General features: G+C 29.3%; 41 protein-coding genes and 1 riboswitch (1 of these 42 cut by a window edge). Of the genes, 12 read left to right on the top strand and 29 right to left on the bottom strand.

The window, feature by feature from the left end; genetic code table 11:
* Positions 1 to 49: 49 nt before the first annotated feature.
* From moaC to modA, 4 genes are read right to left on the bottom strand one after another with little or no spacing between them, the layout of a single operon-like run.
* Positions 50 to 514 carry a cyclic pyranopterin monophosphate synthase MoaC gene (gene moaC / locus FMAG_RS05220; RefSeq protein ID WP_005884710.1) on the bottom strand — a complete coding sequence of 155 codons (465 nt, stop codon included), beginning with the start codon at positions 512 to 514 and terminating at the stop codon, positions 50 to 52.
* A gap of 2 nt (positions 515 to 516) precedes the next feature.
* Complete coding sequence (locus FMAG_RS05215; protein WP_005884708.1) at positions 517 to 1,539, bottom strand: molybdopterin-binding protein; 1,023 nt, start codon at positions 1,537 to 1,539, stop codon at positions 517 to 519.
* Positions 1,536 to 2,210, bottom strand: a complete 675-nt coding sequence (modB, locus tag FMAG_RS05210) for a molybdate ABC transporter permease subunit (RefSeq protein ID WP_005884706.1) — start codon at positions 2,208 to 2,210, stop codon at positions 1,536 to 1,538. The genes FMAG_RS05215 and modB overlap by 4 nt, the downstream gene beginning before the upstream one ends.
* Positions 2,211 to 2,212: 2 nt before the next feature.
* The gene (modA, locus tag FMAG_RS05205) at positions 2,213 to 2,956 is read right to left on the bottom strand and encodes a molybdate ABC transporter substrate-binding protein (RefSeq protein WP_005884704.1); all 744 of its coding nucleotides are present in this window, start codon (positions 2,954 to 2,956) and stop codon (positions 2,213 to 2,215) included.
* Positions 2,957 to 3,088: 132 nt separating this feature from the next.
* On the opposite strand from modA, the gene FMAG_RS05200 reads away from it, so the two are divergent.
* A complete protein-coding gene (locus FMAG_RS05200) occupies positions 3,089 to 3,580 on the top strand; it encodes a MogA/MoaB family molybdenum cofactor biosynthesis protein (protein WP_005884702.1) in 492 nt (163 codons plus the stop codon).
* Positions 3,581 to 3,923: 343 nt separating this feature from the next.
* Here FMAG_RS05200 and dnaN read toward each other — a convergent pair whose 3' ends face one another.
* From dnaN to FMAG_RS13245, 4 genes are all read right to left on the bottom strand, one after another.
* Positions 3,924 to 5,015: a DNA polymerase III subunit beta gene (dnaN, locus tag FMAG_RS05195; RefSeq protein WP_005884700.1), complete on the bottom strand. Its 1,092-nt coding sequence runs from the start codon at positions 5,013 to 5,015 to the stop codon at positions 3,924 to 3,926.
* 13 nt (positions 5,016 to 5,028) lie between these two features.
* On the bottom strand, positions 5,029 to 6,057 hold the full coding sequence (locus FMAG_RS05190) for an extracellular solute-binding protein (protein WP_005884698.1): 1,029 nt from the start codon (positions 6,055 to 6,057) through the stop codon (positions 5,029 to 5,031).
* Positions 6,058 to 6,129: 72 nt separating this feature from the next.
* On the bottom strand, positions 6,130 to 7,011 hold the full coding sequence (locus FMAG_RS13250; protein WP_261660749.1) for an AarF/UbiB family protein: 882 nt from the start codon (positions 7,009 to 7,011) through the stop codon (positions 6,130 to 6,132).
* Positions 7,012 to 7,031: 20 nt separating this feature from the next.
* On the bottom strand, positions 7,032 to 7,340 hold the full coding sequence (locus tag FMAG_RS13245; RefSeq protein ID WP_005884693.1) for a hypothetical protein: 309 nt from the start codon (positions 7,338 to 7,340) through the stop codon (positions 7,032 to 7,034).
* Positions 7,341 to 7,455: 115 nt separating this feature from the next.
* Between FMAG_RS13245 and FMAG_RS05180 the strand changes: the two genes are divergently transcribed.
* The 5 genes from FMAG_RS05180 to nhaC all read left to right on the top strand — a co-directional run bounded on the left by FMAG_RS05180 (position 7,456) and on the right by nhaC (position 12,115).
* Entirely contained in the window at positions 7,456 to 8,223 is a 768-nt protein-coding gene (locus FMAG_RS05180; protein ID WP_005884690.1) for a TrmH family RNA methyltransferase, read from the top strand.
* Between the two features lie 9 nt (positions 8,224 to 8,232).
* Positions 8,233 to 8,757 (top strand): NUDIX hydrolase, encoded by a 525-nt coding sequence (locus FMAG_RS05175; RefSeq protein ID WP_005884688.1) that lies wholly within the window; start codon positions 8,233 to 8,235, stop codon positions 8,755 to 8,757.
* Positions 8,754 to 9,251, top strand: a complete 498-nt coding sequence (locus tag FMAG_RS05170; protein ID WP_005884686.1) for a D-Ala-D-Ala carboxypeptidase family metallohydrolase — start codon at positions 8,754 to 8,756, stop codon at positions 9,249 to 9,251. The genes FMAG_RS05175 and FMAG_RS05170 overlap by 4 nt, the downstream gene beginning before the upstream one ends.
* An 11-nt stretch (positions 9,252 to 9,262) precedes the next feature.
* Entirely contained in the window at positions 9,263 to 10,366 is a 1,104-nt protein-coding gene (gene hydE, locus FMAG_RS05165; protein ID WP_005884684.1) for a [FeFe] hydrogenase H-cluster radical SAM maturase HydE, read from the top strand.
* Between the two features lie 294 nt (positions 10,367 to 10,660).
* The gene (gene nhaC, locus FMAG_RS05160) at positions 10,661 to 12,115 is read left to right on the top strand and encodes a Na+/H+ antiporter NhaC (protein WP_005884682.1); all 1,455 of its coding nucleotides are present in this window, start codon (positions 10,661 to 10,663) and stop codon (positions 12,113 to 12,115) included.
* Positions 12,116 to 12,180: 65 nt separating this feature from the next.
* On the opposite strand, the gene FMAG_RS05155 is transcribed toward nhaC, so the two are convergent.
* Positions 12,181 to 12,498, bottom strand: a complete 318-nt coding sequence (locus FMAG_RS05155; protein WP_005884680.1) for a hypothetical protein — start codon at positions 12,496 to 12,498, stop codon at positions 12,181 to 12,183.
* 64 nt (positions 12,499 to 12,562) lie between these two features.
* Complete coding sequence (locus FMAG_RS05150; RefSeq protein ID WP_005884678.1) at positions 12,563 to 13,174, bottom strand: MarC family protein; 612 nt, start codon at positions 13,172 to 13,174, stop codon at positions 12,563 to 12,565.
* Positions 13,175 to 13,359: 185 nt separating this feature from the next.
* Between FMAG_RS05150 and uvrA the strand changes: the two genes are divergently transcribed.
* Genes uvrA through gloA2 form a run of 4 tightly spaced genes read left to right on the top strand, consistent with a single transcriptional unit; the run spans position 13,360 to position 17,863 of the window.
* Positions 13,360 to 16,284: an excinuclease ABC subunit UvrA gene (gene uvrA, locus FMAG_RS05145; protein WP_005884676.1), complete on the top strand. Its 2,925-nt coding sequence runs from the start codon at positions 13,360 to 13,362 to the stop codon at positions 16,282 to 16,284.
* A gap of 24 nt (positions 16,285 to 16,308) precedes the next feature.
* Positions 16,309 to 16,899 (top strand): Holliday junction branch migration protein RuvA, encoded by a 591-nt coding sequence (gene ruvA / locus FMAG_RS05140; RefSeq protein WP_005884673.1) that lies wholly within the window; start codon positions 16,309 to 16,311, stop codon positions 16,897 to 16,899.
* Between the two features lie 26 nt (positions 16,900 to 16,925).
* On the top strand, positions 16,926 to 17,417 hold the full coding sequence (locus FMAG_RS05135; RefSeq protein WP_005884672.1) for a thioredoxin family protein: 492 nt from the start codon (positions 16,926 to 16,928) through the stop codon (positions 17,415 to 17,417).
* A 56-nt stretch (positions 17,418 to 17,473) separates the two neighbouring features.
* On the top strand, positions 17,474 to 17,863 hold the full coding sequence (gene gloA2 / locus FMAG_RS05130; RefSeq protein ID WP_005884670.1) for an SMU1112c/YaeR family gloxylase I-like metalloprotein: 390 nt from the start codon (positions 17,474 to 17,476) through the stop codon (positions 17,861 to 17,863).
* A 334-nt stretch (positions 17,864 to 18,197) separates the two neighbouring features.
* Here the strand turns inward: gloA2 and FMAG_RS05125 are convergent, their stop codons facing one another.
* From FMAG_RS05125 to hpf, 6 genes are all read right to left on the bottom strand, one after another.
* Entirely contained in the window at positions 18,198 to 18,899 is a 702-nt protein-coding gene (locus FMAG_RS05125) for an energy-coupling factor transporter transmembrane component T family protein (RefSeq protein ID WP_005884668.1), read from the bottom strand.
* Positions 18,886 to 20,301 (bottom strand): ABC transporter ATP-binding protein, encoded by a 1,416-nt coding sequence (locus FMAG_RS05120; protein WP_005884667.1) that lies wholly within the window; start codon positions 20,299 to 20,301, stop codon positions 18,886 to 18,888. Before FMAG_RS05120 ends, FMAG_RS05125 begins: the two co-directional genes overlap by 14 nt.
* A gap of 1 nt (position 20,302) precedes the next feature.
* Positions 20,303 to 20,887: an ECF transporter S component gene (locus tag FMAG_RS05115; RefSeq protein WP_005884666.1), complete on the bottom strand. Its 585-nt coding sequence runs from the start codon at positions 20,885 to 20,887 to the stop codon at positions 20,303 to 20,305.
* A gap of 4 nt (positions 20,888 to 20,891) precedes the next feature.
* Entirely contained in the window at positions 20,892 to 21,500 is a 609-nt protein-coding gene (locus tag FMAG_RS05110; protein WP_005884665.1) for a YkoF family thiamine/hydroxymethylpyrimidine-binding protein, read from the bottom strand.
* Between the two features lie 47 nt (positions 21,501 to 21,547).
* Positions 21,548 to 21,649, bottom strand: a riboswitch (TPP riboswitch).
* A gap of 46 nt (positions 21,650 to 21,695) precedes the next feature.
* Positions 21,696 to 23,108, bottom strand: a complete 1,413-nt coding sequence (locus FMAG_RS05105) for a leucyl aminopeptidase (RefSeq protein WP_005884664.1) — start codon at positions 23,106 to 23,108, stop codon at positions 21,696 to 21,698.
* An 89-nt stretch (positions 23,109 to 23,197) separates the two neighbouring features.
* A complete protein-coding gene (gene hpf, locus FMAG_RS05100) occupies positions 23,198 to 23,749 on the bottom strand; it encodes a ribosome hibernation-promoting factor, HPF/YfiA family (RefSeq protein WP_040493769.1) in 552 nt (183 codons plus the stop codon).
* Positions 23,750 to 23,999: 250 nt separating this feature from the next.
* On the opposite strand from hpf, the gene cysK reads away from it, so the two are divergent.
* The gene (cysK, locus tag FMAG_RS05095) at positions 24,000 to 24,917 is read left to right on the top strand and encodes a cysteine synthase A (RefSeq protein ID WP_005884662.1); all 918 of its coding nucleotides are present in this window, start codon (positions 24,000 to 24,002) and stop codon (positions 24,915 to 24,917) included.
* A gap of 97 nt (positions 24,918 to 25,014) precedes the next feature.
* On the opposite strand, the gene FMAG_RS05090 is transcribed toward cysK, so the two are convergent.
* The 6 genes from FMAG_RS05090 to FMAG_RS05065 form a co-directional block, all read right to left on the bottom strand.
* Positions 25,015 to 25,698, bottom strand: coding sequence for an ABC transporter ATP-binding protein (locus FMAG_RS05090; protein ID WP_005884661.1), 684 nt, complete (start codon positions 25,696 to 25,698; stop codon positions 25,015 to 25,017).
* Positions 25,691 to 26,854, bottom strand: a complete 1,164-nt coding sequence (locus tag FMAG_RS05085) for an ABC transporter permease (RefSeq protein WP_005884660.1) — start codon at positions 26,852 to 26,854, stop codon at positions 25,691 to 25,693. Before FMAG_RS05085 ends, FMAG_RS05090 begins: the two co-directional genes overlap by 8 nt.
* 69 nt (positions 26,855 to 26,923) lie before the next feature.
* On the bottom strand, positions 26,924 to 29,167 hold the full coding sequence (gene pbpC, locus FMAG_RS05080; protein ID WP_005884659.1) for a penicillin-binding protein 1C: 2,244 nt from the start codon (positions 29,165 to 29,167) through the stop codon (positions 26,924 to 26,926).
* Complete coding sequence (locus tag FMAG_RS05075; protein ID WP_005884658.1) at positions 29,167 to 33,975, bottom strand: alpha-2-macroglobulin family protein; 4,809 nt, start codon at positions 33,973 to 33,975, stop codon at positions 29,167 to 29,169. Before FMAG_RS05075 ends, pbpC begins: the two co-directional genes overlap by 1 nt.
* A gap of 40 nt (positions 33,976 to 34,015) precedes the next feature.
* Entirely contained in the window at positions 34,016 to 35,929 is a 1,914-nt protein-coding gene (recQ, locus tag FMAG_RS05070; RefSeq protein ID WP_005884656.1) for a DNA helicase RecQ, read from the bottom strand.
* A gap of 157 nt (positions 35,930 to 36,086) precedes the next feature.
* Positions 36,087 to 38,357 (bottom strand): adenosylcobalamin-dependent ribonucleoside-diphosphate reductase, encoded by a 2,271-nt coding sequence (locus tag FMAG_RS05065; protein WP_005884653.1) that lies wholly within the window; start codon positions 38,355 to 38,357, stop codon positions 36,087 to 36,089.
* Positions 38,358 to 38,736: 379 nt separating this feature from the next.
* Here FMAG_RS05065 and mnmH point away from each other — a divergent pair, with 379 nt between their 5' ends.
* Entirely contained in the window at positions 38,737 to 39,795 is a 1,059-nt protein-coding gene (mnmH, locus tag FMAG_RS05060; RefSeq protein ID WP_005884651.1) for a tRNA 2-selenouridine(34) synthase MnmH, read from the top strand.
* A 362-nt stretch (positions 39,796 to 40,157) separates the two neighbouring features.
* Here mnmH and FMAG_RS05055 read toward each other — a convergent pair whose 3' ends face one another.
* From FMAG_RS05055 to FMAG_RS05025, 7 genes are all read right to left on the bottom strand, one after another.
* Positions 40,158 to 40,676, bottom strand: coding sequence for a transcription repressor NadR (locus tag FMAG_RS05055; protein WP_005884649.1), 519 nt, complete (start codon positions 40,674 to 40,676; stop codon positions 40,158 to 40,160).
* 21 nt (positions 40,677 to 40,697) lie between these two features.
* Positions 40,698 to 41,552 (bottom strand): carboxylating nicotinate-nucleotide diphosphorylase, encoded by an 855-nt coding sequence (nadC, locus tag FMAG_RS05050; RefSeq protein ID WP_040493624.1) that lies wholly within the window; start codon positions 41,550 to 41,552, stop codon positions 40,698 to 40,700.
* Positions 41,549 to 42,853, bottom strand: coding sequence for an L-aspartate oxidase (locus tag FMAG_RS05045; RefSeq protein ID WP_372460064.1), 1,305 nt, complete (start codon positions 42,851 to 42,853; stop codon positions 41,549 to 41,551). The genes nadC and FMAG_RS05045 overlap by 4 nt, the downstream gene beginning before the upstream one ends.
* The gene (gene nadA, locus FMAG_RS05040; RefSeq protein ID WP_005884647.1) at positions 42,850 to 43,755 is read right to left on the bottom strand and encodes a quinolinate synthase NadA; all 906 of its coding nucleotides are present in this window, start codon (positions 43,753 to 43,755) and stop codon (positions 42,850 to 42,852) included. Before nadA ends, FMAG_RS05045 begins: the two co-directional genes overlap by 4 nt.
* 197 nt (positions 43,756 to 43,952) lie before the next feature.
* Positions 43,953 to 44,792, bottom strand: coding sequence for a 3-hydroxybutyryl-CoA dehydrogenase (locus FMAG_RS05035; RefSeq protein ID WP_005884645.1), 840 nt, complete (start codon positions 44,790 to 44,792; stop codon positions 43,953 to 43,955).
* 48 nt (positions 44,793 to 44,840) lie between these two features.
* Positions 44,841 to 45,617 carry an enoyl-CoA hydratase-related protein gene (locus FMAG_RS05030; RefSeq protein WP_005884644.1) on the bottom strand — a complete coding sequence of 259 codons (777 nt, stop codon included), beginning with the start codon at positions 45,615 to 45,617 and terminating at the stop codon, positions 44,841 to 44,843.
* 102 nt (positions 45,618 to 45,719) lie between these two features.
* Positions 45,720 to 45,742: the final stretch of an acetyl-CoA C-acetyltransferase gene (locus tag FMAG_RS05025; protein ID WP_005884643.1), read on the bottom strand. It continues 1,162 nt past the right edge of the window; 23 of the gene's 1,185 nt are visible here — the last part of the coding sequence; the start codon falls outside the window, past its right edge; its stop codon occupies positions 45,720 to 45,722.

The raw sequence follows: 45,742 nt of genomic DNA, 5'->3' as shown, positions 1-45,742 counted from the left end.
TTTTTAAGAAAGTAATTCTTGATTTTTTATTATCTTATAATTTCCCTTACTATTTTAATCTAAAATCTGATTTTCCACCTGTTTTTTCTACTAACTTTACATCTCCTATTATCATATGCTTATCTACAGCTTTACACATATCATAGATAGTGAGAGCAGCAATAGATACAGCAGTTAGAGCCTCCATCTCTACTCCTGTTTTTCCAGTAGTTTTTACAACAGCCTCTATCCACACTCTATCCTCTTCTACTTCAAAAGATATATCCGCTCCAGTAAGCAATATATTATGGCACATTGGAATTAAATCCCAAGTTTTTTTAGCTCCACATATCCCCCCCACTTGAGCAACAGATAGAACATCTCCTTTTTTCATCTTTCCTTCATTAATCATCTTAATAGTTTCTGGATTCATTTGAATGTATCCTCTAGCAATGGCTCTTCTTTGAGTTTCGTTTTTCTCACTAACATCTACCATTCTAGCTCTACCTTTTTCATTAAAATGTGTAAATTCCATTATTATCCCTGCTTTCCAAAAGAACAGTTAGGATAGTGGCAAACCTCACAAGTTTGACATAATCCTCCATTCCCATACATCATTATATCTCTCTTACTTAGCTTCTCTCCAGTCATAACTCTTGATAAAACTAAATCAAATATAGTTCTTTTAGCAAACATAACGCATCCTGGAAGTCCCATCATAGGTATATCTCCTAAGTATGATAATAAAAACATTGCTCCTGGTAAAACAGGTGCTCCATAAGTTACTAACTCTCCTCCCATTTCTATAATAGAACTAGGTGTTAAGTCATCTGGGTCAACTGACATTCCTCCAGTAAAAATTAGCATATTTGCACCTTTATCTAAAAACTCTTTAGCTCTAGATTTAATAATCTCTTTATCATCTGGACAAAGAACTTGTCCTATTATTTCACACTCATATTCAGAAAGTTTATTTTTTATTACCTGTCCAAACTTATCTTCAATTCTTCCATAAAAAACTTCATTTCCTGTTGTTATAATTCCTACTCTATATTTTTTATAAGGAACAACTTTTAATAGTGGAGTTTTAATTAGAGATTTTGCCATCTCCATTTTTTCCTTAGCTACAACTAAAGGGATGACTCTTGAACCTCCTATCAACTCTCCCTCTTCTACTGGATAGTTATTTGGCAATGTAGCAAAGGAAATCTCACCTAACATATTTAACTCTAAAAGATTTTCACTATCTACCTTTAAAATTCCATCACATTTAGCTCTGAAATTTATTTTTCCCTCTTTTATCTCATCATCTGTATAAATATTCTCTCCTCTACCTAAATCTCCTAAAATAAGAGCAGCATCATTTTCATGTACTCCAACCTCTCCTAATTCAAAAACATATATATGGTCTTTTCCTAAACTTAAAAGCTTTGGAATATCCTCCTCTTTTATAATATGCCCCTTCTTAAAAGCTCTTCCTTTAAACTCACCTGGAAGAATTTGAGTAATATCATGCTGAAGTACATACCCCACAGCATCTACTGTTTTTATTTTTTTCATATATTATCCCTTTCTTTTTTAAATAAATAATTATAAATCATCATTATAATAAAGCTTATTAATAAAATTATAACTAAAAAAAAGTTTGCTGTTTTTGTATCTCCACTCTCTGAAGCTGAATATATTACCATAGATATTGTCTGTGTACGTCCTGGGATATTTCCTGCTAACATAAGAGTAGCACCAAACTCTCCCATTGCTCTTCCAAAAGAGAGTACCATTCCAGCTAAAATATTTCTTTTAATAAGTGGAAGTGTTATCAATCTTAAAATTTGGAACTCACTTGCTCCAGCCTCCCGTCCAGCTTCAAAATAAACTGGATTGAGAGAAGCCATCCCCGTTTTTACACTATTATACATCAGAGGAAGAGTAACTATAAAAGCTGTTATAATTCCAGCCCACCAAGAAAATATTACAGAAATATCAAAATATTTATAAAGTATAGCTCCTACTACTCCTCTCTTTCCTAAAATTAATATAAGTATATACCCCAGTACACTTGGTGAAATAAAAAGTGAAAGATTGATTAGCATTTCAAATATATTTTTTAATTTTGAATTATTCCTATCTAATAACCATACTAGTAAAACTGATACTATCGTTACAAGTAGTGTAGAAATTGTAGCTATTTTTAAAGTCAATAAAATTATTTTTAAATTTAAACTTATCATAATTATTCTGCCATCTCAAAACCATACTTTTCATATAATTTTTTAGCTGTATTAGAGTTTAAAAAGTTATAAAATTCTACTACATTTTCATTAGCTCTATCTTTAATAATTCCATAACTATATACAACTGGAGTATGTAAATTTTCTGGAACAGTATAAACTATTTCGCTATTTTTTAAAACTCTAGCATCTGTTTTATAAATTAATGAATAATCTACTTCATATAAATCAACATACTGAGCAGCACTTCTTACATCTTTTGCATATACTATATCATCTTGTAATTTTTCCCAAATACCAGCATTAATAAAAGACTCTTTAGAATATTTTCCAGCAGGAACAGTTTCTGGAATTCCTATAGCCACACTATTTCCTACTAATTTATCCAAAGAGTCTATAGTTATTCTTCCAGCTACTACTAATCTATTTTTCAAAATATCCTTTTGATACTCTTTTTCTATAAAACCTTTATTATCCAAATCCTTTAAATCTTTTTGCGAAGCAAAGAAAACTAAATCTACTGGTGCTCCTGCTAAAATCTGATTTTTTAAAGCCCCTGATCCACCAAGATTAAGATTTATTTTTACATTTTTATTTTCATTTTGAAATTTTTCACTTAATTCTTCCATAACCTCTTTTAAACTAGCTGCAGCACTTACTGTAATCTCTACTTTTTCTTCCTTAGAAAAAGTTAAAGAAGATAGTGATAAAATTCCAACTAAGATAAATAATAACATCTTTTTCATATAACCACCCCATATTTTAATATTTTTCTCTAAATAAATGATAACAAATTTAATAAAAAAATTCAAGATTTATTGAGAATTTATGATATAATTAAATAAAAGAAATAAAAATTTTTTATGAGGTGAAAAACAATGTTTAAAGTTGCTATTGTATGTATGAGTGACAAGGGTTCAAAAGGGGAAAGGGAAGATATTTCTACTCAAGTTATTGAAAAAATTATATTAGAAAATGGATATAAGATTACAAAAAAAGTTTTAATCTCTGATGATTTTCAAAAAATAAAAGATACTCTTATAGAAATATGTGATAATAATCACGCAGATTTGATTTTAACTACTGGAGGAACTGGATTTTCTAAAAGAGATGTAACTCCAGAAGCTACTGAAGAAATAATAGAAAAAAGAGTTCCTGGTATACCAGAAGCAATTAGAGCTTACTCTCTTACTATAACTAAAAGGGCTATGTTATCTAGAGCCACTGCTGGTATAAGAAAAGATACTCTTATAATAAATATGCCTGGTAGTCCAAAAGCTGTTGAAGAGTCTTTAACTTATATAATTTCAGAGCTAAAACATGGATTAGAAATATTAGTAGGCTCTGCTAGTGAGTGTGCAAGAAAATAGAAATTTATCTAAATAGCAAGGAAAACTAAGAGTTGCTACAGACTACAAGAAATTGAAATATTAATTACACGACTATAAGTTTATTATTAAATTTAAGTAAGTATATTTTCGCAAATCTGTAAGTTACACTTTTTAAATTAGTGAATTGATAAATAAAAAATTAAAATATAAGAATAACAAAGATTGAAAAGAATAAATAGAGCAAGTCAGCGAAGGTAAATGCTAAAAAACACAACTGTTTGAGACGAAGTCAAGTTTTGTGTTTTTAGTTAACCGAGCCATACTTGCTCTTTATTCTTTGAACGAAAGTTATTCTTGTGTTTCTAATGAGATAAAGGTCTATTTAATCTCTTAAAGCTAGTGGCATAAGAATATAGATATAATCTTCATTTCCTTCTTCTCTTATTTCAAACATAGAAGAAGCATTATTTCCACTGATTATCACATTATTAGAGATATTATCAATATATTCTGCTAAAAATTTACAGTTTAAAGAAGCTTTAAAATCCTCTCCCTCTTTTAGCATATTAACTTTTTGATTTATTTTAGCTCTTCCAGAGAAAGCATTTATAACCATCATTTTCCCTGTAAAATTGAATATTGCTCCAAATTTAGCATCTAAACTTGTCTTAGCAACAGTTATTACTCTTTTAATAGCGCTTCTTAACTCATCTCTATTAAACTCCATTCTTTTTTCAAAGGCTGAAATTCTTAAGATAGTTTTAAAATCTGGATATTGTAGTCCAATTGTCTTACTTGAAAAATATGAGTTTTCCCAAGTTATTACTAATGTTTCTCCACTATAACCTAGATGTATCTCTTTATTATAATCTTTTAAAAGTTTACATAAAATATTTACTGTTTCCATAGGAATAGATAGTTCTTTATTTTCATTACACTCTACTTTTTCTCTTAAGAAAAGCAATCTATATGAATCTGTTGAAGCAAGATTTAACTCTTCTTTTTTAAAAACAGCTCTTACACAATTTATTTGAATATTATCAGCACTTTGTGAAGCAGCAAATTTTGCTCTATCTAGAAGCTGTACCAAACGATTTCCTTCAATTGTTAATAGACTTTGAGATTCTAGTTCTGGAATAACTGGATAACTTCCACCTTCTAGTACAGAAAACTCAGCTTGATGAACTGCTACAAATCCATTTTCACTAGAAAACTCTATTTTATCCTCTTCTAAAAGCTTTATATACTCAAGAAGTAAAAATGGTTTTAAAACTACTTCTCCTTCTCTTTCAACTTCTGCTTCTATCTTTCTAATGTGTTCTATTTCTAAGTTTGTTCCTATAAAAATTACTTGATTATCTTTAGCTATAATTTTTAATCCTGAAACAATAGGTTTAATTGGATTTTCTTTTAAAATATTTGTATATTCAGAAAGAACAGAAATAAGTTGCTCTCTTATTATAGAAAATTTCATTTTATCCTCCAAATTAATCAGCTATTAATATTTCTTGCCAATATTTATTTTGTAAATCAAGAGTTGTATTTATATCTCTCAATACTTGTACATTTTTTAAGTCAGAGATTTCAAATAGTGGCTCTACTGTCATAAGCTCTCTAGCTTTTAAGTTAACAGATGGTGTTTCTAAAGCATCTGCCATTTTTGCTGCCACCTCTGGTCTTAAAGTATACTCTAAAAATTTATAAGCATTCTCTTTGTTAGGAGCAGTTTTTAAAAGAGCAAAAGAATCTACATAAGCAGTTCCACCTTTTTCTGGAATTATCATTTCTACATTTTTTCTCTCTGTTTCATCTAACTCTTTAAAAATATTATCTGGATATCCTTGTACTACCCAGAAATCTCCACTTGCAAATCCTTTTCCAAAAGACTCAGCATCAAACTTTGCTATATTTTTCTTCCAAACTTTTATTAACTCTGCTGCTTGAGCAATTGCTTTCTCATCAGTAACAGTTTGTGAATATCCTAACATTCCTAAAGCTGAAGTCATTACCTCTCTCATATCATCTAACAGTGTCATTCTTCCTTTTAAATCTGTCATCTCATAGATAGAGTAATCTCTTGAGAATTCAGGAACATATTTTTTATTTACAGCTATAATTGTAGCTCCAATTAAATAAGGAACTTCATACTCATTATTTGGGTCAAAATGATGTAATTTTTCCAATACTAATGGGTCAAGATTATTATAACTAGGTAATTGAGATTTATCTAATTTCTCAATCATTCCTTCTTTTGCCATTATCTCCACATAATCAGCAGATGGCATAACAATATCGTATCCATCTCCACCAGCTTTTAATTTTGTAAACATCTCTTCATTTGAAGAATAGATATCTTCTACAACTTTTATTCCAGTTTCCTTTTCAAAATCCTCATAGATACTTTGTGGTATAGTATTAGCCCAACCATACACATAAAGCACATTTTTATCTTTCTCTTTTCCCCCGCAACCTATTACTGCCATAGCTAAAATAAGTGCTGCCAATATTTTTTTCATTTATCAACCTCCTAAAATTAATTTTGCATATTGCATATATTATATTTTAATATGAAACTCAAATTAAGTCAATTAGTTATTACTGCTCTTAATAAACTCTTCTATTTCATCTAAAACTCTTAATAAGTCATCTTTGAAAATACTATTTTTATCTTTTGTTTTATTTACCATTTTATCTAAATATATAAAGGATTTAAAGGCAGAAAAAATATCTTTGTCATATACTATTCCAAAATTATTTGCAACTTTAAATATTTCCATCAATTTCCTAATAAAAGTATTATTAGTTGTATAATTTATAGAATAAATATCTTCAATTTTCTTAGCTAGAGTTTCTATCTCTTCAATTGTAAATTTTTTCTCTGAAATCTCATTAAGGGTTATTGCTACCTCTTTAAACTCTTCTTTTAATGTAAATTTTAAAATCTTAAATAATCCCTCTCTTGTCTGAGTTTTTAAAACCCCTAAACTGTTACAATCTAAGAAATATATATTTCCTTCATCACTTAAAATAAGGTTTCCAGAATGTAAATTATTGTGAAAAATTCCAACCTTTAATATAAAAAACAGTTGAGCTCTAATTAAATCTAAAACATCCTTGTAAGCCAATCTATTATATTGTAATAATTCATAAAAATAACTACCATAAATATATTCACAAGCTACTTTTTCTTCTGAAGATAAATATGTATACACTTTTGGAAATTTTATTCTTTTTAAAAATTTTACATCCTTATACTCTTCTAAGTAATCTGTCATACTTTTAGTAAACTTTATTTCATTTACTAAGTTAAATTTTTGTATACTATGTTCCTCTAAGTCCTTTAAAACCTCTTCTACTTGATACTTTTCATTTAACCAAGGTCTTAAAAACTTCTGATATCTTAGAGATTTTTCTAATTTTTTTACTTTTTTAAAATAACTATTTCTAGCACTTGGATTTACCGCCTTAATAGATATCTCTACCCCACTCTTTAAACACCCTTTAAAAAATAATTTATATCAGAATAAGAATAAGGATAATTATCATAATATTCTAGCAGAGAAAAAAGTGGGTCATTCTTCTTTACTAAGTTTAAAAGATGTTTTTCTGCTTTTTCTAACTGTGGAGTTTGAAATTCTGATAGATATAGGCACTGCTCTACATCTAATAAATCAAATCTTGTAGAATATTCTTCAGCCATACGAACTCCTACTCTTCCTAATTCTACAACACAAGAAAGCTTTTCTAATCTTCCACTATTAATAGCTTTCATAAAATTTATAAATTTAGATGATAACATTTTCTACTCCTTAATTAATAATTTATTCAATAGAATTATAATACATATTTTATAATCTGTAAATAATAAGGTTTTTATGCTATAATGAGAAGTAGTTAAATTTTAGGAGGATATTGTGGAATTTATAAATAGTTTAGATAATAGTACAATAAAAAAAGTAAAAAAATTAAAGCAAAGAAAATATAGAGAGGAAGAAAAAAAATTTCTAGCTGAAGGAAGAAAATTTTTAGATTTTACTTATATACCAGATTTAATTATCTTAAAAGAAAATTTTGAAGATTTTGAAAACATAACTACTAAATTAGAGAGATTTGATTGTAGAAAAATTGTAGTAAATGATAAAATATTTAAAGATTTAACTTCTCAAGAAAATTCACAAGGAGTAATCTTGGTATATCCATATTGTGAAACTAATATAGGAAAAATAAATAATAATATAATTGTTTTAGATAAAATACAAGACCCTGGAAATTTAGGAACAATTATTAGAGCAGCTGATGCTGCAGGTTTTAAAGATATAATTCTCACTAAAGGAAGCGTAGACTGTTATAACGAAAAATGTGTTAGAAGTAGTATGGGCTCTATATTTAATATGAATATAGTGTATATGGAAGAGCTCCAACTTATCCAATTTTTAAAAGAAAAAAAATATAAATTTCTTGTAACAGCTCTTGAAAATAATTCTATTGAATACACAGATATTACATTAAGTGAAAAAAATGCTATTATTTTTGGAAGCGAAGGAAATGGAGTAAGTGATAATTTCTTAAAAGTTGCTGATGAAACTGTAATCATTCCTATATATGGAAGTGCCGAGTCATTAAATGTAGCTATGGCTTCTGGAATAATCCTATATAAGGTTAGAGAATTGATGAATAAATAGAGGTTAACAATGGATAAATTTGAAGAATTAGAAAAAAAAGAGATTTTTAAAAATGAGCATATAAAAGTTTTTAGTAGAAAATTAAAGTTACCTAACAATAAAATTGTTGATTGGACTTTTACTGGAAAAAGAGATGCTGTGGGAGTAGCTGCTGTTTTTGAAGATGATACTATCCTTTTAGTAAAACAGTACAGACCTGCTGTGAATATGGTCACTTTAGAAATTCCTGCTGGCCTTTTAGAAAAAGATGAGTGTCCTATGAATGCTGCTCTTAGAGAATTAGAGGAAGAAACTGGCTATAGAGCTAATAAAATAGAAAAAATATGTGAATATTTTATGAGCCCTGGTATGTCTGCTGGTAAATTTTATCTCTATTATGCTGAAGATTTGGTTAAAACTCAGCAAAATCTAGATGAAGATGAGTTTGTAGTAGTAGAAAAAGAGAGTTTAAAAACTATTTCTATTGATTCTCTTTCTGATGGAAAAAGTATCATAGCTGTTGAATATGCTAAAAAGAAAAGAGGAATACTATGATTATTAAAAAAATTCTTTCTTTTCTATTTTTTATAATTTTTTTTATTGGTTGTTCATCTATTGGAATAGATAAAAATGAAAAAATCTCTAAATACTTCACTATGGGAGAAGCTACATATAGTAGTACTGCTATTAGAAGAGGAATTAAAAATACTCCTAGTTGGAGCGAAAGAACTAATATAAGGTATACAGCTAGAAGACTTGATGAAGTCAGAGAAATATTAGGTAGACCTGTAGTAGTTAGTAGCTGGTTTAGAAGTGCTAGATTAAATAGAGCAGTAGGTGGTTCTTCATCTTCTGGACATAGAAAGGGAATGGCTGTAGATATTATACTGAAAAAAGGAAGTGCTGGAAAAAAAGAGTATGAAAGAGTAAAAAATAGATTGGAAAGTTTTGACCAGTTAATCTATTATCCAAGACGTGGACATCTACATATAGGATTCAAGCAATATAGATTTCAAGAGAGAAAACAAGTTATGGTTAGATATAATTGATAGGAGAAAATATGTCTGAAAAAATAAAAAATATTTTAAAGCAAGAAGATTTTTCAAAAAATGATTTGATTGAACTAATGAAAATAGATAACAAAGAGGATTTAGATTTATTATTTAAAAAAGCTTATGAAGTAAAGGCTAAGTATGTTGGAAAAAAAGTATATTATCGTGGGCTTATAGAAATAAGTAACAAGTGCATCAAAAATTGTAAGTACTGTGGTATTAGAAGAGATAATCATAAAGTTGATAGATTTTCTATGTCTAAATCTGAAATTATGGAAGCTGTCAAGTGGATATATGAAAATAATTATGCCTCAATAGCTCTTCAATCTGGAGAAAGACAAGATGAGGAGTTTGTTTCATTTATAGAAAATTTAATAAAAGAAATAAAAAACTTTTCTAATGGTAAATTAGGAATAACCCTATCTCTTGGAGAACAAAGTAAAGAAACATATAGGAGATGGTTTGAGGCTGGAGCTCATAGATATCTGCTTAGAATTGAATCAACTAATTTGGATATCTATAATCATCTACATCCTATGGATAATAAACATACTTTTGAAGTTAGAAAAAAATGTCTTGAATATTTAAGAGATATAGGTTATCAAGTAGGAACAGGAGTAATGATAGGATTACCTAATCAAACAGAGGAAGATTTAGTAAATGATATCTTATTCTATAAAGATATGAATATAGATATGATAGGTATGGGACCATATATTCTACATAAAGATACCCCCCTTGGACAAGAGTGGAAAGATATTGTAGTCAGTGAAGAAAAAAGAGTAGAGTTGGGATTAAAAATGATAGCTATTACTAGAATTTTCTTAAAAGATGTTAATATTGCAGCAACTACTGCTCTTCAAGGACTTGACCCACAAGGAAGAGAAAAAGGACTTTTAGCTGGTGCTAATATTCTTATGCCTACTGCTACAGCACTTGAACATAAAAATAAATATCTTCTTTATGATAATAAACCTGGAATTAATGATAGTGTTGAAAAGGCTAAAGAGATTATGGACAACAATGTAAAAGCCATCGGTGATGAGATAGTTTATGGAGAGTGGGGAGATTCACTACACTTTAAAAAGAAAAATTCTTTTTTTTCTAAATAAAATTTAAATTTTTTAATATAAAAAATAACTTTAAAATAAAATATAAAAACTTCTTGACTTGAACCTCTATTTGTACTATAATAAGTCCGAAAATAAGAAATGAACTAACGCTTAGTTTTTATTTATAATTTTACTATTATAATTAATCTAAAAGCGGGGGGCCCATTCAAAGAGCGATACTCTTGCTAACCTCGTCATATGAGGAACCAGTGAGAGGGTCTTTTAATTATGTTTTAAAAGCACCAACTATGGTGCTTTTTATTTTATCTAAATTAAAAAGGGAGGGATTTTCCTATGAAAAATGATTCATTTGGAGAAGTGAAGGAAACAAAATTTATTCATGCTGTAATACCATTAACATTTTTGGTATGTATTTTAACATACACTATAAGGTATACCCAAGCCTCCCCACACATCCCTATTATTATTTCAGGAATGTTAGCTGTTTTTATAGCTATGTTCGTTTTAAAATACAAATGGGCTTATTTAATTGAAGGAATTTTAAATACTATAAAATCTTCTATGGAAGCTGTTTTAATTCTTTTAGTAATTGGAATGTTAGTAGGAAGCTGGATAATATCTGGAGTAGTTCCTACTATGATATTTTATGGTTTAAAAATAATATCTCCAAGTATATTTTTACCTGCTGCACTTATTTTATCTTTAATAGTAGCACTAACTACTGGAAACTCTTGGAGTACAGCAGCTACTATCGGAATAGCTCTTATGGGAATAGGTGCAGGACTAGGAATTCCTCCACAAATCACTGCAGGTGCTATAATTTCTGGAGCATATATGGGCGATAAACTTTCTCCCCTTTCTGATACTACAAATCTTGCTCCTGCTATGGCAGGTTCTGATATTTTTGAACATATTAAAGCTATGCTCTACACAACTATACCAAGTTTTATAATAACTATTATTCTTTTTATTTTTATAGGAAGAAAATATTCAGATATAGGAGTAGATACAGAGTCATTAAATAAAATATTTGTAGTATTAAATCAAGAATTTAATATCACTCCACTTTTATTTATAATTCCTTTAATTACAATAGTATTAGTTGTAAAAAAAGTTCCAGCTATTCCAGGACTATTTTGTGGAACTTTAATAGGAGGGGTAGGAGCTGTAATTTTTCAGGGAGCTACTGTAAAGGATTTTATTACAGCATTGCAAATTGGATATGTATCTAATTCTGGAAATCAATTTGTAGATGAACTCTTAACTAGAGGTGGAATGAATAGTATGATGTGGACAGTGACACTTATTATTTGTGCTCTTTTTCTTGGAGGAGCTATGGAAAGAGCTAAAATGTTAAGTGCTGTTGCAAATAAAGTATTAAGTATAGCAAAATCAACTGGAAGCTTAATACTAGCAACTGTATTTACTTCAATAGCTACTAATATACTTGCTGCTGAACAATATCTTTCAATAGTAATAACAGGAAGAATATATAAAGATGCTTATGCTAGTAGAAATTTACATCCTACTACTTTATCCAGAGTTTTAGAAGATGCTGGAACAATGACATCACCTCTAATTCCTTGGAATAGTTGTGGAGCATATATGATGGCTGCTCTTGGTATTGCTCCTTGGATTTATGTTCCTTACTGTTTCTTAAATCTTATCAATCCTATAATCTCTATAATCTATGGTTATACAGGATTTAGTATCAGATATATAGATTCAACAAAAGCTAAAAAAATAAGATTTAAAAGTATATTTGCTACAAATATTTTTGGAAAATAAAAATTAGTTTTTAAAATAAAGAAGAGATTTTAACTAAGTTAATTCTTAGCTAAAATCTCTCTTTTTTAAATCTCCTTTACTCCTACTTTTTTTAATCCTTCAATCAATTTCTTATTAAACATTCCTGTTATTTTATGTTTTTTTCCTGCTTTTGTCATAAGTGTTAATGTATTCAACATTCCTACTGAAAAAGCTTCTATCTCTCCTAATAAATACTCAAATTTTGAATACATACTTCCTTGAGTTGGAGCAAATGCAATCTTTCTATTAGTTATATATAATATTCCTGGTTGAGGTTTTGGTACCATTAAAACCATTGTAATATGTGCTGCTTGAGCTTCTGCTACAATCATTTCATCCTTTTCTAAATTTATTAATAACATAACATATCTTCCCCTTTTTTATATATTATATCACTAAACTTAAATAAATCTATCTAAATTATTTTTAAAAATTTATCATATGTGATAATCCATCAAAGAATATTCTAAATCCTATAGACATAATAAATATCTGCATCACTTTTGATAATATATAAAGTACTAATTTTCCAAATATTCTTTCTAAATAATTTCCTACCATTAATACTAAATAGATTATAATAAAAGCTACTAAAATAGAAAAACTATTACTTGTAAGTCCATTCTCAGAACGTCCAATTAGAGCTGTAGTCAAACTTCCAGGCCCTACTAACATTGGAAAAGCCATAGGTATTACAGCTTGCTTTATCTGTTCATCTGGAGAAAGTTGCTTTTCTGAAGTTCTTTTTCTCTGTGGAGAGAAGATTAAATTTTTAATTGCCATCAAAATTAAAATCAAGCCTCCAGCCATTTTCAACTCATTCATATTTATTTTATAGAAATTAGTCATTAAAAATTCCCCAAATAAACTAAAAATCCATGTTATAAAAAATCCTGTTATAGCTATCATCTTAAAAAGTTTGTTTCTTATTTCTTTTTCCATTCCCTCTGTCATTCCTATAAAGAGTGGAACATTTCCAAAGGGATTTAAAACAGCTATCAGTGTTAGAGCATTTATAAAAATAGCATCTACTCTCATTGTTACTCCTTTCATTTTAAATTTTATTTACCAAACATTGTTACTATTATATATTTTTTAAATTTATTTGTCAATTTTAATCTTCATTTTAAAATAAAATATCATCAATCTTTTAATTCTGATAAAAATAGTGTATAATATAAAGTGAAAAATAAATATTTATAGATAAAGAGGTGTACAATTTTATGCTTGATAAAATAGTTATAAAAGGTGCCAGAGAGCATAATTTAAAAAATATAGATATAGAAATTCCCAAAAATAAATTTGTAGTAATAACAGGGGTAAGTGGAAGTGGTAAATCTTCTCTTGCTTTTGATACAATATATTCAGAGGGACAAAGAAGATATGTAGAAAGTCTATCTGCCTATGCCAGACAATTTATTGGACAGATGACAAAACCAGATGTAGATAGTATAGAGGGATTAGCTCCAGCTATATCTATTGAGCAAAAAACAACTAACAGAAACCCTCGTTCTACTGTTGGAACTATTACAGAGGTATATGACTATATGAGACTTCTGTTTGCTCATATTGGTACTGCTCACTGTCCTGTGTGTAATAGACCTGTAGAAAAACAGAGTATAGAAGAGATAGTAGAGGGAGCTTTAGAAAGATTTCAAGAGGGAGATAAGATGATAATTCTTTCTCCTGTAGTTAAAGATAAAAAAGGTACTCATAAAAATCTTTTTCTTAATCTTTTAAAAAAAGGTTTTGTAAGAGCTAGAGTAAATGGAGAGATTTTATATTTAGAAGATGAAATTATCTTAGATAAAAATAAAAAGCATAATATTGAAGTAGTTATTGATAGATTGATTCTAAAAAAAGAGGATAAAGAGTTTCAAAGTAGACTTACCCAAGGAGTAGAGAGTGCATCAGAACTATCTAACGGAAAAATAATATTAAATGTAAATGGAGAGGATTTTAGTTACAGTGAAAACTACGCTTGTCCTGAACATGATGAAGTAAGTATTCCAGACTTAAGTCCTAGACTTTTCTCTTTTAACGCTCCATTTGGTGCTTGTCCTGAATGTAAAGGAATAGGAAAAAAACTTGAAGTAGATGAGAATAAACTTATTGAAGATGAGGAACTCTCTATTCTTGATGGTGGTATGTATATTCCAGGAGCTTCTAGCAGAAAAGGATATAGTTGGGAGATTTTTAAATCTATGGCTAAAGCTTTCAACATAGATATATCTAAGCCTATCAAAGAGATGAGTAAAAGAGATTTAGATATAATTTTTCATGGAGCTACTGAAAAATTTAGATTTGATTATGAGGGAGATGACTTCCAATTCCATGGTTATAAAGAGTATGAAGGAGCTGTAAAAAATTTAGAGAGAAGATATTATGAAACTTTCTCTGATGCTATGAAGGAAGAGATAGAAAATAAATATATGATAGAGAGAGTTTGTAAAGTTTGTAATGGTAAAAGATTAAAACCTGAAGTCCTAGCTGTAACAGTTGGAGATAAAAATATTATGGAACTTTGTGATATGAGTATAAAAGATGCTCTAAATTTTTTCAACGGAATAACTTTAACATCTAAACAGGAAAAAATTGCTAAAGAGATATTAAAAGAGATAAGAGAAAGGTTATCCTTTATGATAAATGTAGGACTTGATTACTTAAGTCTTGGAAGAGAGACTAAAACTCTTTCTGGAGGAGAATCTCAAAGAATAAGACTAGCTACTCAAATTGGGTCTGGTCTAACTGGAGTGCTCTATGTATTAGACGAGCCAAGTATAGGACTACACCAAAAAGATAATGATAAATTACTAGCTACTCTTGGAAGATTAAAAGATTTAGGAAATACTCTAATTGTTGTAGAGCATGATGAAGACACTATGATTCAAGCTGATGAGATAATAGATATTGGACCTAGAGCTGGAGCTTATGGTGGAGAGATTGTAGCTCATGGAACTCCACAAGAGGTTATGGAAAATCCTAACTCTCTTACTGGAAAATATTTAAAAGGTGAATTAAAAATAGATATCCCTAGTACTAGACGTAGTTGGGATAAATCTCTAAAAGTTATTGGAGCAAGGGGAAATAATCTGAAAAATATAGATGTTGAGATTCCTTTAGGAGTGATGACAGTTGTTACTGGTGTAAGTGGAAGTGGTAAATCTACTCTTATCAATCATACTCTTTTCCCAGCACTGTTTAATAAATTAAATAAAGGAAAGCTCTATCCTCTTGAATATAAATCTATTGAGGGAACTGAACATTTAGAAAAAGTAATCAATATAGACCAAAGCCCTATTGGTAGAACACCTCGTTCTAACCCTGCTACATATACAAAACTATTTGATGATATTAGAACTCTTTTTGCTGAAACAAAAGATGCAAAAGCACATGGATTTACAAAGGGAAGATTCTCTTTCAATGTGAAAGGTGGAAGATGTGAAGCTTGTCAAGGAGCTGGTATTATCAAAATAGAGATGAACTTTTTACCTGATGTATATGTAGAGTGTGAAGTGTGTAAGGGAAAAAGATACAACAAAGAGACTCTTGATGTATTTTATAAGGGGAAAACTATATCTGACGTTTTAAATATGAGTGTGGCAGAAGCTTATGAGTTTTTCCAAAATATACCTGCTCTTGAAAGAAAGCTAAAAGTATTAATAGATGTAGGGCTTGATTATATAAAACTTGGACAACCAGCTACTACTCTATCTGGAGGGGAAGCACAAAGAATAAAACTGGCTACAGAGCTCTCTAAGATGACTAAAGGAAAAACTATATATATTTTAGATGAGCCAACTACTGGACTGCACTTTGAAGATATTAGAAAACTTCTAGAGGTTTTAAATAGACTTGTAGAAAAAGGAAATAGTGTAGTTATTATAGAACATAATCTAGATGTAATAAAAACTGCTGACTATATAATTGATATTGGACCAGATGGTGGAGATAGAGGAGGAACTGTTGTAGCTTGTGGTACTCCTGAGGATATAGCTATGGTAGAGAAAAGTTATACAGGAAAATATATAAAAAGAATGCTAGAGAATGCAGTAGAAGATAGAAAAATTATCCCTGTACCTAAAAAAAGAGGGAGAAAGAAAAAAGAAATTTTAGAAGTAGCAGAAGATAAACTTACTTTAAAGTAACTTTAAAAAAAGGAGAAAGAATAGATGTTTGAATATTTAAAAGGTAAGGTAGAGTATAAGAAACCTGATTACTTAGCTCTTGATGTAAATGGGGTTGGATATAAGGTAAATATATCCCTTAGAGTTTATGATAAGATTAAAACTGGAGAGAGTGTTAGACTTTACATATTTAACTATATAAAAGAGGATGCTTTTAAGCTGATTGGATTTTTAGAGGAAAGAGAGAGAAATCTTTTTGAGATGCTTTTAGGTGTGAAAGGTGTAGGTGTATCTCTTACCCTTTCTATTATGTCTACTTTTGATGTAGAGCAACTTAGAAAAATAGTAGCTGAAAATGATTATGCTACACTTAAGAGAGTTCCGAAACTTGGAGAGAAAAAAGCTCAACAAGTAATTTTAGATTTAAAAGGAAAACTTAAAGCTATTGGAAATCTATTTACTCAAGATGAAAATCTATTTGAAAGTTTTGCTATTGAAGATGAATTGTATGAAGCATTAGAAGCTCTAGGGTACAGTCAAAAAGAGATAAATTCTCTTGTATCTAAAGAGGAGATAAGAGGATTTACCTCTATTGAAGAGGCAATTAAATGTGTATTAAAAAAGGTTAAATATTAAACCTAAAAATATTAGGAGGTATTATAATGGAGTATAAAGAATTATTTGAAACAGGAATGAGTTATGAAACTTTTTTAAGTATTGCAAGTGCTAGTGAAAGAGAAAAAATTGCAGAGATAACTAAGGTTATTTCTATTTGTGAAGAGTACACTAACAAAATAAAGAACCTTGATAAACCTTATAATTTTTTATTAAGTGCTGAATCTTGGTGTCCATATGTAAGAGCTACTATACCTGTACTTGTTAAAATGACAGAGATTAACCCAAATATAAAACTTAGAATCATAACAGAAGGAAGAGGTTTTAAATATCTTAGAGAAAAATTAAATATCTCTGAGGAGTTATATGTTGTTCCTACTCTTGCTATATTAGATGAAAATTTTGAATTTGTAACAAGATATGTAGGAAGACCTGCTAAATATAGAAATATTGGTTTTGAAAATGTAAGCAAAGAGTATTTTGCTGGATATCGTTCTGATGATATTATAGAGGAGATATTACAAAAAATGGGAGTATAAATTCTTAATTAAAAAGTCCTAATGCTATAAATCTAATTAACATAAGGAGAACAACTATGTTAAATATTAAAAAAATTCATCATGTAGCTATTATTGTTTCTGACTATGAAAAATCTAAAAATTTTTATACTAATATTTTAGGATTTAAAATTTTAAAAGAAACATATAGAGAAGAAAGAAAATCTTATAAATTAGATTTAAAAATTAATGAAATTTATCAAATAGAGTTATTTTCATTTCCTAATCCTCCTAAAAGAGTAAATAATCCTGAAGCAAGAGGTCTTAGACATTTAGCTTTTGAAGTGGATGATATAGAAGATGAAAGAAAAAAATTGTTAAGTTACAATATTGAGTGTGAAGAAATTAGAATAGATGAGATAACAGGAAAAAAATTTACATTTTTTAAAGACCCAGATGGTCTTCCTTTAGAGCTATATGAATATTAAATATTTTTTATAAAATTGTTGTAATGTAATATTTTTTGTAACTACTCAGCCAGTAGATTGATTTAAGAAAACTCAAAGAGTTGTGTAATTTATCAAATCTTAAGAATTACTCTCGTTCAAAGAATAAAGAGTAAGTAAAGTTCAACTCGTTAAAAACATAAAACTCGGCTACGCCTCAAACAGTTATGTTTTTTAGCACTCGTTTTCTCTAACTTACTCTAATATTCTTTTCAATCTCCGTAATTCTTAAAGATATTTCTTATTCAACTTCTTGGAATAGAGAACAATTCTTAGTTTTCTTTTTAAATCATAAATTGCTGAGTAGTTACAATTTTTAAAATTTAATTACTAAAAACAGTATCAAACTAGGTAAAAAAATCAAAAGTAGATAATCTATTTTATTAACTTTCAACTTTACATACTGACTTCTTTTACTTCCAACTTGAAACCCCTTTGATTCCATTGCCATAGCTATATTTTCAGAAGCTCGGATAGCTGTAACCAACATAGGTAACATAAAAAGATTTCTCTTTACTCCCCTCGCTCTATAAGCATATGAGATATTTCTATACTCATTTTTCACTATGGGAATAAAATTATAAGCAGCCATTATACCATAAGCAAATTTTTCTGAAAGTTTAAATTGTTGCATAAGGCTCAATATAAAATGTCTTGGATTAGTGGTATAAACAAATAAAAATCCCAATCCTGCGTAAGCTAATACTCTTGCAGAAAGCTGTAAACCACTTTCACTATTTTCCATAGTTACAACAATTTTTGTCATATCATTTATATTAGTACTTACCTCTTCACTACCATAAAAATATCCAGTAAAAAATATTCCAAGAGCCATAATTATTACTGGTAAAAATGAAATACACAGTTTTTTTATATTAACTTTTGAAATTATCATAAGTAAAATAGATATCAAAAATATTGAAAAATTAATATAGTAGTTGTATTCAAAAGAGAGAATAAGAGATATTAGAAATATTGTCAACCCTTTATATCCTGGATTTAATTTAGATATACTCAACTCTTCTCATCTCCTTATCTTTAAATTCATATATACAATCTGAATACTCAACTACTAAGTTTATATCGTGAGAAACTAAAATTATACTAAGCCCCTCTTTAGATTTTTTTGACAGAAACTCCATAATCTCCCTACTAGTTTTATTATCCTGTCCATATGTTGGCTCATCACAAAGTAAAACCTTTTGGTTTCCACACAACATTGAAAGAACAGCTAGTTTTCTCTGCTGTCCTTGACTCAACGAGTAAGGAGAAAAATTTTTATACTCGTAAAGATTAAACTCTCTAAGTAAGTTTTCAGCTCTCTCTATATTTTTTTCACTTTGATTTTTGTATACTCTATTTAAAGTAAAAAGTAGTTCATCTATTACTTTATAGGTTATAAATTGGTTTTGAGGATTTTGAAAAACTATTCCTATCTCCTGTAATAACTCTCTATCCTTTAATTTTTTAAACTCCCTACCTTCAAACAGTATACTTCCCTTTTTATATTTTACAATTCCAACTAAAAGATTTAAAAGAGAACTTTTTCCAGCTCCACTCTTACCTATTATTGAAGTTATTTTTCCCTTTGATATCTTAAATGAAAGTTTTTCAGCTAAAATATTTTTTCCATAACCTAACTCTAAGTCCTTAATCTCAAATATATTATCTCCTATTTCATCATCTATATATCTTTTTTTATCTGAAATTTCTCTATCTTCCAAATATATATTTAAATTTTCATCTGAAATTTTACACCCTCTATCTAAAGTAATTAAATTATAATTTACTTTTTTCCAAAGGGATAATCTATGGTCTATAATTATAAGAGTAGTCTCTTTTTTTCCATTTAATTCTAAAAGAATATCTATTATCTCTTGGGCTGAAAATATATCTACATTTGCAAAAGGTTCATCTAATATTATAATCTCTGATTCTAAAGCTAAAATAGTAGCTAATGCAACTTTTTGCTTTTCTCCACCTGAAAGAGTACTTATCTCTCTATCTTTTAGATATAATATTCCACACTTCTCTAATACTTCATCTACCTTTTTATCCATCTCTTCCACAGGATAATTAATATTTTCTAAGGTAAAGATTACCTCTTCCTTTACACTTTCCATACAAAATTGTGTATCTGTATTTTGAAACATCATACCTATCTTTTTAGCTCTATCCTGTGTAGAATATTTTTCTATCTCTTTGCCATCTAAAATAATATCTCCCTCTACTAATACTCCCTTATGTTCTGGATAAAGTCCAGCTAGTATATAAGCAAGTGTAGATTTTCCACAGCCAGAAAAACCAGTAATTAGATAAATTTCTCCAGAATTAAAAGAAAGAGAGAAATTTTTAACTATCTCTCTTTTTGATTTTTCTGAATATTTAAAAGTTATATTTTTACAAACTAACTTTTCCATCTTACTCCTCTATCTCGTCTTGCCCTAATCTATAACTACTTAAAGCCCCAGTTTTTGCTAATTTTTCAGCTAATAATTTAGAGATAATACCAGCAAAGAATATAGAACTAATCACTCTTACAATAAACATTCCTAAAATATACATAGGAGTAAATTTTACATATCCTCCTCTTACAAATCCCCATATAAAACTAAATACACAGGCAGCTACAGCAGCTATACACATATTTTTCATAGAGAAATCTCTATAACCTTTTCTTGCAAAAACAAGCTCTGGTCCCATTCCTTGAATTATTCCAGATAAAATAACTATTGGTCCAAACATATTTCCCATAATTACCTCTATTACAGCAGATAAAACTTCTGAAATTGTAGCTACTCCAGCTCTTTGAATAATATATGGAACAAATGTAGAAGCCATAAACCACACACCAAAAACTATCTCATAGGCATATGGAGCTAATCCAAATGGTGCTAATAGTGTCGCCATAAAATTAGCTAAATATACAGCCCATAGATAGATAAATGAAAATACCACTGAAAAAATACAAACCATTATTACATCTTTTAATTTCCAATTAAACATACTCTTACTCCTTTGTTGGACTATTTACAGAAATAGTTACTTGTAAAATATAGTGAGATAGATTTTCCTCTCCATATTTGAAAATCTCCTCTAATACATCAAAAACATTGTGTACATCTCCCTCTAATATAGAAACATAGTGAGAGCTTCTAGCAAAAACTCCTCTCTCTTTAGCTGTCATAACAATTTTTGCTATATGTTCCATATAATCCTCTTCTCCCATTGGATAGAAAGAAATTTTACTAACTACATCAAATTTTTTATCTCTAATATTTTTCTCATTTACCTTTTCATCGTCTACTTCCATAAATGAATCAGCATCAGTATCTCCAGGACACCCTTTAGAAAAAGTAGCTTCTAAAGCCATATGTACATCTTCTCTGTAAGCATTTACAAAAAGCCCTTTTACTACATCAAAAACATGCACTCTTTTTCCTCTTACACAAGTACTCAATTTATCTGTTTGTTTCCAAACTTTACTTGTATCTGTTTTTTCAAGTCCCCCTAAAATAATCTCAACAAAGTTGTCACTCATTGGGTATAATGAAAATCTAGCTCCAGATACTCCCTTGCTAGCACCTCCAATACACCATAAACAATCTTTCAATCCCATAAAAAAATCCTCCTTTTAAATTACAAAAGGAGGAATTATAAATTAATATCTTAGTTATAACTACTCCTTTCGTTGGTATTAACCAAATCAAGTTCAATGGGTTTAGAGTTTTACTCATTCTCAGCCAAAAGGCTCCCCAGTTATTATTAACAAAATATAATATATCACTTAATATTCGTTTTGTCTATAATTTTTTTATCTATTTTTGCAATACTCATAAAGTCCTCTTACATGAACTCCAGAAGCTCCCTTTTTATACCATTTACTTGAATTATTATAAGCTGTTCCAGCTATATCCATATGTGTCCAAGGTGTTCCTTCAGCAAATATTTCTAAAAATTTTGCTGCTGATATAGCACCTCCCCATCTAGCTCCCATATGTTTTAAGTCTGCTACATCAGATTTTAAATCCTCAGCAAACTCTTCATCTAATGGCATTCTCCAAATTCTCTCTCCATATTTACTACAAGATTTTTCTAAAAGAGAGTAAACTTCATCTCTATTAGAGAATACCCCTGTAGTAAAAGTACCTAAAGCTACCATCATAGCTCCTGTAAGGGTAGCTACATCTATTATCTCTGATACTTTTTCATTTCTTACTATATATGTTATAGCATCTGCTAATGCAAGTCTACCTTCTGCATCAGTATTTATTATTTCCACATACTTCCCATTCATAGATTTTATAATATCTCCTGGTCTATATGAATTCCCATTGATAGCATTTTCACAAGCTGGAACAACAGCCACTACATTTTTCTTAAGTCTATTTTTAGCGATAGCACACATAGCCCCTATTACTGTAGCTCCTCCTGTCATATCATCTTTCATATTCATCATAGAATCAGCCGGCTTTATACAAAGCCCTCCAGTATCATATGTAAGTCCTTTTCCTACTAATCCCATTATATCTTTAGAATCTCTATCACCAAAATATCTCATGACTATAAGTCTTGGTTTTGTAACAGAGGCTTTTCCTACACTATATAATAAATTCATTCCTAACTCTTGTATCTTATTATCATCTAGTACTTCAACCTCAAATCCAAACTCTTTTCCTAATTCAACTGTTCTTTCAGCTAAAGTTATTGGATTGATTATATTTGCTGGTAAATCTACTAAGTTTCTAATTACATCAGTAGCCTCATTTAAAATTAGACTCTCTTCTAAGTTAGTAAGTTCAATATTAAAAAACTCTACATCTAATTTTTCAGATTTTTTCTCCTTAAACTCATCAAAAGAGTAGTTGATATTTCCTACTATTTCACAAAGAATCTCCACTTTAACCAATTCTTTTGTATTTGTAGAGATTAGTATACTTCCTTTTTTATCTGAAAGATATTTAAATATTACCTCTCTAAAAAGATTATCACTAATCTCCTCTTTTTTACCAAATCCTAAAATATCCATAGAGATTAATCTATCATTTTGAATAAAATTTAATGATAGCACCTCTCCTTTTTTACCAGTAAAATTATTTCTCTCTTTTAATCTTTCAACTAGTTCTTTCTCAGACTCTGACATATATTCACAATAATTAGTTTCTCCCTCTACTACTAAAATAAGATTTCTATCATAAAATTTTTCTAATTTATCTACTACTTTCATATCTCACTCCTTTAAATACTATTTTTCTCTATTATATCAAAAAGGCTACCAATATGGTAGCCTTTTTTTATTAAATTTTCAAATTTAACTTATCTTTTTGAAGGTTCTATATGTCCATAGTCTCCATCTTTTCTCTTATAAACTATGTTCATTTCTCCTGTTTCTGCATTTGTAAATGGGAAGAATGCTCTATTTAAAATTTCTAGTTGAAGTATTGCTTCCTCTACGTCCATTGGTTTAGGAGGTAAATATACCTTTACAACATTTACAGCTGCTTCTTTCTCAACTGTATTTGTTTCTGGGTCATATTTTACTTTTCTAATCATTGGTTCTCTTGATTGAACAGCAGTTCTTATTTTATCTTTATGTTTCTTTAATTGACCTTCTAATACGTCTGAAACTCCATCTATAGCTGCATATAAGTCTGCATCTGTACAAGAAGCTTTTACTGTACTTCCACCTAGATAAGCTAAAACTTCTGCTGTATGATAATTACCAGTTTTTAATTTTACCGCTGATAAATTAATAGCTAGTTCTATTATACCGTCGTGATACTTTTCAACCCTTCCTAATTTAGTCTCCGCGTAATTTTTGATTGCATCTGTTATAACTAATTGTTTTCCATGGATAGTCATTTTCATAATACCACTTCCTTGTTGTATCTTTTGTTTTGTTACTTTATTATACTCCACAAATTGCCAATTTCCTTTTTTTTATTTAAAAATTTTTTATTTTTTTAGTTCTTTTTAATTGAGTTATTTTTTTTATTAATTCCTAGATTTTATTAAATTACTTCCATTTTTTATGAATATTATTTTTATAATTTTGAGTTCTTCATTTTTCTAATAATTTATTTTAAAATCTTATTATAAAATTTTAGGAGGAAAATTTATGATAAAAAATTCTATTTTAGATTTAATTGGTAATACCCCAATGTTAAAAATAAATAATTTAAATACATATGGAAATAATATTTTTCTTAAACTAGAAGGTTATAATCCTAGTAGAAGTACAAAAGATAGAATTGTTTTAGAAATGATAGAGGATGCAGAGAAAAAAGGAATAATAAAAGATAGTACTACTATAATGGAAGCTACTAGTGGAAATACTGGAATCTCTTTAGCTATGATTTGTGCTATTAAAAAATATCCTTTGAAAATAGTTATGCCTGATACTATGAGCATAGAAAGAATTCAATTAATGAAAGCTTATGGTGCTGAAGTTATTCTTACTCCTGGTATTTTAGGAATGAAAGCTTGTTTAGAAAAATTAGAAGAATTAAAAAATAATATCAAAGATGTCTTTATACCTAATCAATTTGATAATATCAATAATCCTAAAGCTCATTATAAAACTACTGCTAATGAAATTTTAAAAGATTTAAATTATAAACTTGATATATTTTTTTGTGGTACTGGAACTGGAGGAAGCTTTTCTGGGATATCTAAAAAATTAAAAGAGGTTCTTCCAAATATAAAAACTTTTCCTGTTGAACCACTTAATTCCCCTCTATTATCTAAAGGATACATTGGTAATCATAAAATACAAGGAATGGGAATGAGTACTGGAAAAATTCCAAGTGTCTATGATAAAACCTTAGCTGATAATATTTTTACTGCAAGTTGTGAATCTGCCTTTGATATAACTAAAACTTTAGCTCTAAAAGAAGGAATCCTTGCTGGTATTTCTACTGGTGCAGTTCTTAGTTGTGCTTTAGAATTTTCTAAAAATAATCCAAATAAAAATTTAAATATAGTAATTTTATCTACAGATTCTGGAGAAAAATATCTATCTAGCAGTGTATTTTAAAAGTTAATTATAATTTTACTTATAAAAAACTCAAGAATAACTTTTATTTAATCTATAAGCAATATTCTTGAGTTTTTATTTAAATTAATTTATAGATTTACCCCTCTACTAAAACTCCCTTTTTCAAATAAAGTTGTTTATCAGAAATTTCTGCTAAATCTTTAGAGTGAGTAACAACTATTATGGTTTGTTTCTCATTTTTATTGATATCTTTTAAAATTTTAAATATCATCTCACTTGTTTCTTCATCAAGATTTCCAGTAGGTTCATCTGCTAATAGTATTTTAGGGGAGTTTATAAGGGCTCTAGCTATTGCTACTCTCTGTTTTTCTCCACCAGAAAGTTGTGATGGCTTATGATTCTCTCTCTCTCCTAGTCCTACCTTTTCAAGTAACTCTTTAGCTCTTTTCTCTATCTCTAACTTTTTATCAAAATTATTTAAGAGTGCTGGTAACATTACATTTTCCAATGCTGTAAACTCTGGTAAAAGATAGTGAAACTGAAATACAAAGCCTATCATCTGGTTTTTTATTTTATCTCTTTCCTCTTCAGAAAGTTTATCTACTTCCTGCCCACCTATAAATATTTTTCCACCATCTACTCTATCTAGTAGACCCATTATATTTAAAAGCGTAGATTTACCAGAACCTGAACGTCCAAGTATAGATATAAATTCTCCCTCTTCCACTGAAAAGCTTAAATTATTTATTATATGTAACTCTTCTACACTTCCACTATATTTTTTTTCTACATTCTCCAGTTTTAAAATTTCCTTACTCATGTCTTAATGCCTCCACTGTTTCCATTTTTGCTCCTCTATATGCTGGAAATATACTTGATATAAATATTATTCCAAAATTAGCTCCTATAATTATAATAATCTCTTTGAAAGATATTTCCACAGGAATTTTAGTAATATAATATATAGAAGTTATAAAGTCCAATGTGTTATTTTTTATATACCAAAGAAATGTAAGGGAGATAAGAGTTCCTATTGCTATACCTATCCCACCTAATATCATTCCTTGTATTAAAAATATTTTCATAATATTTTTTTTAGAAAATCCCATTGCTCTCATTATTCCAATATCTTTTATCTTCTCTCTCACTAACATATTGAGAGTTACCCATACTACAAATCCAGCTATTACAACTATCAAAGAAAAGACAAGTATCATTACAGTTTTTTCTAAAGAGAGAGCTGATAAAAGATTTCTATTCATCTCTCCCCAAGTTCTTGAATATATTCCTGTAACTGCCATTATCTTATCTGATATCTCAGGAGCTCTATATGGATTAAAAAGTGTTACATCTATCTTAGATGATATATCCTCTCCATAGGTTAGGTACTGTACAGCTTTTAATGGAAGTATTACCATATTTATGTCATAATCATAATAGCCACTTTGGAATACTCCCTCTATCTCAAATTTTATCTCCTTATTCTCTGAAGAGATTATACTGACCTTATCTCCTATCTTTGCTCCTATGGAATTAAAGAGTTCTTTTCCAATAAGAATACCATTTATTTTATCTGGAGAAATATTTCCAGATACAATTTTTTTATCTAAATCCATAGCTTTTTTAGCACTCTCTAAATCATAGCCTTCTATTTTTACTCCAGAAACATAACCACCATAAACCCCATTATATTTAAAAATTCCTTGGGTAGATATACTTGGTACTGCTCCCTTTACTCCCTCTATCTTCTCTATATCTCTTTTTATATCTTTATAATTGCTAATCTTCTCTCCATTGGATACCATTATATGACTTGTTACTGAAAGTATACTATTTATCATATTCTTATCCAATCCATTAGCTATTCCAATAGACACCATCAATACAACTACTCCAATAGTTATCCCCACTACTGATATTAAACTCTGTTTTTTCCTCTCTATTATATGCTTCTTAGCTATAAAAAACTCTATCATCAGTTACCTCTTTTCCTTATGTATTACTTTTTCTTAGCAATTAATTTTACCATATTTTGCAATATAAGTCTATTTTCCTCTCAATATATAAAATTTTACCTCTACTACCTCTCCACTTTCTGAAACCAGTGTAAGTCTATGCTCTCCTTCTAAAAAATCAAAAGCTCTCTCCCTATCTCTGCCACTAAAAATATATTTTCCATTGTGATACCAATAAAGTTTTTTATTTTTAGGATTAGCCACTTTCACTATCAAGCTTTTTCTCTCCTCAAAATCTTTAGGCAAAAATATTTTTATATTATTAAGTGGATAGATAATTTTTATCTTCTCATCTCTTACATTGGATATGGATATATTTTCTCTAGCCATATAGTCTAATAACTCTATTGGATAACTTAAAACTATTTTCTCTTTACTCTCTATAAACTCTTCGTTTCTTGAATCTATCTCCTCTCCTTTGGAGTTTATAAAAACTTTTTTATAATAGGGAGATACTTTTAAACTTTTAGCATCTTTTGGATAATCTATCTCTTCACTAGGTACATCATATCTCAACCTATATCCTGTTTCACTATCTATCTCCACTTTTTTTAACTCTTCACTTGGTTTTATAAAACTCTCATTTTCGTTTGGAAGTACCTTAAAGATTTTAAATAAAAGCTGTCCAGCAGTAACTACTCCAGAGATATTTCTATTTCCCTCTCCAGTGAAGTTTCCACACCAAACCACTACTGTCCATCTAGGAGATATTCCCCCAGCCCAAGCATCTCTTTGTCCATAGCTAGTCCCTGTCTTCCAAGCTATTCCATCTCTGCCTAAATAGAGATTATCTATCCCATATCTTTGTACACCTTGCATAGCTTCAAGAGTGAGATAACTAGCCCCTTTGGATATAAGCTTTCTCCCATCTATTTTTTTATCATCTCTTATATATTTTAAATCTTTAAACTCTCCATATTGAGAGAGTCCATAATAAAGCTTGGCAATATTTTCTATACTCATCTCTTTAGTTCCCAATATAAGAGATAATCCATAGTTAGAATAATCTCTTTCTGGGAAATTTATTACATCTTTTAGAAAGTAAAAAAATTTATCTACTCCATACTCATCTAAAAGCTTTACAAAAGGAATATTTAGAGATTTTTTTAGAGACTCTCTTGCCTCTACTAATCCTTGATATTTTTTATTGGCATTTTGAGGATTGAAGTTTGAAAAATAAAGAGGTACATCTAAAAGTTTTGACTTTGGAGTAATGAGTCCTTCATCAATAGAAAGAGCATAAAGGAAGGGCTTTAACACAGAGCCTACTGACCTTTGAGCTACTACACCATCTACCTGTCCATTTCTTTGAAAATCATAAAAGTTTTGTGAACCTACATAGGATTTTACCTCTCCACTATGATTATCTACCACTATGATAGCTGTATTTTTTATCCCTCTATTATTTAGATAATCTCCATACTCTCTAGCTATTCTTTCAATATTTTTTTGTAACTCACTATTTATTGTACTTTTTATTATTTTATCATCATATTCATTAACTAATCTTCTAGTGAGATGCGGAGCTAAGGAGTTAAAATATTTTCTCTCCTTTGGTAACTCCTCTTTTATAGAGAGTCTATACTGTTTTTCATCTATCACTCCTCTTTCGTACATACTTTTTAGAAGATTATCTCTCTTATTTAAAAGCTTATCTCTATTTTTCTCTATCCATATAAGCCCAGGAGAGTTAGGAAGTACTGCTAAAGTAGCTCCTTCAGCCCAAGTAAGATTTTTAGCACTCTTTCCAAAATAAAGTTGTGAGGCTGTTTCATATCCTACTATGTTACTTCCATAGGGAGCATTATTTAGATAAAGTTCTAAAATCTCATCTTTAGAGAGATATTTTTCTAACTTATAACTCTCTATTATCTCCTCTATTTTACTAAGATATGTTCTCTCTCTTCTCTTATAAAGTTTTACTCCCTGCATAGTTATAGTACTAGCTCCCACTCTTCTTTTTTCTAAAAGATTCGTTTTTACTGCTCTTACTATTGCAAGATAGTCCACTCCATTATGAGAATAAAATTTTCTATCTTCATAGTTAAGTACTGCTAATTTTAATCTAGGGGGTATCTCTACCCCCTTGATTTGCCACTGCTCCTCACTATTTAAGTAAGCCCCTATTATATTATCTCTATCATCTAGTACAACTTGACTGTATCTTTTTTCTATCTCATCTCTCATCTTTTCAATATCAAATTCACTATATATTTTGATACAGAATATTATAGGTATGATGAGGATTAGAGGTAAAAATCTTAACTTTCTCATTATTTTACCTCTACACTAAAGCCATTTAAATAAGCTCTATACTCATTGTTATACATTCCCTCTGCCTTAGCTCCTGAAAGATTATATTTTCCTTTAGTTACAGCATTAAGTTTGATAAAAAAACTCTGTCCCTGTTTATTGTAATTGTTAAAATCAAAGAAGAAATTAACTCTGTCATCTCTTATATCTTCATATTCTAAATTGTTATTAGAAGTTTTTTCTACTACCCATTGAGGTGGATTTATTTTTAATAGCCTACTATTTTCTATCTCCCAACCACTAGGAATAATTTGTGTAAGAGCTATATTATCTTGATAGAAATATCCATTTACATCATCAGCAGGTAAAACTTTTAATTCCATATAGAAACTACTTCCTTTTATTAGTGATTTTACATCTATCTCCTCTCCATTATCTCCATAGAATTTTCTCTCTATTTTTATATTTTTACTCTCGTCACTTTGAGTATAATTGATAGGTATTCCTTCCCAATATTGATTTACATAGAGTTTATCTCCTATGACTTTTACCTCTTTCATATTCTCTTCTGAGTACTTCCATACTCCATCTTTTTCATCAAAACTTATCTCTTTGCCATCTACTATTAGTTTTCCTACTACCTTTTCTCCCTTACTATTTTCTACAACTTGTGCTATAGAGATTAGAGAGTAACCTATACTTTGAGTAGATAACCAATTTTGTGATTGTAGTGTACTAACTATATCTTCATAAAGTTTTTTATCTACTTTATTATAGATAGTATAGTAAGAGTTAAGGACAACTGCCTTATCTCTTAATTTTGAACCATAGTTATCTGTATAATAATCAAAAGGCTTATCTTTTATCTCTGTTGAAAGTTTGTCGGCAATCTCTCTAGCTATCTCTTTTTCTCCTATCAATGCATAAGCAGAAGCTAGATACCATTTAGATATCTCATCTAAATTTTTAAGATTATTATCATAGATATAGTTCATCTCACTTATTTGTGCTTCTTGTCCAAGGGCTAATATATATAATAAATATGTTTTATAGTTTAAGTTATAGCTACTGTCTTTACTTTTCTCAATTGAAAACTTAAGCCAAGAGTTATATAGAGAATCTGGAACATAGTAACCTCTTTCTTTTGCCATTACCATAAAGTGTCCTACATAGTTAGTTGCCCATAAATCTCCATCACTATTTCCAGCCCAATAACTAAACGAACCATCTTCTAATTGGAAACTACTTAACTTAGCTATACCAGCATTTACATTTTTTACACTTTGCTCCTTAGATATATCCTTACTATTTGATAGTATATCAATAAATAGTTGTGGGAAAATAGTAGATACAGTTTGCTCTACACAACCATATGGATATCTAATCAGCTCTTTTAATCTATTATCTATTGCTAAAATTGGAGTTGAAGAGATAACAACCTTTCCATTTGCACTTCCTATTATACTTTCTTCTGGGAATTTAAAAGTTTTTTCCTTTTCTACATACTCAACTTTATTGATATATGTATAAGGATTATTAGAAGTAATATCTATTTTTACTATCTCTTCATTTGAGTAACTTGAAGAGTTTATTCTTAGTTTAGCTTCCCTGTTTCCTATCTCATCTCCTACTTTTACATCAAAGAAGATATCTTTGCTCTCTCCATTTTTTAACTCTACACTTTGAGTATATCTCTTACCTAAAAATTCAAACTCTACATCTATCTTTCCTATATTTTCTTCTGTAGCAAAAATTTTTACAGGTACTTGGAACTCATCTCCTACTTTTAATACTCTAGGTATAGAGAAATTTGTTACAATTGGAGCTTTTACTTCCACTCTTTCCTGTGCCATACCATAGCTCTCTCCACTTGCTCCTGTTACCATTACTCTTACAGCTCCTGTATAATTTGGTAACTCTAAGTCTACACTTCCTCTTCCCTCATCATCAGTAGTTAGTACTCCTTTAAATATTGCAAGTGGCTCAAATCTCTCTGATTGCTCAAATCCAAAAGAGTTAGCTGACTTATTCATTCTAGCTTCCGCCATTAGATAACCATCTCCACCAGCAGTTAATACCTGATGTATATCTCCAAAAGTTCTACCTATTATCTCTGAATAGTTGTCATAAGCAGAAAGTTGTAATCCTTCCTTTTGATAAAAATAATCATATGGATTAGGTGCTTTATAGTTAGTTATCTGTAGTAATCCCTCATCTACTACTGAGATTGTATACTCCATTTTTTTATCAGCTTCCACATTGACTTTGAATTTTTCATTAGGTTTTAAAACTACAGGAGTATCTAATTTTATATTCAATTTTTTACTCTCATCTTTTACAACTATTGGTACTGCCCCATAAAGCCTAATAGGTCTATCATTGTTAGAATTTTCATAGCTTTGGAAAAGTGCCACTGTTACATAACCATTTGGGAAAAGTTTTTCATCTACATCTATCTCTATAATAGTACTTGTATCCTCTATATCTTTCCAATATCTTTGTATTATCTCTCCAGATTTTTCTATAGTTACTAAAGCTTTAGTTCCCTTTTCTCCTTCAAAATTTATCTTAGCCTTCTCTCCTATATTATACTCTTTTTTATCTGCTTCTATTTTTAATTTATCTATTTTTTTACTTACACTTGAATCTTGCCAAGTAGAAGCATATAGATTTATTCCAGCACTTTGATGAGTTTTCATATCTTCTACTTCTACAAATATCTCTCCACTTCCATCTATCTCATAATCTAAAAGATATGGTTTATCAGTTGTAGTTATCTCTCCCTCATATAGAAGAATACTATTTTTATCTGTCTTAATAGATTTTAAGAAATTATTGTAGTCATAGTAATCCCACCACCAAGAGTACTCATTTTTATATACTCTATATTTTAATTTTCTACCACTTATTAATTTTTCTCCATCTTCAGATACAGATACTACTTGTAAGTTTAGTTTATCTCCACTTTTAATATATCTATCTTCAGGATTTTCTATTCCTACATATGAATCGAATCTATTTACCTTAACTCTATCTATATCTATTACTGGTCTACCATTTGGTTCTATTACACGAGTTACTATCTCTCCTTCTAAATTTAAATTTTTAGGTATGTTATCTGAAAGATTGAAGTTTATTTTTCCTTTTCCATCATTGTCTAATTCTCCCCTTTGACTCAATCTTATATCAGCTGTATAGGTAGTTGGATTTGAAAAAGTAAACTTTTTATATCTTTCGAATCTTAATTTTTTCTCTCTAATTGTTAAATCACTTTGGTATTTAAGATTTTCAGCTGGTGCTCCAAAAAGATATTGTGCTGTAACCTCTCCTAAAAGATTTGCTCCATCATCTACACTCTCAGGAAAATCTCCGTCTACCTCTATCTTATATGGTACTATACTTTCAACAGGAAGTTTTATTGGAAACTTTTTCTCCTTTTCTCCACCTACATAGATAGTAGCTTCCCATATTCCAGTTTCACTCTCTTTTTTAGTTTCAAAGGAATAAGTGAAGAAGCCATTTTCTCCACTAGTTATTACCTTACCATCTATATATTTATCTCCTCTAGGAGTAAATACATCTATTTTTATAGGCTGTCCCTCTGGGTATTTTCCATCATTATCTCTAGCTATAACTCCAATATTTACAGTATCTCCAGGTCTATATACTCCTCTATCTGAATAGACAAAGGCTCTCATTCCATCATCTTTATACTCTCCATCTACTAAAAATCCATCATAAGATAGTTTCGAATCAGATAGTTTTAATATAGAGATTTCATCTTTATTTTGAGCTAATAGATAAAATATCTTATCTCCCTTTTCAAAAACAACCTCTCCATTTTTATCTGTCTTTTTCTCCTCTAGGATTTGATTATTTACACTGATAGCTTTTATATCTACATCTTTTAGTGGAGTATTTTTTATGACATCTAAAATATTCACTATGAGTTTATTGTTACTTTCTTTTTGAGCCACTATTCCCATATCAGAGATTAGTATTCCCTTTCCTATTCTTCCCTTTGTATCAAAAAAATTATCTCTTTGCCATTGAGCTACACTGCTAGGAAAAGTATAATCCACTCCATCTTTATCAAAAGAGAGCTCCACTATATATATTCCCTTCTCATTAGTAAGATTTTTTAACTCTATCTCATTTTGATTCCAAATATTTTTCTTATAATCTAAGGTATAATCTTTTTCAAAAATAGTTTCTCCTACTTTATAGAAATTATTTTGTACATAATAATCAAAAATATTTCCATCTCCTTGAAATTTAAAATCTTGTAAAAACTGTGTAGTATTATTCAAGAATATTTTCTTTATCTTTAAGTTAACCTTCTTAACATTAACTGATTTAAAAGCTATTCTATTTTCATTTAATTTTGGTAAAATTATTCCCTCATTTGAAAAAATAATTTTTGGCTCTACCTCTTTAAACTTTATAGTCTCATTTTTATTCTCAGCTAGTTTACTCTTCTCTCCTTTTAATCCCTTGAGTAACTCTATCTCATACTCACTATTTATATCAAAATCTCCAGTGATTATAATATGCTCTCTCATTTTTAAAGCTTTATATTTTACTTTTGGATTTACTTTAATATATCCCTCAAGATTTTCCTCTTTTATCTCCTCACTCATAGTGATATCTATACTTGGGTTTCCTCCGGGTGTTGTAGATATATTTTTTATCTCTAAATTTTTCTCCTCTTTTGCTTCAATATTTTTTTCCTCTACAACCTTTACCTCTTTTTGTTCCTCTATCTCTTTTTTCTCTCCATTACACGCTACCAATAAAAGAGATAAAAATAGTGCCATCTTCTTTTTCATCTGCCTCACTCCTTTTCAATCTCCCCTAATATATTTTATCCTATATTATTAAAGTTTCATAGAGGATATCCTTTAATTTTTCACTATCTATATTTAATCCTAATCTTTTTTTCAATTTTTCTATTCTCTCATCCTCTAACCATTCATATTTAGTATCCTCTTTTTCTAATCTAGCTATATCCTCATCACTGTATCTATTTATTACTCTTAAAAAATCTTCCCCATAATTTTTAAACTTCTGATTTCCAACTCCACGTATTTTAAGCATCTCCCATCTATTTTTAGGTTTGTACTCTGCCATTTCAAGTAGTGTCATATCAGAAAATACTATGTATGGAGCTACATCTTCTCTCTTTGCTATCTCACTTCTTAGCTGATTAAGTTCCTCAAATAGTGAATCTTCAAAGTAATCAAAGCTAATCTTCTCATCTACTCTTCTAAATACTGAGATTTCATTTTTTAAAACTCTTCTAGACTTATCATTAAATCTAAGTACAGGAAAACTTCCAGCACTTTGCTCAAAATATCCTTCAGAGATTAAAAAATTTACAAACTCCTCTATCCAATTTATCTCTTTATCACTCATAATACCAAAGGTAGAAAGTTTATTAAACTCCTTTCTATCCATCTTAGTATCACTTCTTCCATAGAGAATATTTACAAGGGTAGATATCCCAATACTCTCCTTTGCCCTTCCTATACAGGAAATTACTTTCTGAGCTTCTATTGTCAAATCCTCTATATTTTTGAGGGTTTTACAATTTCCACACTTACCACAATAGTTTTTTATTCTCTTATCTCCAAAATATTTAAGAATATACTCTCTATAACAACTTTCTAAATAAGCATACTCTACCATAGCATCAAGCTTTTTCATCTTTTCTCTCTTTAAATCATCACTTGTTTCTTCGTTGCTGTCTATTAAAAAAGTTTGTGTACTTACATCCTCTTCATAAAACATAAGAATAGCTTCTGCTGGTGCTCCATCTCTTCCAGCACGTCCAGCCTCTTGATAATAACTTTCCATATCCTTAGGAATATTTCTATGTATTACAAATCTTACATTGGATTTATCTATTCCCATTCCAAAAGCATTAGTTGCGACCATTATCTGTATCTCATCTTTTATAAATCTCTCTTGATTTTCACGTCTTTCGTCTTCTGTAAGTCCTGCATGGTATTTTCCTACACTTATATCTCTAAGTTTTAAATAAGCATAGAGGTTATCTACCTCTTTTCTAGTTGAGGCGTAAATTATTCCAGATTTTTTTTGAGCTTTTTTCAGATAATCAACTATATAAGCTTCAGCTACTACATTTCTTACTACCTTAAAAAATATATTCTCTCTATCAAAGCCATGAACATAAACAAATGGATCATGTAGTGTAAGTTTATCCTCTATATCTTTTCTTACCTCTTTTGTTGCTGTAGCTGTCAAAGCTAATATTTGCACTCTCTGCCCTATTTTTTGCATAAATGTAGGTATCTCTAAATAACTTTTTCTAAAGTCATGCCCCCATTGTGATATGCAGTGTGCCTCATCTACAGCTATCATAGAAATTTTAAATCTCTTTATAAACTCTACAAATTTTTCATTAGCCAACCTCTCTGGAGCTACATATACTATCTTAGCTTCTCCACTTTTTAATTTTTTTACACTTACCAAATACTCTTCCTTTGAAAGTGTAGAGTTTATATAGATGCTCTTTACTCCTAAGAGCCTTAAACTATCTACTTGATCTTTCATAAGAGAGATCAGTGGAGAGATTACAATAGTTATTCCCTTAAAAAGAAGAGCTGGTACTTGATAACAGATAGATTTTCCTCCACCTGTACTCATTACTCCCAGTGTATCCCTTCCTTTCAAAACTGAATCTACTATTATTTTTTGTCCTCTTCTAAAATCATCATATCCATATATCTCTTTTAATAGTCTTCTTGCTTCCTTTATCATCATTTATCCTCTAATTTGTAAAAAAGGAACTGTCAAAAACTCTTGCTCTAACAGTTCCTCTTATTTTATAATTCTATTTTTATTATTTTCTCTATAATTAAAATATAGAGAAACTCTCTTTTTACATTATTATAGCATTTTCAAGCTCTAATGTAAACTATTCACATTTAGAATATCCACAATTTCTACAAGTATAGCATCCTCCTGTTATCTCTAATTCTACACCACATTCTGGACATATAGTTTTTCTTTTTTCTGATTCTGCTACTAACTCTTTTTCTTTTCTTTCCTCTTCATCTATTTTTTGTATAGCCTCACTATGTCTACTTAACCCCATATTTTTTTCAAATTTTTTTAAAACATTTAAAATAGCAGATGGACAAGTACTTCCTTGGCTTACATCTAAATTTTTACTTCTAGCTACAGCAAAAGATGTGCAACCACTTACACCATCTATTGCATCTTCAAGCATAAATAGATTTCCACCAAGTCTTAAAATTCCAGACATATAAATAGCTACAGCTTGAATATTTTTCTCACATCCTCCTGTACCACTTCTGATTACATATAAATCTTGAATCGCTCTCTCTCTAGGAGAATATCCTATCATAACTTTTAATTTCCCACAACCTATTCTCATCTTATGAGGATAGTATATAGTATCTGGTGCTATTGGTTTTAATTCTCCTCTTGCTATTGTTTCCATTTTCTCTTTTAAAGCTTGCTCAGGATTTTTTTCCTCTTTTTTCTCTACAGTAAGTATTCCCTCTCTATCACAACCAGCACGATAGATAGTCATACCTTTAAGCCCATTTTTCCATCCCTCTATATATAGATGTTCTACTTCTTCCACAGAAACTTTATTAACTAGATTTATTGTAGATGAGATACTTGCATCTATTCTTTTTTGCCACACACCTTGCATCTTTATTCTATCATATGGATTTAAATTTTGAGCTGTTACAAAATAATCAGGTAATTCATCCTCTTCAGTAAGATTATTATCCTCCATATATTTTTTTGCAATAGGAATAAATACTTTATAATAAACATCTTCACCATGTAAGCTCTCTGTTTTTCTAGTAAAAGAGAAAGCAAAATTAGGCTCTATTCCTGTACTTATCTCAAGCATAGTTCCTATAGACCCAGTAGGAGCAATAGTTAAAAGTTGAGAGTTTCTTAATCCATATTCTTTTATTAATTCCATTGTTTCAGTACTTGCATTTTCTAATAAAAATGGAGATTGTAAAATTTTTTCCTCTTTATATCTTGGAAAAGCTCCATACTCTTTAGCTAGTAATGCACTAGCACTCAAAGCTGTATCTATTATTGTTCTTGCTACCTTATCACAAAACTCCAATGATTCAGGAGCACCATATTTAAGTCCTAATTTAATAAGTAAATCTCCTACTCCCAATACTCCAAGTCCTATCTGTCTCCAATCTCTTACAGATTCTCTCTGCTCTTCTAATGGATGTAATGGTAATCCTTCATCTAATACATCATTTAAAGCTTTTACTGATTTTACTACTGCTGATTTTAATTTTTCAAAATCAAAACCATTTTCTCCTACAAAACTAGGCAAGATAAGAGAACCTAAAAGACAACTTCCTCCTGCTGGTAGTGGCTCTTCTGCACAAGGATTTGTTCCAGCATACTCAAACTCTTCATCTTCACTAAGTAGATTCCAATTAGAAATTCTATCCCAAAATAGTATTCCTGGCTCGGCAAATCTCCAGTTTTGTATAGCTAATTCCTTAAAAAGTTTCTTAGCATCTATACTCTTTTTTATTATCTCTCCAGTATCTTCTACTTTAAAAACTGTTTCATAATTTCTATCCTCTATAACAGCTTTCATAAAATTTTCATCTACTCTTACTGAAATATTAGCTTTTTGAACCTTATTTAAATCCGATTTTACTTTTATAAACTCCTCTACATCTGGATGATTTACATCTATAGAAATCATCAAGGCTCCTCTTCTTCCCTTCTGCCCAATTATATCAGTTGTCATATTATATAAATTCATAAAAGATATTGAACCAGTAGTATATTTAGCTGAGTTATTTACCTCTGCTCCCTTTGGACGAAGTTTAGAAATATCTACTCCACATCCTCCTCCATAAGAGTATGTTCTAGCAAGTTTTTTAGCAGTATCAAATATTGACTCTAAATTATCCTCAGGTGGAGTAACTACATAACAGTTACTATAAGTTATCTTTCTTCCAAGTTTAGCTAGCCCTCTATTTGATAATATACGTCCAGCAAAAATAAATTCCTTATTTATAATCATCTCTTTTAACTCTTTATCTCCACCAGATACTCTATTAAGCCAAGCTTCAAAAGTTTCACCATCATATTTATATTTTTTTTCCCAGATATCCAATCCTAGTTTATTATCTTTACCAAGCCATTCCCTTATCTCCATTATTTTCCCTCTCCTGTTTTAAGTTACTATATCCATTATATCACTTTCTTTAATTTTTTACACTCTATTCTACTAAATATTGTGTTTCATCTTTTTTACTTTACCTATATATAGTATAAATTTGACTTTTTATATTTTTTATACCTCATCACATTTTTCACTCTTTCCTTACACTTTTTATTCTTATTTTAAATAGTATTTCTAATTTTTTACATAGATGTTTATATTTCCATTTCTTCTAAATTTATTTTCTATACTCACAAATTTTTTCTCATAAATTTTTTTTATAATCATTAATATAATATTTTAAATATTCAAATATTTTCTTATTTACGATATAATATATGGTAAATTGCTATTTATAATAAGGAGAAAAAAGATGAATATAATAAGTTTTGAAGATTTTTTAAAAGAAGAAAATGCTATATTAATAGATGTAAGAACACCAAAAGAATTTTTACTAGAAAAAATCCCTAATTCTGTTAATATTCCAGTGCTTCTTGATGAAGAGAGAGTTGCTGTTGGGACTACATATGTTCAACGTTCAAAGGAATCAGCTAAAAAAATGGGAATAGAATTTATTTCTAAAAGATTACCTGAGATATTTGAGCAAGTACAAGAACTCTCTAAAAAATATTCTAAACTTGTTTTTATGTGTGCTAGAGGAGGAATGAGAAGTTCATCTATTACATCTCTTTTTGGTAGTCTAGGATATAAGGTAGCAAAACTAGAAGGAGGATATAAAGCATATAGAGATTTTATCTTAAATAATCTTCCTATAGAAAACGAAAAATTTAAATATATTGTTATCCATGGTAGAACTGGTGTTGGAAAGACAAAAATTTTAAATAAAATGATTGAGCTTGGAGTTTCTGTAATGGACTTAGAAAAAATGGCAGCTCACAAAGGTTCTTTTTTCGGAGCTTTAGGAGAAGAACTCCCACAAAATCAAAAGAGATTTGATGGAGAGGTTTTTGAATTTTTAAGAACTTGTAAAACAAAATATATTGTTGTTGAAAGCGAAAGTAAAAGAATAGGAAATCTTTATGTACCTGAATCTGTTTATACATCTATGACTAATGGTAGACATCTATTTATAGATACTTCTATTTCAAATAGACTTGATATTTTATTAGAAGATTATACAAAAGTTTCTCCTCAAGAGATAGAAGAGTGTATTATGAAAGTAGCTCGTTATGTTTCTAAAGAAAAAACAAATACTTATTTAAATTTATTACATGAGGGAAAACTTAAGGAACTTGGAGAACTTTTAATTGTTCAATATTATGATCCACTTTATGAAGTAAGTATTGATAGACATGAGTTTGATTTATCTATTAAATACGAAGATATGGATAAATGTGCTAAAGAGTTAAGTGAATATTTTTTCAAATTAGAAAATGAAGAGAGTGACTACTCAGCCAATAAATTAATTTAAGAAAACTCAAAAAATTGTGTAATTTATGAAAAGAAGTTAGATTAACTCAGCAAAATCCAATTCTAAAAAACACAACTGTTTGAACGAAGTGAGTTTTCCAATAGTAGAGGAGTGTAAACGACTACTACTATTGAGACGCAGAAATTTATTTTCTGTGTTACATTAAGGAAACACTGAAAACTTTACTTTCTGTGTCTCAAAATTCTTAGAGAGCTAAAAGCTCTTAGAATTTTGAAAGCTATAGTTAATCAACTTCTTGGAATATAAAACAATTCTTAGTTTTCTTTTTAAATAAGAAATAGATGAGTAGTTACCTTTTTCAATTTTCTTATTTTATTTTCTAATTACTAGCTACTTTTCTCCTACCTCTCTTCTTTCTCATATAAGATATCTTTATTTCTCAATTCATTTTCAATCAAATCTAAAATTTCTTCATTTTCAGCTTCAACAGTATGATAATGAATATCAGAAGTTAAATTTTTTAGTGGTAATACATTTCCTGAATTTAATTTTTTTATAAAATCCGACACTTTCTTTCTTGAATTAATATTTAATTCAGCTTTAATATCTCCATAGACATCATGTTTCACAAATACATCTAAAACTACTCCACCAAAATCTACAATAGAATTTAACTCTTCCGCCATTTTATCATCTTTATGTGAAACACAAAAAATTCTAATATATTTTTTAGGTTCCTCACAAAGATATCCTCTAGTAGTAGAATATATATTATACTCCTCCGCTCTCAATAAAGCTATATCTTGTACCACTATCTGTCTACTAACTCCACATAATTTTGCCAACTCAGTTCCTGATATAGGAACAGTTGATTTTTTTATAATTTCTAAAATTTTTTTACGTCTCTCTCTACCTGTCAAATTTTTCCCTCACAATCTTTACTATTTTAATATTTGAAGATGTTTTAAAGAAAAATCTAAAATAGGTGCTGAGTGAGTCAATGCCCCACTTGAAATATAATCTACCCCTGTATCTTTTATTTTTTCTATACTTTCCTTAGATATATTTCCAGAACATTCAGTTTCAGCTCTTCCAGCTATAAGTTTCACAGCTGTTCTCATAAGCTCAGGACTCATATTATCTAACATTATAATATCTACTCCAGCTTCTAAAGCCTCAGCTACCATATCTAAATTCTCTACCTCAACTTCAATCTTTCTCACAAAAGGAGCATACTCTTTAGCTAATTTTATAGCTTTTGTAATACTTCCAGCTGCATCAATATGATTATCTTTTATTAAAATTCCATCAGAAAGATTATATCTATGGTTATATCCCCCACCTATTTTAACAGAATATTTATCAAAGATACGCATATTTGGTGTCGTTTTTCTAGTATCCAAAAGTTTGATATTACTCCCTTTTAATAATTCTACCATATTATTAGTATAAGTTGCAATACCACTCATATGTTGTAAATAATTAAGAGCTGTTCTCTCTCCAGTAAGAATAGCTCGTACATCTCCATAAATCTCCCCTATTAGTTCCTTATTTTTAATTTTTTCTCCATCTTTCTTTTGAATAGAAAATTTTATATTCTCATCTAATAGTTGAAAAACTCTTTTGAATACCTCTATTCCTGCTAAAATTCCATCTTCTTTACATATCAGCTGAACCTTACCCTCTCTTTTTTCACTTATAATAGAATTAGTTGTGATATCTTCATTAGATACATCCTCTCTCAAAGCCATCAAAATTAAATTATCTACATTTATCTTATCAGTTATTAAATTCATTGTACTTTCTCCTTTAGTATTTTATCTTTTTCAATCTCCTCTAAAATACTTGCTTTATAGTCATCAAAAATATTCCCAGCATTAATTAAATTTGAATTAAAAAATTTCAAATCTGGATTTGGGATACTCTCAATTTTTCTATTTATATCCAAAGCTGCTCTTTTTGAAAAAACTAGACTTTCTAGTAAAGAATTACTAGCTAATCTATTTGCTCCATGTACTCCATTACAGCTAGTTTCCCCAACAGCATAAAGATTTTCAAGTGAAGTAGAGCTATTTAAATCCACTTCAATTCCTCCCATAAAATAGTGTTGAGCTGGAACAACAGGAATACACTCTTTCGTTGGGTCATACCCCTCCTCATTACATCTTTTTATAATATTAGGAAACCTTTTAGTTATATCTATCCCCTTTACAATTATCGGTCTCATATCCAACCAAACAAAGTCACTCCCATCTTTTTTTATCTCCTCTAATATAGCTTTAGTTACTACATCTCTAGGTTGTAACTCATCTGTAAACCTTTGAAATTTTTTGTTATATAGTAGTGCTCCCTCTCCTCTTACTGATTCCGAAATTAAAAATCTTCTTCCTGTTTTTTCAGAATACAGTGTTGTTGGATGAATTTGGATATAACTCAAATCTTTTAAATTAATATGATGTTTAATTGCTATCCCTAAAGAATCTCCTGTTATATGAGGAAAATTAGTTGAATTTTTAAAAATTCCTCCTATACCACCAGTTGCTAAAATAACACATTTAGAATATACAGTTCCTATCCCATTTTTCCCATCATCTAAAACCACACCAATACATCTATTATTATTCTCTATTATATCTATAACTCTAATATTTTCAAGAAGTGTTATATTTTTTCTCCTTTTAACTTCAGTTAATAACTTACTTGTTATTTCTTGACCAGTTATATCTTTATGATACAATATTCTAGATTTGGAGTGAGCTCCCTCACGAGTATAAAGTAATTCTCCATTTTCCTTATTAAACTCCACATGGTAATCAATTAATTCATCTATCACTTCATTAGAGGAATTTATCATAACTTCAACAGCCTCTTTTTTATTTTGATAGTGACCAGCTCTCAAAGTATCTTCTAAAAAACTATTGAAATCATCTTTATTTTTTAAAACGCATATCCCTCCCTGTGCTAGATAGGAGTCACTCTCCTCTGCTCTTTCTTTCGTCACTATTAAAACATCTAAGTAACTATCTAAATGTAACGCTGAAAAACATCCAGCTGCCCCCGTTCCAACAACAATAACATCAAATTTTTTCATAACTATCTCCCTAATACCAACATTTTTTCTAGAGGTTTTTTAGCTCTTTCAGCTACTTCTAAATCTAAAATAATCTCATTTTCTTCTGTTTCTAAAACTTGAATTATCTTATCTAAAGTTATTTTTTTCATATCCAAGCACTCCATTTTATTTTTAGGAGAGTAGAAATTTTTATTAGGATTTTTATTTTTCAACTCATATAGAATACCAATCTCTGTACAAATTATAAAATCTTGATTTTTACTTTTTGATACAAAATCTATTATTCCAGATGTGCTTCCAATATAGTCAGCTAACTCTAAAATTTCTTGGCTACATTCTGGATGTACCATAACAAGAGCTTGAGGATACTTTTCTTTTAATTCAATTATATCTTTTACCTCTACCCTATCATGTATAGGACAATATCCATCATTTATAATTATATTTTTCTTTGGGACTTTACTTGCAACAAAGTTTCCTAAATGCTTATCTGGAATAAAAAATATATTTCTATTAGGTAATTTTTTTACTATATCAACAGCATTAGCAGAAGTAACACAGACATCACTTAATGCTTTTAATTGAACAGTAGAATTTACATAACATACAACACTCAAATCTTCATATTTCTTTCTCATTTCATTTATACTTTTAAGAGTTGCCATATGAGCCATTGGACAATCTGCAGATTTATCTGGTATTATAACTTTTTTATTTGGATTTAATAATTTTACACTTTCTCCCATAAAATATACTCCACACATAACAATTACCTGTTCTTTTAACTCTTTTGCCTTCTTACTTAAAAAATAGGAATCTCCTATATAATCTGCTATTTTTTGAATTTCATCTTCAGTATAATAGTGTGCTAAGATAACAGCCTTCTTTTTCTTTTTTAAATCTTTAATTAATTCTATTTTATTCATAACTCCCCCTAACAAGAATATTCATTAGTATTACAATTGTCTTGTCAATGAAAAGTATAACATATTTAAAATAACTTAGCAAGTATCTAAAAATAAATTTTAATCAAATTAACATAAAGCAAAAAAGTTCATAATGTAAAAAGCCAAAGAGAATTAATTCTCTTTGGCTTTTCATATTATGGTCATGGTCAAAAATACTATTTATTATAGTTGAAGAATCCTTCTCCAGTTTTTCTTCCAAGTTTTCCTCCTCTAACCATTTTTCTTAATAATGGATGAGGTCTATATTTAGAATCTCCAAATTCATTGTAAAGAACTTCCATAATAGCTAGACATACATCTAGTCCTATTAAGTCTCCTAAAGCTAATGGTCCCATTGGATGGTTAGCTCCAAGTTTCATAGCATTGTCTATTCCTTCTGCTGAAGCTACTCCATCAGCTAAGATTCCAACTGCTTCGTTTATCATAGGGATTAATACTCTGTTTACAACAAATCCTGCTGCTTCTTCTACTTGTACAGGTACTTTTCCTATTTCTTCAGATATTTTTTTGATAGTTTCTACTATTTCAACTGGAGTATTTAATCCAGCTATTACTTCTACAAGTTTCATAACTGGTACTGGGTTGAAGAAGTGCATTCCTATTACAGGTCTATTTAATCCAGCTCCTATTTCAGTTATTGATAAAGAAGATGTATTTGTAGCAAATATTGCTTCTGGTTTACAAATTCCATCTAATTCTTTAAAAGTTTGTTTTTTAACTTCCATATTTTCTAGAGCTGCTTCTATTACTAAATCACAGTCTGCACAAATTTCTTTTGTTCCAGTAGTTATTTTTGCTAATACAGCATCTACAGTAGCTTGATCCATTTTTCCTTTTGCTACCATTTTTTCAAATCCTTTAGCTATTTTAGCTTTTCCTCTAGCTGCAAATTCCTCATTTATATCACAAAGTAATACTTCGTATCCTTCTGTTTGTGCAAATGTTTGTGCTATACCAGAACCCATAGTTCCTGCACCAATTACTCCTACTTTCATGTTATGCCTCCTAATTTTTATACTTTATAGTAAATTTAAGAAATATTTTTATCTATTTTTGAATCCTTCAACTTTTCTTTTTTCTAAGAAAGCTTGCATTCCTTCTCTTTGGTCTTCAGTTTCAAAACAACTTCCAAAAAGTTTTTCCTCTAATACAATAGCTTGATCCATATCTAAATCTAAACCTTCATTTATAGCTTGTTTACAAGCTCTAACTGCTATTGGAGCATTTTTAGCTATTTTAGCTGCTAATTTTTTAGCTGCTGGTAATAACTCTTCTAATGGATATACAGAATTAACTAATCCTAATCTGTATGCTTCATCAGCTTTGATATTTACAGCTCCATATATTATCTCTTTAACTTTTCCAACTGGAATTAAACGAGCTAATCTTTGAGTCCCTCCAAATCCTGGAGTAATTCCTAAACCTACTTCTGGTTGTCCGAATATTGCTGTATCAGAACAAAGTCTAATATCACAGCTCATTGCTATTTCACAACCTCCACCTAATGCAAAGCCATTTACAGCTGCTATTACTGGAATAGGGAAAGTTTCTATTTTTCTAAATACATCGTTTCCTATTTTTCCAAAAGCCTCTCCTTCAGCTTTTGTAAGAGTACTCATCTCTGCTATGTCAGCACCAGCAACAAATGATTTTTCTCCAGCTCCTGTAAGAACTAGAGCTCTTGTATTTTCTAAATCTACTGCATCTAAAGTAGCATTTAACTCTTTTAGTACTTCACTATTTAAAGCATTTAAAGCTTTTGGACGATTTATAGTTATTACTCCTACAAATCCTTCTTGCTCATATGTAATAAAGTTCATTATGAACCCTCCTTATTAGATTAGTTATATAAGTTAAGAGCAGATTTTCTGCTCTTAACAATATATAGATTAAGATAAGTGAGTTGACATTAAATTATATAATTAGTCTTCTCTCTTAACGATAG

Source organism: Fusobacterium mortiferum ATCC 9817 (genome assembly GCF_000158195.2).
GTDB classification, from domain to species: domain Bacteria; phylum Fusobacteriota; class Fusobacteriia; order Fusobacteriales; family Fusobacteriaceae; genus Fusobacterium_A; species Fusobacterium_A mortiferum.
Note: the sequence above shows the minus strand (reverse complement) of the source record. Positions and strands in the feature narration are given on the sequence as shown.

Excerpts from the sequence above, each read along its gene's own strand:
- FMAG_RS05090 (WP_005884661.1), bottom strand. The coding sequence starts at position 25,698 with ATGAGTAAGGAAATTTTAAAACTGGAGAATGTAGAAAAAAAATATAGT.
- nadA (WP_005884647.1), bottom strand. The coding sequence starts at position 43,755 with ATGAATAAAATAGAATTAATTAAAGATTTAAAAAAGAAAAAGAAGGCT.
- pbpC (WP_005884659.1), bottom strand. The coding sequence starts at position 29,167 with ATGAGAAAGTTAAGATTTTTACCTCTAATCCTCATCATACCTATAATA.
- nadC (WP_040493624.1), bottom strand. The coding sequence starts at position 41,552 with ATGAATTTAATAACTGATAAGATAAATGTAGATAATTTAATTTTGATG.
- FMAG_RS05030 (WP_005884644.1), bottom strand. The coding sequence starts at position 45,617 with ATGAACTTTATTACATATGAGCAAGAAGGATTTGTAGGAGTAATAACT.
- FMAG_RS05105 (WP_005884664.1), bottom strand. The coding sequence starts at position 23,108 with ATGAAAGTAGTAGATAAATTAGAAAAATTTTATGATAGAAATCTTATT.
- FMAG_RS05085 (WP_005884660.1), bottom strand. The coding sequence starts at position 26,854 with ATGATAGAGTTTTTTATAGCTAAGAAGCATATAATAGAGAGGAAAAAA.
- FMAG_RS05120 (WP_005884667.1), bottom strand. The coding sequence starts at position 20,301 with ATGGAAAAGTTAGTTTGTAAAAATATAACTTTTAAATATTCAGAAAAA.
- cysK (WP_005884662.1), top strand. The coding sequence starts at position 24,000 with ATGATAAAAAATTCTATTTTAGATTTAATTGGTAATACCCCAATGTTA.
- FMAG_RS13245 (WP_005884693.1), bottom strand. The coding sequence starts at position 7,340 with ATGTTATCATCTAAATTTATAAATTTTATGAAAGCTATTAATAGTGGA.
- FMAG_RS05075 (WP_005884658.1), bottom strand. The coding sequence starts at position 33,975 with ATGAAAAAGAAGATGGCACTATTTTTATCTCTTTTATTGGTAGCGTGT.
- modA (WP_005884704.1), bottom strand. The coding sequence starts at position 2,956 with ATGAAAAAGATGTTATTATTTATCTTAGTTGGAATTTTATCACTATCT.
- uvrA (WP_005884676.1), top strand. The coding sequence starts at position 13,360 with ATGCTTGATAAAATAGTTATAAAAGGTGCCAGAGAGCATAATTTAAAA.
- hpf (WP_040493769.1), bottom strand. The coding sequence starts at position 23,749 with ATGAAAATGACTATCCATGGAAAACAATTAGTTATAACAGATGCAATC.
- dnaN (WP_005884700.1), bottom strand. The coding sequence starts at position 5,015 with ATGAAATTTTCTATAATAAGAGAGCAACTTATTTCTGTTCTTTCTGAA.
- hydE (WP_005884684.1), top strand. The coding sequence starts at position 9,263 with ATGTCTGAAAAAATAAAAAATATTTTAAAGCAAGAAGATTTTTCAAAA.
- FMAG_RS05135 (WP_005884672.1), top strand. The coding sequence starts at position 16,926 with ATGGAGTATAAAGAATTATTTGAAACAGGAATGAGTTATGAAACTTTT.
- FMAG_RS05200 (WP_005884702.1), top strand. The coding sequence starts at position 3,089 with ATGTTTAAAGTTGCTATTGTATGTATGAGTGACAAGGGTTCAAAAGGG.
- FMAG_RS05065 (WP_005884653.1), bottom strand. The coding sequence starts at position 38,357 with ATGGAGATAAGGGAATGGCTTGGTAAAGATAATAAACTAGGATTGGAT.
- ruvA (WP_005884673.1), top strand. The coding sequence starts at position 16,309 with ATGTTTGAATATTTAAAAGGTAAGGTAGAGTATAAGAAACCTGATTAC.
- FMAG_RS05115 (WP_005884666.1), bottom strand. The coding sequence starts at position 20,887 with ATGTTTAATTGGAAATTAAAAGATGTAATAATGGTTTGTATTTTTTCA.
- FMAG_RS05150 (WP_005884678.1), bottom strand. The coding sequence starts at position 13,174 with ATGAGAGTAGATGCTATTTTTATAAATGCTCTAACACTGATAGCTGTT.
- recQ (WP_005884656.1), bottom strand. The coding sequence starts at position 35,929 with ATGATAAAGGAAGCAAGAAGACTATTAAAAGAGATATATGGATATGAT.
- FMAG_RS05190 (WP_005884698.1), bottom strand. The coding sequence starts at position 6,057 with ATGAAAAAAATATTGGCAGCACTTATTTTAGCTATGGCAGTAATAGGT.
- gloA2 (WP_005884670.1), top strand. The coding sequence starts at position 17,474 with ATGTTAAATATTAAAAAAATTCATCATGTAGCTATTATTGTTTCTGAC.
- FMAG_RS05170 (WP_005884686.1), top strand. The coding sequence starts at position 8,754 with ATGATTATTAAAAAAATTCTTTCTTTTCTATTTTTTATAATTTTTTTT.
- moaC (WP_005884710.1), bottom strand. The coding sequence starts at position 514 with ATGGAATTTACACATTTTAATGAAAAAGGTAGAGCTAGAATGGTAGAT.
- FMAG_RS05155 (WP_005884680.1), bottom strand. The coding sequence starts at position 12,498 with ATGTTATTAATAAATTTAGAAAAGGATGAAATGATTGTAGCAGAAGCT.
- nhaC (WP_005884682.1), top strand. The coding sequence starts at position 10,661 with ATGAAAAATGATTCATTTGGAGAAGTGAAGGAAACAAAATTTATTCAT.
- FMAG_RS05035 (WP_005884645.1), bottom strand. The coding sequence starts at position 44,792 with ATGAAAGTAGGAGTAATTGGTGCAGGAACTATGGGTTCTGGTATAGCA.
- FMAG_RS05110 (WP_005884665.1), bottom strand. The coding sequence starts at position 21,500 with ATGGGATTGAAAGATTGTTTATGGTGTATTGGAGGTGCTAGCAAGGGA.
- modB (WP_005884706.1), bottom strand. The coding sequence starts at position 2,210 with ATGATAAGTTTAAATTTAAAAATAATTTTATTGACTTTAAAAATAGCT.
- mnmH (WP_005884651.1), top strand. The coding sequence starts at position 38,737 with ATGAATATAATAAGTTTTGAAGATTTTTTAAAAGAAGAAAATGCTATA.
- FMAG_RS05215 (WP_005884708.1), bottom strand. The coding sequence starts at position 1,539 with ATGAAAAAAATAAAAACAGTAGATGCTGTGGGGTATGTACTTCAGCAT.
- FMAG_RS05175 (WP_005884688.1), top strand. The coding sequence starts at position 8,233 with ATGGATAAATTTGAAGAATTAGAAAAAAAAGAGATTTTTAAAAATGAG.